General features: G+C 35.6%; 65 protein-coding genes, 2 tRNA genes and 1 other annotated feature (2 of these 68 only partly in view). Of the genes, 3 read left to right on the top strand and 64 right to left on the bottom strand.

The window, feature by feature from the left end; translation table 11 throughout:
- Nucleotides 1-86 carry the 3' portion of a hypothetical protein gene (locus A9CBEGH2_RS11785; RefSeq protein ID WP_118276840.1) on the top strand. Its footprint begins 133 nt before the window's first position, so 86 of the gene's 219 nt are visible here — the last part of the coding sequence; its start codon lies beyond the left edge, outside the window; it ends in the stop codon at nt 84-86.
- Nucleotides 87-221: 135 nt separating this feature from the next.
- Here the strand turns inward: A9CBEGH2_RS11785 and A9CBEGH2_RS11780 are convergent, their stop codons facing one another.
- The 11 genes from A9CBEGH2_RS11780 to A9CBEGH2_RS11730 all read right to left on the bottom strand — a co-directional run bounded on the left by A9CBEGH2_RS11780 (nt 222) and on the right by A9CBEGH2_RS11730 (nt 9,686).
- Nucleotides 222-965 (bottom strand): RDD family protein, encoded by a 744-nt coding sequence (locus A9CBEGH2_RS11780; protein WP_118276839.1) that lies wholly within the window; start codon nt 963-965, stop codon nt 222-224.
- A gap of 15 nt (nt 966-980) precedes the next feature.
- The gene (locus A9CBEGH2_RS11775) at nt 981-2,168 is read right to left on the bottom strand and encodes a MalY/PatB family protein (RefSeq protein WP_163104881.1); all 1,188 of its coding nucleotides are present in this window, start codon (nt 2,166-2,168) and stop codon (nt 981-983) included.
- A 3-nt stretch (nt 2,169-2,171) separates the two neighbouring features.
- Entirely contained in the window at nt 2,172-3,260 is a 1,089-nt protein-coding gene (locus A9CBEGH2_RS11770; RefSeq protein WP_163104878.1) for a M24 family metallopeptidase, read from the bottom strand.
- An 89-nt stretch (nt 3,261-3,349) separates the two neighbouring features.
- Nucleotides 3,350-4,681 (bottom strand): PTS sugar transporter subunit IIC, encoded by a 1,332-nt coding sequence (locus tag A9CBEGH2_RS11765; protein ID WP_115715751.1) that lies wholly within the window; start codon nt 4,679-4,681, stop codon nt 3,350-3,352.
- Between the two features lie 36 nt (nt 4,682-4,717).
- Nucleotides 4,718-5,050, bottom strand: a complete 333-nt coding sequence (locus A9CBEGH2_RS11760; protein WP_115715752.1) for a PTS sugar transporter subunit IIB — start codon at nt 5,048-5,050, stop codon at nt 4,718-4,720.
- A gap of 1 nt (nt 5,051) precedes the next feature.
- A complete protein-coding gene (locus A9CBEGH2_RS11755) occupies nt 5,052-5,372 on the bottom strand; it encodes a PTS lactose/cellobiose transporter subunit IIA (protein ID WP_115715753.1) in 321 nt (106 codons plus the stop codon).
- Nucleotides 5,373-5,385: 13 nt separating this feature from the next.
- Nucleotides 5,386-6,426, bottom strand: a complete 1,041-nt coding sequence (ypdE, locus tag A9CBEGH2_RS11750; protein WP_115715754.1) for an aminopeptidase — start codon at nt 6,424-6,426, stop codon at nt 5,386-5,388.
- Nucleotide 6,427: 1 nt separating this feature from the next.
- The gene (locus A9CBEGH2_RS11745; protein ID WP_118276835.1) at nt 6,428-8,326 is read right to left on the bottom strand and encodes a BglG family transcription antiterminator; all 1,899 of its coding nucleotides are present in this window, start codon (nt 8,324-8,326) and stop codon (nt 6,428-6,430) included.
- A 395-nt stretch (nt 8,327-8,721) separates the two neighbouring features.
- Nucleotides 8,722-8,797 (bottom strand) — tRNA-Ala (locus A9CBEGH2_RS11740).
- Nucleotides 8,798-8,816: 19 nt separating this feature from the next.
- A tRNA-Ile gene (locus A9CBEGH2_RS11735) sits at nt 8,817-8,893 on the bottom strand.
- A 103-nt stretch (nt 8,894-8,996) separates the two neighbouring features.
- Complete coding sequence (locus A9CBEGH2_RS11730; RefSeq protein ID WP_115715756.1) at nt 8,997-9,686, bottom strand: N-acetylmuramoyl-L-alanine amidase; 690 nt, start codon at nt 9,684-9,686, stop codon at nt 8,997-8,999.
- A gap of 148 nt (nt 9,687-9,834) precedes the next feature.
- On the opposite strand from A9CBEGH2_RS11730, the gene A9CBEGH2_RS11725 reads away from it, so the two are divergent.
- Nucleotides 9,835-11,559: a GNAT family N-acetyltransferase gene (locus A9CBEGH2_RS11725; protein ID WP_163052377.1), complete on the top strand. Its 1,725-nt coding sequence runs from the start codon at nt 9,835-9,837 to the stop codon at nt 11,557-11,559.
- A 229-nt stretch (nt 11,560-11,788) separates the two neighbouring features.
- Here A9CBEGH2_RS11725 and A9CBEGH2_RS11720 read toward each other — a convergent pair whose 3' ends face one another.
- The 46 genes from A9CBEGH2_RS11720 to rpsL form a co-directional block, all read right to left on the bottom strand.
- Complete coding sequence (locus A9CBEGH2_RS11720) at nt 11,789-12,190, bottom strand: hypothetical protein (protein WP_118278024.1); 402 nt, start codon at nt 12,188-12,190, stop codon at nt 11,789-11,791.
- A gap of 436 nt (nt 12,191-12,626) precedes the next feature.
- A complete protein-coding gene (locus tag A9CBEGH2_RS11715) occupies nt 12,627-13,073 on the bottom strand; it encodes a nucleoside 2-deoxyribosyltransferase (protein ID WP_232057286.1) in 447 nt (148 codons plus the stop codon).
- A gap of 24 nt (nt 13,074-13,097) precedes the next feature.
- Entirely contained in the window at nt 13,098-13,943 is an 846-nt protein-coding gene (locus tag A9CBEGH2_RS11710; protein ID WP_163104876.1) for a DegV family protein, read from the bottom strand.
- An 18-nt stretch (nt 13,944-13,961) separates the two neighbouring features.
- Nucleotides 13,962-14,270, bottom strand: coding sequence for a hypothetical protein (locus A9CBEGH2_RS11705; RefSeq protein ID WP_163052376.1), 309 nt, complete (start codon nt 14,268-14,270; stop codon nt 13,962-13,964).
- A 130-nt stretch (nt 14,271-14,400) separates the two neighbouring features.
- The gene (locus A9CBEGH2_RS11700; protein ID WP_163104874.1) at nt 14,401-16,257 is read right to left on the bottom strand and encodes an ABC transporter ATP-binding protein; all 1,857 of its coding nucleotides are present in this window, start codon (nt 16,255-16,257) and stop codon (nt 14,401-14,403) included.
- On the bottom strand, nt 16,257-17,981 hold the full coding sequence (locus tag A9CBEGH2_RS11695; RefSeq protein ID WP_118277981.1) for an ABC transporter ATP-binding protein: 1,725 nt from the start codon (nt 17,979-17,981) through the stop codon (nt 16,257-16,259). Before A9CBEGH2_RS11695 ends, A9CBEGH2_RS11700 begins: the two co-directional genes overlap by 1 nt.
- Nucleotides 17,982-17,992: 11 nt before the next feature.
- Nucleotides 17,993-18,415 (bottom strand): MarR family winged helix-turn-helix transcriptional regulator, encoded by a 423-nt coding sequence (locus tag A9CBEGH2_RS11690; RefSeq protein ID WP_115715763.1) that lies wholly within the window; start codon nt 18,413-18,415, stop codon nt 17,993-17,995.
- A 153-nt stretch (nt 18,416-18,568) separates the two neighbouring features.
- Entirely contained in the window at nt 18,569-19,975 is a 1,407-nt protein-coding gene (locus tag A9CBEGH2_RS11685; protein WP_118277980.1) for a cation:dicarboxylate symporter family transporter, read from the bottom strand.
- A gap of 153 nt (nt 19,976-20,128) precedes the next feature.
- Nucleotides 20,129-21,076, bottom strand: a complete 948-nt coding sequence (locus A9CBEGH2_RS11680; RefSeq protein WP_115715765.1) for a TIGR03943 family putative permease subunit — start codon at nt 21,074-21,076, stop codon at nt 20,129-20,131.
- A 12-nt stretch (nt 21,077-21,088) separates the two neighbouring features.
- The gene (locus A9CBEGH2_RS11675) at nt 21,089-22,162 is read right to left on the bottom strand and encodes a CobW family GTP-binding protein (RefSeq protein ID WP_115715766.1); all 1,074 of its coding nucleotides are present in this window, start codon (nt 22,160-22,162) and stop codon (nt 21,089-21,091) included.
- A gap of 226 nt (nt 22,163-22,388) precedes the next feature.
- On the bottom strand, nt 22,389-23,963 hold the full coding sequence (locus tag A9CBEGH2_RS11670; RefSeq protein ID WP_115715574.1) for an IS1182 family transposase: 1,575 nt from the start codon (nt 23,961-23,963) through the stop codon (nt 22,389-22,391).
- A 90-nt stretch (nt 23,964-24,053) separates the two neighbouring features.
- On the bottom strand, nt 24,054-24,614 hold the full coding sequence (locus tag A9CBEGH2_RS11665) for a ribonuclease E inhibitor RraB (protein WP_115715767.1): 561 nt from the start codon (nt 24,612-24,614) through the stop codon (nt 24,054-24,056).
- 64 nt (nt 24,615-24,678) lie between these two features.
- Nucleotides 24,679-25,257, bottom strand: a complete 579-nt coding sequence (locus A9CBEGH2_RS11660; protein WP_115715768.1) for an O-methyltransferase — start codon at nt 25,255-25,257, stop codon at nt 24,679-24,681.
- Nucleotides 25,258-25,385: 128 nt separating this feature from the next.
- Entirely contained in the window at nt 25,386-25,751 is a 366-nt protein-coding gene (gene rplQ / locus A9CBEGH2_RS11655; RefSeq protein WP_115715769.1) for a 50S ribosomal protein L17, read from the bottom strand.
- Between the two features lie 24 nt (nt 25,752-25,775).
- Nucleotides 25,776-26,735, bottom strand: coding sequence for a DNA-directed RNA polymerase subunit alpha (locus A9CBEGH2_RS11650; protein WP_115715770.1), 960 nt, complete (start codon nt 26,733-26,735; stop codon nt 25,776-25,778).
- Nucleotides 26,736-26,762: 27 nt separating this feature from the next.
- Complete coding sequence (gene rpsK / locus A9CBEGH2_RS11645) at nt 26,763-27,158, bottom strand: 30S ribosomal protein S11 (protein ID WP_115715771.1); 396 nt, start codon at nt 27,156-27,158, stop codon at nt 26,763-26,765.
- Nucleotides 27,159-27,179: 21 nt separating this feature from the next.
- Nucleotides 27,180-27,545, bottom strand: coding sequence for a 30S ribosomal protein S13 (rpsM, locus tag A9CBEGH2_RS11640; protein WP_118276565.1), 366 nt, complete (start codon nt 27,543-27,545; stop codon nt 27,180-27,182).
- Nucleotides 27,546-27,562: 17 nt separating this feature from the next.
- Nucleotides 27,563-27,679 carry a 50S ribosomal protein L36 gene (rpmJ, locus tag A9CBEGH2_RS11635; protein WP_115715773.1) on the bottom strand — a complete coding sequence of 39 codons (117 nt, stop codon included), beginning with the start codon at nt 27,677-27,679 and terminating at the stop codon, nt 27,563-27,565.
- Nucleotides 27,680-27,702: 23 nt separating this feature from the next.
- Entirely contained in the window at nt 27,703-27,921 is a 219-nt protein-coding gene (gene infA, locus A9CBEGH2_RS11630; RefSeq protein WP_115715774.1) for a translation initiation factor IF-1, read from the bottom strand.
- Between the two features lie 20 nt (nt 27,922-27,941).
- Nucleotides 27,942-28,652, bottom strand: a complete 711-nt coding sequence (gene map / locus A9CBEGH2_RS11625) for a type I methionyl aminopeptidase (protein WP_456298098.1) — start codon at nt 28,650-28,652, stop codon at nt 27,942-27,944.
- A 37-nt stretch (nt 28,653-28,689) separates the two neighbouring features.
- Nucleotides 28,690-29,337, bottom strand: coding sequence for an adenylate kinase (locus A9CBEGH2_RS11620; RefSeq protein ID WP_118276567.1), 648 nt, complete (start codon nt 29,335-29,337; stop codon nt 28,690-28,692).
- 12 nt (nt 29,338-29,349) lie between these two features.
- Entirely contained in the window at nt 29,350-30,642 is a 1,293-nt protein-coding gene (secY, locus tag A9CBEGH2_RS11615; protein WP_115715777.1) for a preprotein translocase subunit SecY, read from the bottom strand.
- Between the two features lies 1 nt (nt 30,643).
- Nucleotides 30,644-31,084 (bottom strand): 50S ribosomal protein L15, encoded by a 441-nt coding sequence (rplO, locus tag A9CBEGH2_RS11610; protein WP_115715778.1) that lies wholly within the window; start codon nt 31,082-31,084, stop codon nt 30,644-30,646.
- 15 nt (nt 31,085-31,099) lie between these two features.
- The gene (gene rpsE, locus A9CBEGH2_RS11605; protein WP_118276568.1) at nt 31,100-31,612 is read right to left on the bottom strand and encodes a 30S ribosomal protein S5; all 513 of its coding nucleotides are present in this window, start codon (nt 31,610-31,612) and stop codon (nt 31,100-31,102) included.
- 12 nt (nt 31,613-31,624) lie between these two features.
- Complete coding sequence (rplR, locus tag A9CBEGH2_RS11600) at nt 31,625-31,981, bottom strand: 50S ribosomal protein L18 (RefSeq protein WP_115715780.1); 357 nt, start codon at nt 31,979-31,981, stop codon at nt 31,625-31,627.
- A 21-nt stretch (nt 31,982-32,002) separates the two neighbouring features.
- Nucleotides 32,003-32,548 carry a 50S ribosomal protein L6 gene (gene rplF, locus A9CBEGH2_RS11595; protein WP_115715781.1) on the bottom strand — a complete coding sequence of 182 codons (546 nt, stop codon included), beginning with the start codon at nt 32,546-32,548 and terminating at the stop codon, nt 32,003-32,005.
- A gap of 26 nt (nt 32,549-32,574) precedes the next feature.
- Complete coding sequence (rpsH, locus tag A9CBEGH2_RS11590) at nt 32,575-32,970, bottom strand: 30S ribosomal protein S8 (RefSeq protein ID WP_115716109.1); 396 nt, start codon at nt 32,968-32,970, stop codon at nt 32,575-32,577.
- Between the two features lie 21 nt (nt 32,971-32,991).
- Nucleotides 32,992-33,177, bottom strand: a complete 186-nt coding sequence (locus tag A9CBEGH2_RS11585) for a type Z 30S ribosomal protein S14 (RefSeq protein ID WP_115715782.1) — start codon at nt 33,175-33,177, stop codon at nt 32,992-32,994.
- Between the two features lie 13 nt (nt 33,178-33,190).
- Complete coding sequence (gene rplE, locus A9CBEGH2_RS11580) at nt 33,191-33,730, bottom strand: 50S ribosomal protein L5 (protein WP_115715783.1); 540 nt, start codon at nt 33,728-33,730, stop codon at nt 33,191-33,193.
- Nucleotides 33,731-33,744: 14 nt separating this feature from the next.
- Nucleotides 33,745-34,068, bottom strand: a complete 324-nt coding sequence (gene rplX / locus A9CBEGH2_RS11575; protein WP_115715784.1) for a 50S ribosomal protein L24 — start codon at nt 34,066-34,068, stop codon at nt 33,745-33,747.
- 12 nt (nt 34,069-34,080) lie between these two features.
- Nucleotides 34,081-34,449, bottom strand: coding sequence for a 50S ribosomal protein L14 (gene rplN / locus A9CBEGH2_RS11570; RefSeq protein WP_115715785.1), 369 nt, complete (start codon nt 34,447-34,449; stop codon nt 34,081-34,083).
- A gap of 20 nt (nt 34,450-34,469) precedes the next feature.
- Nucleotides 34,470-34,730: a 30S ribosomal protein S17 gene (gene rpsQ / locus A9CBEGH2_RS11565; RefSeq protein WP_115715786.1), complete on the bottom strand. Its 261-nt coding sequence runs from the start codon at nt 34,728-34,730 to the stop codon at nt 34,470-34,472.
- Between the two features lie 16 nt (nt 34,731-34,746).
- On the bottom strand, nt 34,747-34,947 hold the full coding sequence (gene rpmC, locus A9CBEGH2_RS11560; RefSeq protein WP_115715787.1) for a 50S ribosomal protein L29: 201 nt from the start codon (nt 34,945-34,947) through the stop codon (nt 34,747-34,749).
- A 3-nt stretch (nt 34,948-34,950) separates the two neighbouring features.
- Entirely contained in the window at nt 34,951-35,367 is a 417-nt protein-coding gene (rplP, locus tag A9CBEGH2_RS11555) for a 50S ribosomal protein L16 (RefSeq protein ID WP_115715788.1), read from the bottom strand.
- 2 nt (nt 35,368-35,369) lie between these two features.
- Entirely contained in the window at nt 35,370-36,140 is a 771-nt protein-coding gene (gene rpsC, locus A9CBEGH2_RS11550; RefSeq protein ID WP_118276569.1) for a 30S ribosomal protein S3, read from the bottom strand.
- 11 nt (nt 36,141-36,151) lie between these two features.
- Complete coding sequence (gene rplV, locus A9CBEGH2_RS11545) at nt 36,152-36,487, bottom strand: 50S ribosomal protein L22 (protein ID WP_115715790.1); 336 nt, start codon at nt 36,485-36,487, stop codon at nt 36,152-36,154.
- Nucleotides 36,488-36,501: 14 nt separating this feature from the next.
- A complete protein-coding gene (rpsS, locus tag A9CBEGH2_RS11540) occupies nt 36,502-36,777 on the bottom strand; it encodes a 30S ribosomal protein S19 (RefSeq protein WP_115715791.1) in 276 nt (91 codons plus the stop codon).
- Between the two features lie 19 nt (nt 36,778-36,796).
- Complete coding sequence (gene rplB, locus A9CBEGH2_RS11535; RefSeq protein WP_118276570.1) at nt 36,797-37,630, bottom strand: 50S ribosomal protein L2; 834 nt, start codon at nt 37,628-37,630, stop codon at nt 36,797-36,799.
- Between the two features lie 60 nt (nt 37,631-37,690).
- Nucleotides 37,691-37,987: a 50S ribosomal protein L23 gene (rplW, locus tag A9CBEGH2_RS11530; RefSeq protein WP_115715793.1), complete on the bottom strand. Its 297-nt coding sequence runs from the start codon at nt 37,985-37,987 to the stop codon at nt 37,691-37,693.
- Entirely contained in the window at nt 37,987-38,616 is a 630-nt protein-coding gene (rplD, locus tag A9CBEGH2_RS11525; RefSeq protein ID WP_118276571.1) for a 50S ribosomal protein L4, read from the bottom strand. The genes rplW and rplD overlap by 1 nt, the downstream gene beginning before the upstream one ends.
- Nucleotides 38,617-38,619: 3 nt before the next feature.
- Nucleotides 38,620-39,303, bottom strand: a complete 684-nt coding sequence (rplC, locus tag A9CBEGH2_RS11520; RefSeq protein WP_115715795.1) for a 50S ribosomal protein L3 — start codon at nt 39,301-39,303, stop codon at nt 38,620-38,622.
- A 13-nt stretch (nt 39,304-39,316) separates the two neighbouring features.
- Nucleotides 39,317-39,628, bottom strand: a complete 312-nt coding sequence (gene rpsJ, locus A9CBEGH2_RS11515; protein WP_008690111.1) for a 30S ribosomal protein S10 — start codon at nt 39,626-39,628, stop codon at nt 39,317-39,319.
- An 876-nt stretch (nt 39,629-40,504) separates the two neighbouring features.
- On the bottom strand, nt 40,505-41,689 hold the full coding sequence (gene tuf / locus A9CBEGH2_RS11510) for an elongation factor Tu (RefSeq protein ID WP_115715796.1): 1,185 nt from the start codon (nt 41,687-41,689) through the stop codon (nt 40,505-40,507).
- Between the two features lie 67 nt (nt 41,690-41,756).
- Entirely contained in the window at nt 41,757-43,835 is a 2,079-nt protein-coding gene (gene fusA / locus A9CBEGH2_RS11505) for an elongation factor G (RefSeq protein ID WP_115715797.1), read from the bottom strand.
- Nucleotides 43,836-43,850: 15 nt separating this feature from the next.
- Nucleotides 43,851-44,321, bottom strand: coding sequence for a 30S ribosomal protein S7 (gene rpsG / locus A9CBEGH2_RS11500; RefSeq protein ID WP_008690125.1), 471 nt, complete (start codon nt 44,319-44,321; stop codon nt 43,851-43,853).
- Between the two features lie 28 nt (nt 44,322-44,349).
- Nucleotides 44,350-44,772: a 30S ribosomal protein S12 gene (gene rpsL / locus A9CBEGH2_RS11495; RefSeq protein ID WP_115715798.1), complete on the bottom strand. Its 423-nt coding sequence runs from the start codon at nt 44,770-44,772 to the stop codon at nt 44,350-44,352.
- A gap of 315 nt (nt 44,773-45,087) precedes the next feature.
- Between rpsL and A9CBEGH2_RS11490 the strand changes: the two genes are divergently transcribed.
- Nucleotides 45,088-45,888 (top strand): HAD family hydrolase, encoded by an 801-nt coding sequence (locus tag A9CBEGH2_RS11490; protein ID WP_163104872.1) that lies wholly within the window; start codon nt 45,088-45,090, stop codon nt 45,886-45,888.
- Nucleotides 45,889-46,102: 214 nt separating this feature from the next.
- Here the strand turns inward: A9CBEGH2_RS11490 and rpoC are convergent, their stop codons facing one another.
- From rpoC to rplK, 7 genes are all read right to left on the bottom strand, one after another.
- The gene (rpoC, locus tag A9CBEGH2_RS11485) at nt 46,103-49,975 is read right to left on the bottom strand and encodes a DNA-directed RNA polymerase subunit beta' (protein ID WP_115715800.1); all 3,873 of its coding nucleotides are present in this window, start codon (nt 49,973-49,975) and stop codon (nt 46,103-46,105) included.
- Between the two features lie 3 nt (nt 49,976-49,978).
- Entirely contained in the window at nt 49,979-54,142 is a 4,164-nt protein-coding gene (rpoB, locus tag A9CBEGH2_RS11480; RefSeq protein WP_115715801.1) for a DNA-directed RNA polymerase subunit beta, read from the bottom strand.
- Between the two features lie 107 nt (nt 54,143-54,249).
- Nucleotides 54,250-54,849 (bottom strand): class I SAM-dependent methyltransferase, encoded by a 600-nt coding sequence (locus A9CBEGH2_RS11475; protein WP_118276573.1) that lies wholly within the window; start codon nt 54,847-54,849, stop codon nt 54,250-54,252.
- 72 nt (nt 54,850-54,921) lie between these two features.
- Nucleotides 54,922-55,290 carry a 50S ribosomal protein L7/L12 gene (rplL, locus tag A9CBEGH2_RS11470; protein ID WP_115715803.1) on the bottom strand — a complete coding sequence of 123 codons (369 nt, stop codon included), beginning with the start codon at nt 55,288-55,290 and terminating at the stop codon, nt 54,922-54,924.
- A gap of 30 nt (nt 55,291-55,320) precedes the next feature.
- Complete coding sequence (gene rplJ, locus A9CBEGH2_RS11465; protein ID WP_115715804.1) at nt 55,321-55,830, bottom strand: 50S ribosomal protein L10; 510 nt, start codon at nt 55,828-55,830, stop codon at nt 55,321-55,323.
- Between the two features lie 45 nt (nt 55,831-55,875).
- Nucleotides 55,876-56,002 (bottom strand) — a sequence feature (ribosomal protein L10 leader region).
- 32 nt (nt 56,003-56,034) lie between these two features.
- Nucleotides 56,035-56,721, bottom strand: a complete 687-nt coding sequence (rplA, locus tag A9CBEGH2_RS11460; protein ID WP_115715805.1) for a 50S ribosomal protein L1 — start codon at nt 56,719-56,721, stop codon at nt 56,035-56,037.
- Nucleotides 56,722-56,742: 21 nt separating this feature from the next.
- Nucleotides 56,743-57,039 carry the 3' portion of a 50S ribosomal protein L11 gene (gene rplK, locus A9CBEGH2_RS11455; protein WP_118276574.1) on the bottom strand. Its footprint extends 120 nt past the window's final position, so only the last 297 of its 417 coding nucleotides appear in the window; its start codon lies off the right edge, out of view — the gene reads right to left on this strand; the stop codon is at nt 56,743-56,745.

Below are 57,039 nucleotides of genomic sequence, written 5' to 3'. Positions count from 1 at the left end.
AAAAAGTCATTGTACGAAAGGTTAAAGATACATTAAAATCATTACCTGAGCTTGGCGGAGTTTTCTATAATGTTTCATCTTATTAAAAACTATTAATATAATCAGTGATTGATGAGAATGTTTCCTTACATTCAAAACAATCACTGATTTTTAATATAAAAAGCAAGGAAATTCAAGAATTCTGAATACCTTGCCCAATAGACTAATAATTATTTATCTTTTTATATATGAGAGCTACTTTTTTTCTTTGGTAATCGATTCGCCATCTTTTTCCCTTGTTGTTTTGTCTGACGATGTTTCTTTTCTCTATTAACCTGTTCCTTTACAGATGCCTCTTCCTCTTTCTTTATTTCTTTATTTTTATCATATAATTCCAATTTTGTTTTCGCGATATAATCATGTATTGCGCGATGAGAAGGTGTTCCAGCTACTAGCATCGTTGAAAGAACAAATAATATTGAGCCTATAACAGACCATACATCATCTACATAAACCATAAAAGTTAACGTAACTAATTGACTAAGATAATTTGATACCACAAGTGCAATACTTTCTAACAACATTAATCCCACAAACTGACGAAGAATCAGCGTCTTTAAATCAACTGCATTCCCATCTGTTTTAAGAATGCGAAACCCCATCAAACGCTTTCCCAATGTTTGACCTGGATATACTTTCCATGGAATATATATATAATAAAACAATGCAAATAAGATTGTTCCGATTCCAGCCACATATGCCCATGATTTATCAAAACCTAATGCTTGAAAAACATATAAATCAGAAAACATATCAGATTTTCCAGTAACTGCTCCATACGTCAATACAGCAGGCAAACCGGTAAAGATACCACCTAATCCCCAATCAACAACATAAGATAAAAACCGCTTTGAAAACTCCACATCACAAGTGGTTTGATCAATTTTTCCTTGATACCAAGTATATGCTTTATATAGTACTCCCATATTTTTAAACCTCACTTACTTTTTTTGCTCATAAAGCCAATCCATTGCTTTTTTTAACCTTTTCATTCCTTCTTCTAATTTTGATCTTGGGCAACCACAATTCATACGAAGATATTTAGCTCCGTTATCTCCGTAAACTTCCCCTTTCATGATAGCAACTTTTCCTACATGGACTAAGGCGTCCTGTATTTCTTCTGAAGTAAATGGTACCTTTCTAGCATCAATCCATGCTAAATAAGTAGCATCTGGAATTTCAAAAGAAAAATCTTTAAGATTGTCTCGAATAAAATCCTCTACATACTTCATATTTCCTTTTAAATATTCTATCATTTGATCTATATAATCATCACAAGAAGTATAACCTACCATAGTTGCATACATTCCAAAAATGCTTACAGAGTTCAAAAAATCTTTTCTTCTCGTTTGATGTAAAAATGCATCTCTAATTTTCTCATCTGGAATAATTGCATAAGAACCTATTAAACCCGGAACATTCAGCGTTTTACTACAGGAAGATGCTGTATAAATATTTTTATAAACATCATAATATTTTAACAAAGGTAAATGCAATCTATCTTTTATTAAAATATCCATATGAATCTCATCAGAAATAATGGACACATCATACTTTTTACAAATCCCTACCATTTGTTCCATTTCTTCCTTTGTCCAGACTCTTCCAGTTGGATTATGTGGAGAACAAAGAAGCAAAATAGAAGCATCTTTTAACTGCTCTTCTAATAAATTAAAATCAATAACAAATGTATTATTTTCATGTTTTAAAGAATGACTTACCAATATACGATCATTATCTTCAACAACTGTAAAAAAAGAATCATACATAGGGTTAAATGTAACAACTTTATCTTTTGGTTTAGATAATAAGCGAATAAGCAATGAAACAGAGTACATGACAGATGGACTGTATAAGACCCAGTCCTCTTTCATATCACAATTATGTCTACGCTTATAAAACTCACATATACTACTTTTAAAATCATGATGATTCCAGCGCGTATATCCATATATTTCATGTTTTGCAACTTCTAAAATTTTCTCTGTAATTGGTTTTGGAATCTTAAAGTCTGTATCCGAAATAGAAAATGGTAAAAGATCTTTTTCACCAAATCTATCTTCAATGTAATCCCATTGTGTACAATATGTTCCTAAACGATTATTCACTTCATCAAAATTATACTTCATATTTTATTCCTCTTTCAAGATTAATATTTCTTTTGGTGTTTTATTTAATGGTATACCAGTCCCATCTAAAATTACGACATCATCCTCAATACGAATTCCCCCAAGGTTTGGTACATAGATACCTGGTTCACATGACATCATCATTCCTTCATCTAAAATAATTGTTCCTTTTTGGTTAATTATAGGAAATTCACATCCATCACCGATTCCTAATCCATGTCCCAATCCATGATCAAAATACTCGCCATATCCATAAGCACTAATAATATCACGTGCCGCTTTATCTACATCACTAGCCAAAGCTCCTGTTTTCATAGCTTTGATACCAGCAAGCTGCGCTTCTAGAACAATATTATATATTTTTTCAATTTCTGGTTTAGGCTTACCAAAAAAGGCTATCCTAGTCATATCCGATTGATAATTTTTATATTGTATACCAAAATCCATCATAATAGGTTCATGTGCTTTAATTTTTCTTCCAGTTGGTCTTCCATGAGGCATTGCACTTCTTTCTCCGCTTGCTACAATTGTATCAAAAGACATCTGTTGAGCACCTGCTTTTATAGAAAAATAATGAATTAACGCACTAATTTCAAACTCACTCATACCTATACGAAGATTTTGAATTACCTGCGCATAAATCTGATCAGTAAGACCAACAGCTTCCTGCATAATCTTTAATTCTTCTTTATCTTTTTGAATACGTACCATAGCAAGTTCATCATCAAGCAAGCAAACTTTAACTCCCAACTCTTCCACTTGGCGATATTCTTTAATTAACATTTGAGAACTTTCTACCCCCAGGCTTCTACATTTATGTTTTTTCAGTAATTCCTCTACAGTTCCCAAATAGTTTCTCCCTGTTTTATGTGGAGCATGTAATACTATTTGCAAATCATGTTCTCGCTCGTTTGCTTCTGTTAAATATCTTCCATCTAGAATCAAATACCCCGCATCACGCATAAGAAGTATTTGCACTCCGCTTCCTGTTAATGTATCTAAATACTTCTTCATCGTTTTGCTTTTAATTAAAAGAGCATCTAAATTATGATTTTTCAAAAATTCCTGCATCTTTTCAATTCTCTTAGCCATGATTTCACCTCGCAATATTCATTGAATTTTACTCCAAATTTATTAAAAAGCAGAATAAGGCAAGCATATGCTTGCCTTTTATCTTAAGACTAGAAATCTAAATCTAAGTCATTTAATAACGCTTCATCTTCTGCTGAAATTGCAGATTCAGTTTTCTGTTCTTCATATGCCTTTTCATTTTCAAGTTCTCGTTTTTCATAAATTTTAAAGAACGGATAGTAAATAGCAATTGATAATACCAACTGAATTAAATTTGCAACAATTGACATATAATCAAGATTTGTTAGGAAACCTTCCAAGAAAACACCAACATATGGAGGTGTATACAGAGGTTTCGCAACCAATCCAGCAGCCATCATCCAATGTGGAATCGTACCAATAATACCCCCACACAACACATATGGAATGAAGAAGATTGGATTTAATACAATTGGGGCACCAAACAGAATAGGTTCATTGATTCCAAATAATGCTGGAATAAGAGCAACACGCCCAACTTGTTTTTGTGCCTTAGATTTAGATAACAAGCACCAGAATACAAGCCCGAAAGTAACTCCTGTACCAGTAAAGTTAGCAAATGCAGAAATTGAACCACCAGTATAGAAATGAGGAATCACTTCATGAGCTTTAAATGCAGCAACATTCTCTGCTAAGAACTGTGTAGAAATTGGACTTGTAATTGGACTTAATACAGATGGATGAATACCAAAGAAGAATAATAAACAGCTAAGTGTCTGCAAGAAAGTAAATGATAATGGATTATCCATAGATCCAACAAGAGGTGCAAACAAATTAGTGAAAATCATTGGTGGCAATGTATGTAATCCATTTACACAAACCACACGAACGATCAAAAAGAAACCAATCGTAATAACAGATACTGGAATCATTTCAAATGATCTAGAAACAAAATCAGGAACAGATTCAGGCATCTTAATTGTAAACTTACGCTTTTTACACCAGCGATATAATTCAACAGCAATCAATGACGCAAACATCGCCGCAAATAAACCTTTTGGCCCCAAATAGGTAGTCATGATTCCACCATCTTCAGTGTAATCTACTGCCATCATTAAGAATGCAATAACCGCCATTGAAATAGAACCTGGAACATCAATTTTATATGAATTAGCCAAATGATATGCAATAATAGCAGATACATAAATAGACATTAATGCCATACCTACATTGTAAGGTATATAAATCGTATCTAAATTTGCCAAAATCCACTGTGAAACAGGGTTATTTTCTCCAATCATATTTGGAATTGCTTCTGGAATCAAACAAAAACTACCAATTAATAGTAATGGAGTCATGGCAACCATAGCTTTTTTAACAGCACTTAGGTGCACTTGATTATCCATCTTATTTGCAATTGGAGTCAGATATTTTTCCATAAATGACTCAAATTTTTTCATCATAATTCTTTCCTCTCCTTTTCTTAAATTCCCCTAACATTATTTGTTCATATCAGCTTTTTTTCTTGCGATTAAAGCCATTTTAAGAACCGTTGCTCCATCCATTTTTCCATATGTATCTTTATCAACAATAACATATGGAATGTGATATGGATCAATAATTGGTTTAATGTAATCTAATCTGTGAGCAATCTGTGGTCCGATAACCAATACATCACAGTTTTCAACTTCACTGTTAAGGATATCTACTGGCACTGCTACAAATGAAAAGTCATCATCATTTAACTTTGCAGATTCCTTAACTGTTCTTTTCATGCTATCCATTAGCATGGTTGTTGAAAAACCTCCAGCACAACATAATACAATCTTCATCTTATTTCCCCTCCTTTTCTTCAAAAATATTAATCAATTCCTCAATTAGATCTCTAGCTAATTGAGATGTCATATAATGATCCTGTGCATGAACCATTAATAACCCAATTTCCGGTTTGTCCTCTCCTCCAGACATTTCTGCTGTAATAAGTTCTGTCTGAATCTTATGAGCGGCAAGATCTATTTCACGAGCTTCTGCTAACAATTTTTTAGCATCTTCATATCGGCTCTCACGAACCATTTTTAATGCTTCAAATGCTTTTGCTTTACTATCTCCAGCTGATGAGATCATTCCTACAATTTTCTGTTCAATTTCAGTCATTTACTTTTCCTCCTCAAAAACTGATAAATTCTTTGTACTTCTCCTTTGTCAAAGTTTTCGCTAATTCACACACCAGTGCAATTGCACTTTCCAAATCATCTTCATGAACCAATGACCATGCCCCATGACAATAACGTAATGGAATTCCAATAACTAATGCCAACTTCCCATTTCTTGAAAGATGAGCATTACCAGCATCAGTCCCACCACCGCTAAACATGTCGCATTGATAAGATATTCCATGAATCCTTGCTGTTTCTTTAACGAAACTTAGAAGCTTTTCATTTGGAGCCATCGTTTTATCATAATGTACAATCATGCAACCTTTACCAATTAATCGATGATTCGTATAATTTTTTACTAATTCAGGATTGTTTGCTACATCAATTGCAAATACGATATCCGGATTTATTTGATACGTGGCTGTTTTTCCACCACGAACTCCAACTTCTTCACTACTGGAACCACACATATATACATCAGATCGTAATGATTCTTTAGACAACCTTTTTAATGCTTCACTTATAACATAACATCCGCTTCGATCATCCATCGCTTTACCTGCATACACCTTTTCATTATTCATTTGTATACATTCACTTGCAAAGCAAACCATATTACCAATTTCCACTCCAAGATTTTCTACTTCTTCCCTAGAGTCCACTCCTAAATCCACATACATATCTTTAACAGCACCATGTTCATTTTTTGTTACATTTAAGATGCCTGTAATTTTCTCTCCGGTACATGTCGTAATTCGTACTTTTTGCATCTCTTTACTCTTATCCAGCACTCCTCCAAGAGCAATTAGATAGACAAATCCAATATCCGAAATATGTCGAACCAGAAAACCAACTTCATCCATATGTGCAGAAAACATTATTTTCAATGGATCACTATCAGTCCCTTTTTTATGAAAAATAACACTACCTAAATGATCATATGATACCTCATCACAATAAGGTGAACATTCTTCTTTTAAAATGTTTCGAACTTCGTTCTCTTTTGCCGCTACAGCATCTGCATTACTTAATCGCTTTAATAAGTCCATCATTCTATACACCTCCATCTATTTCTTTCAATACAATGAGCAATTCCTCTAATGATCTGGCATTTAAAACTTTTTTCAACGCTTTTTCATCTTTCATCAACAGATATAGTTTCTTTGTAACTTCTTTATGAAGTTCATATTCTTGCTTAATTAATGAAATCATAAAGATAATTCTTACACATTTTCCATCATAGAATATTGGATTTTCTAAAATACAGACGGATATCATATTTTTATCAGCACATATTTCAATAGGGTGAGGAATACAGACACCATTCATATAAATAGTGCTCATATAGGCTTCTCTCTCCATCACATATTTCTGATAATTTTTTCCTCCATACCCACTTTCTTCCAATTGCTTTGCCATATCTTTTAGCGCATCCATATAACTATCATAAGAAGCCACCTTAAAGAACTCATGTGAAAACAAAGACAAAATCGGTGAACTTACATCTATTAGCGAGAATGAATCACAATTATCGTATTGCAGGAATTTTCTTATCTGCATCAAATCATCATCGTCCAATAATTCTTTTATGTAGATAATTGGTACATGAAATTCTCTATCAAGCTGTGTTATTGTGAAAATAAGATCCGGTTGAAATTGTTCCAATTCATGCATTTGTAAAAAACTAAATGTTTTTATATTTGCTTTACTAAATAAAGATTCTAACTGCATTTTAATCAAATAAGCACTTCCACCTCCAGATGAACAAACAACTCCTATTCGATTAAAACGCATTATTTTTTCTTTTCTTTCTTTTTCCATATGCCCAGCAAAATGCGTAGCTATAAATCCCGCCTCATCATTTGTAACATCAACACCATACTTTTCTTTCAACATATCACTAAATCGAAATGCAATATTAAATATCATTGGATATTGAATACATATCTCATTTACTAAAGTATTTTTATATGATATTTTCTGGTGTAAACGATCAATCAATAGAGAAACATGCATTAATAAAGATTTTTTAAATTCCTTATCACTTGCAAAATCTGTACAGTAGCTTTTATCAATCTCCGTAAGAAATTCATCAATATCTTGGCTTAATCTATCACATAATGAAGTTTTTGTTATTTTGGCACGCACATTTTTAATCAGCTTTTCCTCAAGCAAAGCAGTACTTTCCTCATTTATCCCTATTGAATACTCTTCCTCTAAAAGCATCTTCATTTCATATGCAATGCGATTGCTCCAACTATTTGTTTTTACTACATTTTCAACTCTTGCTTCATTTGTTAAATATGCGTAATATACGGTTACTCTTAACCAAACAATTACATTTTTTAATTCATTATAATTAATATTTAAGTTTTCTTTTTCAATTTGCTCTATCAAAAGACTATGAACATTAGAAAAGTCTCCCATAATTTCTTTAAAAGCATCTTCAATTATTTCGTTATTTATAAAAAACAAATCATTCAACAAGGTTTTATATTGTTTCATACTTCCCGTAATACGAATACCATAATGACTTTTTCTTTCTAACTTCAGCTGATAACCTTTGATGAATTCTTCTACTTCCAACAAACCTTTTTTTACTAATGTCTTGCTAGTTTTAAATCTATCTGCAATATTATCCATAGAGATGAAATTTTTTTGAGTAGCAAGATAAGCAACCATGTTATATACTCTATCCTTTGTGTCATATATTTCATTGACCTTTAAAGTTTCTATAAATTCATCAAGTAACTGCCTATTAACAACTTCCAATAAATACCCTTTTCCTCTACGCATATGCAGCTGATAACCTTTTCTGGAAGAAACCTGCATAAGAAATGCTATATCATTTTGAATCGTTCGTTTTGATACTTTGTAAGTTTCTACAAAATAATCTAAGTTTAAATAATCCTGTCGATTTAAAAAATCGTTTATAATATAATACAATCTCATACTGCTCCTCCTTTCTAAGATATCGCTTACATGATTATTATAAAGTCTGTTTTTTTACATGAACAGAATAACAATTTCGTTCTTTTATGCAAAATAAAGTTGAATATAATTATTTCAGATTTATCCAAATATACCCAAGGAAGCATCCTTTACTTGTCACCAGCAAACATATCGTACTTTCTATCTAAAATTAATTGTTTAATATGTTATAAAGCAATACCATTATCTATATTCATTTAAAAATATATTTATTCAATTTATTATGAATTTTAAATCTATCAAAAATTTCTCCCTCTTCAGTTGAAGGAGTTTTCCAGTCGAACTGCTATTTAAAAGTTCGTCAAAATACAAAAAAACCGCTAGAATAACACTTCTAGCAGTAATTCCTAAATAAATGGTGGACCGTAGCGGGATCGAACCGCTGACCCCCTGCGTGCAAGGCAGGTGCTCTCCCAGCTGAGCTAACAGCCCACATGTATATTAAATTCGATGGTGGGCCTGAATGGACTTGAACCAACGACCTCACCCTTATCAGGGGTGCGCTCTAACCACCTGAGCTACAGGCCCGTCTTCCATCGAATGCCTTAATATAATACCATCCTCCTATCCCTATGTCAACAACTTTTTTAAATTTTTTTGCATTTCTATTTCTACTTCTATTTTTACCCAATTACTCATCTAAAATCCGAAAATATTCACGAATACTATCATAAAGTGCTTGTGCAATTTTTTCCTGATAAGATTTCTTTACCAAATTATCTCGATCATCTGGATTAGATAAAAATCCGCACTCTACTAATATCCCTATATTTTTCGCATTATTTAAAATATAATAATCTCCTTTCTTTATTTCCATTCCAGAACCAGTTGCCTGTTTTAAATGTTTCTGAACGATCTTTGCGAATGTTTCTGACATTTGATCATCTGCTTTATAGAAAACCTGTGCACCTTTCACATTGGTATCTGGATAAGCGTTCAAGTGAATGCTTAAAAACACATCTACCTGCTCTCCATTCATTATCTCCATTCTTTTTTTCATATCTTCTTTTTTTCGATTATCCGTTTGCTCTGATGCCAGATCCTTGTCTTCACTTCTTGTTAGAATTACTTTCCCTCCTGCCTTTTTAATTTTCTCTTCCAGTTTTCTAGTTATTTGTAAATTCACATCATCTTCTTCAATATTGCCACTTCTTGTACCACCGTCTTTTCCCCCATGTCCTGCATCCAATCCTATGCAAATACCATCTAAAGGATGGTATTCCCGTAAAGCCGCAACTTTTGAAAGATGTGCTGTCACAAAAGAGGACACAATTAGAGTAGTTGTTAAAAATATACCCAATATGATTGTTTTCTTTTTCATTATCTTCACCAATTCTACTATATGTAAATAGAATAATCTTTCATGAATCCATACCTGAAACTTATATATAATTTTTCTAAAAATTCAAACGACTTGTTATTTTCTGGGTACAATACTATAATGAAGCCGAAATAGAAAGTGAGATATTATGAAACCATTAACTCTTGAAAATTATAAAGAATTATTACCCTATTTAGAGATTGCAAACTATAAAGAATACAATTCTAACATCGTTACTTTATTGATGTGGAATAACCTTTATCATATGTATTTTGAAACCACAGATACCTATGCTCTTATCTGCAGCAAAGATGAAAAAGGTATCTTATGGCTTGCCCCACATTGTAAAAAAGAATATCGAAAAGATGCTATGGAAGCGATGATGCGTATAAGTAAAGAACAGCATATTCCATTCTCTATTTGTGCACTAGTCAAAGAATTTAGAGACTGGATCTTAGAAGAATATCCTTTACAGTTTATGATTGAAAATGTAATTGATGCACAGGATTATATATACGATCGTTTTCAGCAGGAATCTTTAGCTGGTAAAAAAATGCAAAAACGAAGAAATCATTATCGTGCTTTTCTTTCTACATATGAACATCGTATGCAATATAAGCCAATAGAAGAAAGTGACCATGAGGCCATTTATGCTTTTTTAAAGAAATGGCAGGAAAGAAAAAAAGAGCAGGAATTTGACAGTATTCAGGCAGAAGAAAAAGGAATGAAACTCTTATTGTCGAATTATGAGAAACTTTCTTTACGAGGAGGATGTATCTATATCGATGGACAGCTGGAAGCCTTCTTGATTGCCTCTTATTTATCTAAAGATACGATTCAGATTCATATAGAAAAGGCAAACAGTGAGATTCGCGGCTTGTATGTCGCAATATTAAAACACTTTTTAGAAACTTTAGAAAGTGATGTTTTATATATCAATCGTGAAGAAGATATGGGATTAGAGGAACTTCGAAAAGCCAAAACGAATATGCATCCTATCTATAAAGTAAAAAAGTTCACAGCACATCAATCTTCTCTTCAGCTTCAGCAGGCAAATGATACATGGCTTCCACAAATAAAACAGTTATGGATAGAACAATTTAAAGAAGAGAGCGAAGAAAGCTGTGAATACTATTTCCAAAATTTGTACAAGAAAGAAAATTGCTGGATCTTACATTCCAATGATGAACTTTTATGTATGCTTCAAGTTCGTAAAATGAAGATATCACTTGAAAATAAAGGATATACTGCTGTGTTGTTTTTTGGTATTGCTACATCTTCTAAACATGAAGGATGCGGATATATGCGATTGCTGTTAAATCATGTTTTATCGCTATTTCCAGATCATATCCAGCTTATACAAGCTTATAACTGGGATTTATATAGAAGTTTTGGTTTCCATGAACAATATACCCGTTATACCTGGAAACTAGATAAAAATGCCTATGTAAAATGCAATGGTGCATGGAATACAAATCCTGTTAATAAAGACTTGTTATCCGCGTATCAAAACTTTACAAGCAACAAAAATGGATATCGTATTCGTGAGGAACAATGGTATGAAGAACAGAAAGCCTATATGTCATTATGGGACTATACTTTCCTTTCCTATGAAGAAAATGGTGTATGCAAAGGATATTTTCTATCAAAAGAAACAGATAATGAGATACATATAAGTGAATGTGTTTATGATAGTATGGAAACCCTGCATTCTATGTTAGCTCATTTTCATTTAGAACAGCGAAAAGTTCTTTTAGATATGGACTCTACTGTATCCTTGCATGGAAAAATGAAACAAGATATTTATATGATGGTGAGAGATAGTCTATCTGTATCTTTTCAAGAACCATTATATATTCGTGAAGAAATCTAAAAAAAATATAGTTAAAAATAATCATTTAAACGTTTGAATTTTAGATCACTTAATATGCAAATAACAATAAAATTCATTAGAACCTGCTGAATAAAATAAAAAAAAGCAGTAATATTACTTATTCAAAAATTCCTAGAATGATAGCATTAAAGGTTTAAAGAAAACCCAATAGAAAATATTGTTTAGACCTGTATATTTAACAGAATATACAACAAATCAAGTTTTTATGCTAATCATTTTGGGATTTTTTCTTACCAACAGGAAAGCACATCAATAATAAACAAATAAAAAAAATAACAGCATCTATAATTGTATTTATATGAAGATAAAGCGATACAAGTTGATAAATACAAAACATACAACTAGGAACAGCAATATCTTTAGCATATTTAGATGATATTTCAAAACGTTCATCTAATGACATTTTTTTATAATCTTCATAATCAAATCCAGCTAGCCAATATACATTACCTGTTCGTTTTAATAACTTAGAAAATATGTAAAAATACAGACATGTAACAAAAAATACTAATTTTATTTGTAAATTCTTTTCATTCAACAATGACATAACACCTATAAAACAAGCAATATAAAATGCAGTAATCAAAATTAACAAAGTGTTTTTTTTCATAAAATCTATCCTGCCTTTCTTAGCATAAAAAATATAGATGAATTATGTAATAAAAACATAATTTACTAGTTTTACATCCTATAAGTATTAAAAACTATTTGTGTTTAGTATGAATAATAATTTCTTTTGATTTCTATACTTTTTAGCACAAATATACATCTTATATACTGTTAACATATCTTCATTATATCGTAATTGTTCATGAAGAACATCTTTTTGTTTTCAAGGTTTTGTAATGTTTTATCATCTATTATAGAATTAAATTATTAATTAACAAAGCAAATTTCCTAAATTGATTTATATGAAACTATAATTCCTGATTTTCTCTTTAAATATAATTCTATTTTTATTCTCTTTTATGTTTTGACCCATTTAAAAAGCGAACCTTCTTTGCTAGTTATACAGCCTATATGATTCGCTTTATCCAATATTTCTTTTATTTTTTTAATTCTTCCTCTAACACATCCATCGCCTGGGCAAATGATGTAACGAAATGACCATGTTTTAATACACCGCCTAATACATAATGGTTCATTCCATAAGTAGGAATATCATAACGATTCGCATCTGCTAAGCGAATATCACTATTGATTCCAATAATAATTTTTGTATTCGATTTAATCGCAATGCCTAACTCTACCATAACCCCAGCATCTTCATTCGTTAAATCCGCAATAAATACATCACATTCTTCCACTGCTTTTGTATCTGCTTCATAAATTTCCTGTGGTGTAGGCAGTGATGCTTTATTTTCATTAAATGGCTGATCAATGGGATTAAATATATCTAAAGAAGGAAATCTTTCTCTTAAAAGCTGTCCTTCTTTTTTACGCTGTGCTACTTCTGCTTCATTAAACAAACTTCCAGCTACATATACTTTCATCAATTCTTCCTCCCTTTCCATATCTTACTTTTTCATGTATTGAATTGCGATACAATCAAGTCCTGTATGTGCTGAAATAACGGCACATATAAGATTACAGTGTACATTTGCATTAGGACATCGCTTACGAATTTCTTCTTGAATTTCCTCTGCTTTTGAAAGACAGTCCGAATGAATAACAAAAATATCTCCTTGTGCATCTTTTATCACATCACAAACATCATCCACAACTTTAGAAATTGCTTTTTTCTCTGTCCTTACTTTATCGATAACATCTATTCTTCCATTTGTTGATGGATCAATTTTTAATATCGGTTTAATTTTCAACAAGTTTGCCGCAGCTGCCGTAACTGGCGTTAAGCGTCCTCCGCGTTTTAAATGCTGAATATCATTAGGTACGATCAAAGATGCACTATTTACTACTTTCTTTTCTACTTCTTTTACGATATCTTCTTTTGATAAACCCTGCTGTGCAAATTCTAACGCTAATTTAGCGTTATGAAACTGCAAATCACAAGTCGTATATGTTTCTAATAAGGCAAATCCTAAACCTTCCTCTTCCGCAGCCATACGCATTGCATTTCCTGTGCTGCTTAAACCAGAAGACAAAGGAACTCCAACCACATCTTCATAGCCTGCTTCCCGTATTTCTTTCATAACTTTTTCCAAAGATTCCCCATTTGGCATACTTGTTTTTGGAGTGTGCTGCTGTCTCAATCTTTCATATAAATCTTCTGTTGTCATGTCTAAGCCATCCTGATAGGATACATTCTCATCTATAACCTGCAATGGTACTAAATAGATTCCATATTCTTTTGCCTGCTGTGGTGTTAAACCACATCCACTATCTGTTAAAATTGCTGTTTTCATAACTATCCATCCTTTACTTTATAGATTTATCATTTGAAATCGATCCATTGTTTCTTCTTTATTATCCATATTTTCAATAAACTGCAAATGTACTTCAAATGCTCGCCCTGCATTATTTAAGATTCCACTTTTTTTGTATATATTCATAGGATATGCGCCTTCTAAAAGCCAGTATTCCTCTCCATCTTCCATTTCAACAAGCCAGATGTTTGTATCTCCATCTTCGTTTGTCTTCGTATCCATAATCGCAATATCCTCAGCTAAAAGCGGCTGTAAAACTTCTTCTGCATATTCCATAAGTTGCTGTTTATGCATTTCTTCTATCATGTTTATCCCTTCTTCTTGAATTTATTACGTTTTTATTATAACAGATTTTGAATGCAAAGTAGGAAAATTAATTTCTTTCTTTTTTTCTTTCATGTTTTTCGGATATCAAAATAGACAGTCTAACGACTGTCTAGCTTAGTTCAAACTGTCCGGTATATAACTGATAGTATCTTCCTTTTTGTTGAAGAAGTTCTTCATGGCTTCCTCTTTCTATGATTTCTCCATGATCCAAAACCATGATCGCATCAGAATTACGTACAGTAGAAAGACGATGTGCAATGACAAATACCGTTCTTCCTTCCATTAGTTTATCCATTCCCTGCTCAATTAATTTTTCCGTTCTAGTATCTATAGAAGAAGTTGCTTCATCTAAAATTAAAACAGGAGGATCTGCAACCGCAGCTCGTGCAATTGCCAGCAATTGTCTTTGTCCTTGTGATAGATTGCTGCCATTGCCTTCCAGCATCGTATCATATCCATTCGGCAGACGTTTAATAAAGCTATGTGCATTTGCTAATTTTGCTGCCTCTATGATTTGCTCCATATCTGCATCTAAATTTCCATAACGGATATTATCCGCTATCGTACCCGTAAATAACTGTGTATCTTGTAAAACAACAGAAATAGAATGACGAAGATCTGCTTTCTGAATCAGTTTTACATCAATTCCATCATAGGTAATACTTCCACTTTTAATATCATAAAAACGATTGATTAAGTTTGTGATGGTTGTTTTTCCTGCTCCTGTACTACCTACAAAGGCAATTTTTTGTCCCGGTTTCGCATATACATGAATTCCTTTTAACACGGTTACATTGGAAGTATAACCAAAAACAACATCATGAAAACGTACATCCCCTTGTAAAGGAACAAGTTCTATTTGGTCTCCATGAGGATGACGCCATGCCCAATGACCTGTATGCTCTTTGCATTCCTCTAAACTTCCATCTTCCATAAGACGCACACTTGTTAATGTTACCTTTCCATCATCTACTTCTTCTTTTTCATCCATCATTGTAAAAATACGTTCAGCTCCAGCCATTGCTGCCAAAATAAAATTTAACTGCTGTGTAAACTGATTAATAGGTAATGCAGTTTGACGTACATAAACAAGATAAGATGCCAATGCACCTAACTGAATTTTTCCTGCTATCGCAAAAAAACCACCTATGCAGGCAACAACTGCATAATTGATATAAGAGATGGCGACAACCGTAGGTATCGTCTTTCCAGAATACGTTAAAGCTTTTGTCCCAGCTATACGAAGTCTTTCATTTCGTTCTTCAAATTCTTTAAAACTTATATCTTCATGGTTAAATACTTTTACAACCTTGCTTCCTTCCACCATTTCTTCTATAAAACCATTTAGTTTACCCATAGCTGCCTGCTGATGAGAGAAATAATATTTAGAGCGTTTACTGTAAAACTGTATTAAAAAATACATAATGATCATAAATATCATGACCAGCAAAGACAATTGCCAGTTTAGGATAAAGATGGCTGTTAGTGTACCTATGATCATCGTAAAACTTTGAATAAGGTTATCAAAACAGTTATTTAAAGCGTCCTGTAAAGTATCGATATCATTGGTAAATCGACTCATAATATCTCCATGAGTTTGTGAGTCAAAGAATCGCAAAGGAAGTTTTTGCATTTTCTTAAATAAATCCCTGCGGATTTCCTGTGTAATCTTTTGTGCTGTATGATGTGTCATCAACTGTTTATAAATAGCTGTAGCACATACCCCTGCACCATACATCAATGCCATAAATAAAATCACAGATACCAAACCATCATAATCTTTTGGTACGATATATTCATCAATAATAGGCTGCAACATATAAGTACCATATAAATTTGCCCCCGCACTGCATATAACAAGAATCCCTACAAGCAATAAAGAGAACTTATGATTCCCCATATATTTCATGAGTTTTCGTAATGTTTTCGCCATATTCTGCGGTTTTTTTCCTGTAGCTTTTGCCATTATAAACCAGCTCCTTCCAGCTGTGAAGTATAAATGTCCTGATAAACATAATCTTTCTTCAACAATTCTTCATGTGTTCCTATCGCATGTATTTTTCCATCATCTAAAATTACAATTTGATCGGCATGCATAATACTGCTTACACGCTGTGCAATAATGATTTTGGTTGTATCTTTTAAAGAAGCTAATCCTTCTTTTATTTTTGCTTCTGTACGAGTATCTACCGCACTGGTTGAATCATCAAAGATTAAAACCTTTGGATGTTTTAATAAGGCTCTGGCAATACATAAGCGCTGTTTTTGTCCACCTGATACATTTACTCCTCCCTGACCTAAATCATTCTCATAACCGTTTGGAAAGCTTTCTATAAACTCATCTGCACAGGCAACATGGCATGCCCAATCTAAATCTTCTTGGCTTGCCTGCTCATTTCCCCATAAAAGATTTTCTCGAATTGTTCCTGAAAACAAAGTATTTTTCTGTAAGACCATTCCAATCGCATCTCTTAGATGATGTAATGGATATTCTTTTACATTTTTTCCATCAATTCGAATCTCTCCTTCACTTACATCATATAAGCGAGGAATCAGCTGTACCAAAGTTGTTTTTGCGGAACCACATCCTCCTAAGATTCCAACTGTACTTCCTTTTTTTATATGCAAATTAATATCCTGTAAAACATATTCTTTCGCACTGTCTTGATATTTAAAATAAACATGATCAAAGACAATGTCTCCATTTTCCACCTGTGCCTGTTTTTCTTCATTTTCAGAAATATCAATAGATTCATCAAAAATTTCAATGATTCGCTCACAACTTGCAAGTGATCGAGTCAACATTAAAAACACATTGGAAATCATCATTAAAGAGTTTAATATTTGTAAAACATAACTTAAAAATCCTGTTAGCTCCCCAACTTTCATAGTTCCAACAAAAATCATATTTCCCCCAAACCAGAGTATACAGATAATTGTTGTATACATAACAAATTGAAACATTGGAAGATTCCATACAGAAGTTCGAAATGCCTTTTCACTGGAAGAGCGAAGATCTGCATTCACCTTTTCAAACTTCTCTTGTTCATAATCTCCTCTTACATAGGATTTCACAACTCTTATCGCATTTAAGTTTTCCTGTACAATCGTATTTACTCGATCAACAGATGTCTGCATCAAACGATACAATGGACCTACTTTTTTCACTATCAAAAATAAGCTTATTCCTAAAACCGGTATCGCAATCAGGAATACAATCGTTAATTTCGCATTGATGGAAAATGTTAAAAACAACGCGGTAATAAGCATGACGGGTGAGCGTACGATTGGTCGAATCCCATTGGATACTGCAGTTTGTAATATGGTAACATCACTTGTTAAACGTGTAATTAAACTTGATGTAGAAAAATGATCCATATTTGAAAAAGAAAAACTTTGAACTTTTCTAAATTCTGCTTTCCTTAATTCTGCCGCAAATCCCTGCCCTGCCATAGCTGCGTATTTTGCATAGAATACTCCTAACAGAAGTGCAAAAAAAGCACAGGCAATCATCAATATACCGCGTATAAAGATATAATGTGTATCCCTATTGGCAACACCTACATCAATGATATCTGCCATCAACATAGGAATGACAAGTTCAAATACCGTTTCTACCATAACGCATAAACAGCTCATAAACAAATATTTTTTATACCGGCTCATAAATGGCCATATTCTCTTCAACATGGAACTCCCTCCTAATTCATTTCTTTTCCACTTAAATTTTCATACATACGGTTTAAATAATCATAAAACTGTTCTTTTTCTCTTTCACTAAATCCTTGTAAAGAAAGCTGTTCTACTTTTTCACAGTGTGAATTCCAATGCTGTAAAGCTTTTTCTCCTTTTTCTGTGATACGAAGACATAATGCTCTTTTATTGTTTTTAGAAATTTCCTTTTCAAGAAATTCTTTTTCTTCTAATGCATTTAAAATTTTTGAAACTGTTGCACATTCTACATCACATGAAGAAGCTATATCTTTCAACATGCAATTTTGATGCGTTGCAACATAACGTAATATTTTGGGCTGTCCTGGTGATAATTCCTTCATTCCTTTTCGCAGTACATTTCTTTGCGCATGAAAGGATTTAAACATCATTAAATGAAACGGTATCTTCATGGTCATCACTCCTATTATTTAGCTTACTAACTATTAGCCTGCTAAATAATATATCTATGTTTATCTTCTGTCAAGTCTATTCCTATATACTCTTGAAAAAGAAAGACTGTATAGACAGCAATTCCCTTCTGCTATCTATACAGTCTTATAACTTTAATCATCTGCTTTTTCTAAATCAATTGTCTTATTATGATATATTTCCATATTCATAAGACCCAGCTGACGATCAACTAAAATTGCATTTGTCATAGAGCCACTTACATTCAACATCGTTCTTACCATATCGATAATTGGATCAATCGCCAGTATTGGAGTAATGAATGAAAAATATCCTCCTAATCCTGTACCAGATAAGCCAACTGATGCAGCCATAGTACTAGTACCCGGTATTCCTGCAATACCTATAGAGCCAATCGTAATAACTAATACTGCCATTAAAAAGAAACTAAAATCAATGGTCATTCCAGTTGTATTTGCTACATAAACAATTAGTAATGCAGGAAAGATTCCAGCACAGCCCTGCATTCCCGCTGTTGTACCAAAACTGGCAACAAAATTAGCTGTACCTGAAGAAACCCCCATCTCTTTTTCTAATACTTCGATAGTAGCAGGTAATACTCCTAAACTAGAACGTGATGTAAATGCCAATAACAAAGTGGAAAAGCTTTTCTTTAGATAAATAAATGGATTCACTTTATATATAGCCAGCATACATAACTGTACGACCATCATAACTCCACAAGAAACATAAATTAAAATAATAAATTTTCCCACTTCAATAATGCTGCTTATTCCACGCTGTGCAATCGTATTAGCAAGTAATGCTAAGACTGCATATGGCATAGCTTTTATTACCATCAGTGCCATACTAATAACAATCTTATGCAAAGCATCGATTAAATGAATAAAGCTACTTAAAATATCTGGATATTTTTTCTGCATCTTTCTTGCCGCAAGACCAATAAAAGTAGAGAAAATCACAATTCCTACAATGTTATTTTGTATCATAGCTTCTATAGGATTTGCAGGTATTAAATTTAGCAGAGTGGTTACAACAGGAACAATTTCTTTTGCGCTCGCACTTTCCTGCTGTATTGCATTTGCATCTCCACCTATATGGAATAATATTCCAAATAATAGTCCGATGATGGCCGCAACAGCAACCATTCCCATCGTTATTAGGATTCCTCTTTGCACTAGTTTTTTTACGTGTGTTCCTTCTTCCATATGTAAAATAACATGAATAATAGAAACCATGACAAGAGGAATCACCAGCATACGAATAAAGCCAACAAATCCATTTCCTATCAATCCATACCATAAGGTTGTTTCTCTGACAAAAGAAACACTTGATGGATCATTTACAAATCCAGACACCGCCTGTATCACAAACCCTATAATAAGCCCGGCAACTGTCGCAAATAATACACGTGTTGAAAAACTAATTTTCTTTTTAGCCATATTTTTTAATATAAGGGATATGCCTATAAAAACAAATAAGAATATAATTGTTTCTATATTACTGATTGAAATAAACTGAGTTAAAAAAGTATTTTCCATATGAACACCTACCTAAACTTTATTAGTTTATATGATACATAAAGATACTGGACATTACAAGTAATTTACATTTGTATAAAATTACCAATTAACAATAAAAAGAATGACATATCTTTATTTGCCACTCTTTTCAACGATTTAATTTTTAGTTATTTAAGTAAAGTACACATACTCATCTTCTAATGGTTCTGTTGTTTTTACTCTTTTCACATACATTACTGGAACATAGCCATTATATTCATCATCAAATTCAACTTTAATAACGGCGTTCATTTCTATCCATTCTTTTGGAAGCAACTTTGATGCTTGTTCAAAATGACATAATAATCCAATCAAAGAAGTATCATCAGCACAGCAAACCATCGCATAACGTCCAAATACGAATACATTCTGCATTCCATCCACATGAGTACTGATAACTTTACCTTTCATTGTTATTTCTTTATCATCGTAATCTTCAGGATGTTCCATAGCATCCATATACCACAATCCATAGTCATCATCAGAAATCACTAATTCCTTTGCTTGTTTGTCAAACGGTAATTCGTCTTCTTTCAAATCAACGATTTGACCATCTTTTGTTTCGTAAATTAATTGTGCTCCTTTGTTAACAGCCTTAATATTATTTCTTAAATATAGTTTCTTTGTATTCTCATCACAGCGATTGAAAATAATAGTTTCAGAATGCTGCAGCTGTGAATTCATGATAGATCGCATATTTGATAAATAAAGTTCAAATGAAGAAGCATCAACAGTTGATAGAATTTGAACTAAAAGCCAGTCAAATGGGAAATCTAGCGTATCTAAAAATTCTGTTACATTCCACATTCCATTAAATTCAATCATGACTCTTTCTGGTTCTATCATACTGTCACATTTCTTCATGAATTCATATGTTAAATCTTCCTTAGCTTCAACTATTACAATTGAAGTGTTTGTCTTTTTCTGAAATTCCTCATCGTAGCTTTCTACACCTTCTTCACAGACAAATAATAACGTTTTTTCACCGGTATTAAACCCTTCATCTAAAAGAGTATCTTTTATTAAAGAAGTTTTTCCACTCTCTAAGAAACCAGTAAACAGATATACAGGTACTGTCATTGTATATTCCTCCTACATCTTAAAAAGTTCTTTTAGTTTTTCTTCTTGTAATTTTGATCCGATTATACAAAAACGTCCTGTATATGTAGGCTGTCCTTCACGAATTTCATATTCATGAGGTACCAAATCAAAATACATCCATTTTCCCTCTTTATCTTCTAACATTCCTTTTGCACGTAATATTGTTCCATATTCATCGCTTTCTGATAATTGTTTTAAAATACTTTCAAGTTCTTCTTTATCATAGTGTTGAACAGTTTCCATTCCAACACTTGTAAATACTTCATCCGCATGGTGATGATGTTCATGTGTACATCCACAGCTATGCTTATGATGATGCTCATGGTTACAATCACATGCATGTCCATCATGTTCTTCATGGTCATGATGACATTCACAATGTTCATGAGTATGATGATGTTCATCATGGTTATGAACATGACCACACTCTGGACAAACTTCACTTTCCTGCAAAAGTTCATATTCCAAGTTGCCTTGATTTTCCATGACATTTAAAATTTCTTTACCATCTAGTTTATCCCACTCTGTTGTAATGATATGAGCAGCACCATTATGTTCTTTTAATTCATGAACTACTTCATGTAAATTTTCATCTGATAATTTTTGGCTTCGACTTAATACAATTGTTTTCGCATATTCGATTTGGTTATTAAAAAATTCTCCAAAGTTTTTCATATACATGTTACATTTTTGTGCATCTACAACCGTTGTAATACTATTAATTTCTAGTGTTGTATCTGCTACACCTTTTACTGCTTTCACTACATCAGACAATTTACCTACACCACTTGGTTCAATTATGATACGATCTGGAGAATATGTTTCTAGAACTTTTTTTAAAGCCTCTGAAAAATCTCCTACCAAAGAACAACAAATACAACCAGAATTCATTTCTTTTATTTCAATACCTGCATCTTTCAAGAATCCACCATCAATTCCAATTTCTCCAAATTCATTCTCGATTAATACTAGTTTTTCATTCTGCAGAGCTTCCTGCAATAATTTTTTGATCAACGTTGTTTTTCCAGCGCCCAAAAACCCTGAAATAATATCTATTTTCGTCATTAAAATTCCTTCTTTCTTTTATATCATGGTTTAGTATAACACTTTTTCTTATTTTTTCAATTTTCAGAAAAGGGGCTGTGACGAGTAAGAGAAATTATAGTTTCTCCGAAAATCACAGCTTTTTTTAATAATTCTTCCTGCTTTTGGGTATTTTAAAAACAACTATCCTTAAAATAGCTATTTTCTACCTTTGCTTTTCAATCTTCCCCCTGCTCATTGTGGAAAACTAATTCATATTTTTCACCTTTTTTCGATTATGGTACTTTCTTAGGTTATATCCTATACATACCAGAATCAATTCTACTTTTACTCCGCTTTCCCCTCGTCGATGAAGTCGCACATATTCAAAGTCCTGCTTGATATCCGCAAATGCCCCCTCTGCCTGTGCGCTGCGTTTCCTCATCAACATCTTTCCTTCTTCGCTCTTTAGATATTCATCTATTTCTGTATGCATCTTCTCTAATGCCGGTACGATCCTTGCACTTCTTCCATTTTTTGAAGTCGTGCATTTATTTCTTTGTGCACACCCACAACAGTTTTTATTTCTATAATACACTGTCATTTTTGGATACTGTCCCTGGAGATTTACTCCGATTCGCTCTTTTTCAAACACATGTCCTGCAGGACAAACTGGTGTTCCATCCTCCATGCGTTCCATATGCCGCAGCTGATAACGGTTCTTGTCAGTTACTTTTTCTTTCTTCTTTTCATATCCGCTATATTTCAATATGCCTTTGATCCCCTTGCTTTTACAGTAGCTGTAGTTTTCATAGCTCCCATATCCTGCATCCGTTACTTCCATCTTTGGATACTGCCCATACAGTTCTTTGTATCCTTCTGTAAATGGCTGCAGGGTTCTCATGTCGTTGGCATCACTGCTGATATACTGATAAGCGATGTACCCATTGTTTACTCCTATCTGTACATTATATCCAGGCTTGAACACATTCGTATGATTATAATAATCATATTTCATATGCATGAATGTGGCATCCGGATCCGTCTTGGAGAAACTGTTTCTTTCTCCAAGTATATCTTCCTGTATGGCATACTGCCACATCTTGACTGCACTTTTCTTCAGTTCATCGCACAATTTTGCGATCTCGTGTTTTCCTCTGCCTTTTCGGATATGTTCTTTTTCCTTCAGCCAGTTTTCAAGTGCTTCATCTATTTTTATCATATATTCGATATTTGGATATTTCAGAATCGAATAATGTATATCGATTTCATGTTTCTTAAAGTATCGGTTTACCTGTCTCAACAGTTCCATGCATTTCTGCCAGTGTCTTGGAAGATAACGCTTGCTCCAGCCTCTCCAGCAGAAAGTCATCTTATTGGCATTGGCCTCAAATTTCGTCCCGTCAATATAAAGAATCTGTTCTTCCAATGCCTTTTCATCTTGTACATACAGATAGATTTCTTTCGCAATGGTTTCTATCGATTCTTTCAGTGTGTTATTGATGAAGCGTTCAAAGCTCTTGTAGCTGGGAATGAAGCCGTTTGTGATACTGCGATAACGGACATCATAGCGGCAAAGTTTTTCCAGCTTGCGTAAAGAAGCGTAGCCGTCTTCAGCGAAGGCCATAAGAATGACGGTCAGCATCATGACAGGATCATAAGAACGAGAATCAAGATGATGGAAATCTATGAACTTACTCAGATCAATCCTCCTCAAGACTTCCAGGATCGTGATACTCAAATCATCCTTAAGGACATCGTTTTGAAAAGAAAATTCAAAATCCAGTAGCATATATGGCTGATATGCTGTATAATTTGGTTGGTTAATTTGAGTAATTGTCATACATAAATTATACCAAAAAAATACACCTTTTTCCTTATAGGATTGGGTGTATTTTTTTACCTTAGAGCTTTGATTTATCTGTCACAGCCCCTATCCATAAATAACTTTTGTTTCCCAGTTTTTATAAGTTCCCTTATTTTCTTTTGCTCGACTTGCTAAATATAAAATATTATCTACAAGTTTTTCTGTATTTATAGGAGATATATGTAAAACAACCAAATTTAAAGGCTCTTCTCCGGTAGAAATAACAAATCCACGATTAATTACTTCTTTTTTAAAATGTTCTAAGTCTACTTCGTTATAAAAACATACATTATGACGAACTGGTCTTTCCTTTGTAAGGATATCGCCTTCACTCGCTAATTCTTCAACTTTTGTATTATATTCATTTTTTAAATTTTCAACTTCAGTACTTGTTAAACTAGGATACTCATTATCCATTGTTATAGTATCATTATGTTCTGGTAAATCTTGAACTTCAGTTTCTGCTTTTTTAAAGCTGTTCTCTAAAATATCATCTTCGTTTTCTTCATCATAAAGAAGTCCCTGGTCTAAATCAACAACATGCTTCTTCTCTTCTTTTTTTAGCTTGTATACTGCAAAAGCAGCAACTCCTCCAAGAACTGCTAAAGCTGGAATTATTTTTTTCATTTACATCACCACTTTCTTTATATTATTGTATCACAAAACGAAATAAATAATACAAGAAAGAATCTTATTTTTTTCTGCTTATTCCGACACCATCACCAAACTCATAAAAAGTAGTATCAAAATCTTCTCTATTCTTCAAATAGTCAACAAAACGTTGAATTTTACCAACTAACTGTCTTAAGTTTCTATTTTTTACTAATTCCTTGTGTTCTACGAAACCATGAAATTTTAAATTATCTGTTATAATATATCCATCTTTTTTTAAATAACCTTCATATCTTTCAAAAAAACGTATATATTGAGCTTTCGCAGCATCTATGAAAATCATATCATAACTACCATTAACTACCGTTTCTAATGCATCTCCATAGATTATATTTATTTGTTTTTCTAATCCACTGCGTTGAATGTAATCCACTGCCTTTTTATATCGTTCTTCATCACGCTCTATCGTAGTAATATGAATATTCTTATTTAACTGTGCCATACGAATAGCTGAATACCCTATTGCACTTCCAATTTCTAAAATAGAAGTAATCTTATTTTCATTTATAAAGTTGCACATAAAATCAATTCCTTCTTTTTGCATAATAGGAACATCAAAATCTTTTGCATATGCTTCCATTTCTTCAATCAATGTCATGTATATTCACCTTATCCTTTATTTTGTAATATTGCCTAAAGAAAAATTCATCTAGTGTATGGTACCATTTTTTTCTTATTGATTCAATTCATAAATAGAAAAAAGGCTGATATTCAGCCTTTTATAAATTACTTAACCAATTCAATGATTGCCATTGGAGCAGCATCACCACGACGTACTCTAGTTTTGATTACTCTAGTATATCCACCATTACGATCTTTATATGCTGGACCAATTTCATCAAATAATTTCTGAAGAGCAGTCTGCCCAGTAGCTTCATTAACTACTACATCACGTACATAACTTGCAGCCTGACGACGTGCGTGAAGATCACCACGTTTTGCTAATGTAATCAGTTCATCTACAACAGTACGAAGTTCTTTTGCTTTCATTTCTGTAGTTTCAATCTGACCATAAGCAATTACAGATGTAGCCATGTTACGTAGCAATGCTTTACGGTGGTCAGCTTTACGTCCTAATTTACGATTCCACATTGGTTATTAGCCTCCTTCGTATTTCTATTCATATGATTTAAAGCTTAAGCCCAAATCATAAATTTTATCTTTAACTTCTTTCAATGATTTCTTACCTAAGTTACGAACTCTCATCATTTCATCTTCAGTTCTTTGTGTAAGCTCTTCTACGGTCTGAATACCTGCACGTTTTAAACAGTTATATGAACGAACAGAAAGATCAAGATCTTCAATCATCATTACAAGACCTTTGTTCTGTACTTCACCTTGAGCTTCCTTCATTAAAGATTCCATATCATTTACAGCTTCGTCAACACTTGTTAACAATTCTAAATGATCAATTAAAATCTTAGAAGATAATGCGATGGATTCTGCAGGACTAATTGAAGAATCAGTCCATACCTCCAAAGTAACTTTATCATAGTGTGCATCCTGACCAACACGAGTTGGATCTACACTATATGATACTTTTTCAATTGGAGTATAAATAGAATCTGTATAAATGATTCCTAAAGGCTGATTAGGTGTCTGATATAACTGTTTATTAGTATCAGCACTTACGTAACCACGCCCAATGCGTGCTTGCAGTTCCATTTCCAAAACTCCGCCTTCTTCCAATGTACAAATGTGTAAATCTTTACTTAACACTTCTACACCTTCTGGGCAAATAATATCAGCACCTGTTACTTCGCCTGGACCCTGTTTTGAAATTCTTAATGTATAAATTTCATCATCTTGAATTTTCATTACCAGAGTTTTAATATTTAAAATCATTGCCGTAACGTCTTCAACAATTCCTGGAATAGAAGTGAACTCATGGTACACTCCATCAACCTTAATTGAGAATACGGCAGCTCCCGGTAAAGAGGAGAGCAAAACACGTCTTAGTGCATTCCCAATAGTATATCCAAACCCTCTTTCCAAAGGTCCAAATACAAACTTACCGTAATGTTCTGAATCACTGTATTCTTTTACTTCAAAATGTGCACGTTCGAATTTTTGCATATTATACCTCCTCACTTACGCTATCTATTAACCACGTGGTCGTTTAGGTGGACGACAACCGTTGTGTGGAATTGGAGTTACATCATTAATCATTGTAATTTCTAATCCCGCAACCTGTAATGCTCTTACAGCTGCTTCACGTCCAGGTCCTGGACCTTTAACGTTTACAGATACCGTCTTCATACCATTTTCTATTGCAGCTTTACCTGCAGCTTCTCCAGCCATCTGAGCAGCAAATGGAGTAGATTTACGAGAACCTTTGAACCCTAATGCACCAGCGCTAGACCAAGCTACTGCGTTTCCACTTTCGTCAGTAATAGTAACGATGGTATTATTAAAAGTTGAGTGAATGTGCGCACATCCACGAGCAATATTCTTACGTGCCTTGCGTTTACGAGCGCCCGCTTTTACATTTTTTGCCATTATTTACTTCCTCCTATCGTCCTATTTCTTTTTGTTTGCTACTGTACGAACTGGACCTTTACGTGTACGAGCATTTGTTTTAGTACGCTGACCGCGAACCGGTAATCCTTTACGGTGACGGATCCCACGATAGCATCCAATTTCCATTAAACGTTTGATATTTAACGCTACTTCACGACGCAAATCACCTTCAACTTTGATTGCGTCAATTTCTGTACGAATTGCGTTAACCTGTTCGTCAGTTAAATCTTTTACACGAATATCTTCGCTAATTCCTGTTTTTGCTAGAATTTTTTCCGCAGTTGGGCGGCCAATTCCATAAATATAAGTTAATGATACTACAACGCGCTTATCGCGTGGTAAATCAACACCTGCAATACGAGCCATTTTACATTACACCTCCATTAGTTTCCTTGTCTTTGTTTGTGTTTTGGATTTTCGCAAATAACCATGATACGGCCTTTACGTTTGATAATGCGGCACTTATCGCATATTGGTTTGACAGATGGTCTTACTTTCATGCGTTTTCCTCCTTATTACCGACTTATTTGTGTCGGAATGTAATTCGCCCACGTGTTAAATCATAAGGTGAAATTTCTACAGTAACACGATCCCCTGGTAAAATGCGGATGTAGTGCATGCGGATTTTACCAGAAACGTGAGCCAGTATTTCGTGTCCATTTGGCAATTTCACTTTAAACATTGCATTTGGCAGAGTATCTGTAACAACCCCGTCAATTTCAATAACATCTTGCTTACCCATTATTTGAGTGTTCCTCCTCTTTAAACTTTTGTGAGTATTTCATACCCATCTTTTGTAATTACGATTGTATGTTCGAAGTGTACACCATTTTTACCATCTCTAGTGCCAACACCCCATCCATCCTTTAACAATCGTGTTTGCGGTCTTCCTGCTAGAACCATAGGCTCAATCGCAAAAGTCATACCTTCTTTAAGAATGATTCCATGACCTGCCGGACCAAAATTTGGAACTGTCGGATCTTCATGGACAGAAGTTCCAATGCCATGACCTGCATAATCTCTTGGCAACGAATAACCATGTTGAAAAACATATTCTCCGATAGCATGAGAAATATCAGTTAAATGATTCCCGACCTTTGCCATTTTTAAACCTTCATATAAAGATTTTTCTCCAATGTACATGAGTCGTTTTGTCTGCTCATCTACATTTCCAACAGCATATGTCCATGCCGAGTCTCCATGATACCCTTTATAACAGGCACCGATATCTACTGAAACAATGTCTCCGTCTTTTAGTACTGTATTATCAGGAATACCATGTACTATAACAGAATTTACAGATATACAAGCTGCAGCTGGAAAACCATATAAACCTTTAAAAGACGGATAACCGCCATTCTCAATAATTGTTTTTTCAACAATTTCATTTATCTCTTTGGTTTTTATTCCAGGATGTATAACTGATTGCGCTGCACGATGTGCAAGCGCAACAATTATACCTGCTTTTTTCATATATGTCAACTCCTGAATAGACTTGGATTTGACCATTTTAGTCCTCCAATGCTTTCAGGACATCGCTCCAGACGCTTTCAATTGGTTGATCAGCATTGATTTTATTAACAATTCCCTTTTCTGCATAGTAATCCAGAACTGGAGCAGTCTGTTTACTGTATTCATCCAATCGTACTGTCAAACTTTCAACAGTATCGTCTTTACGCTGGTAAAGTTCTCCACCACATTTATCACATTTTCCTTCTAATTTAGAAGGTTTAGATTCTATATGATAGATTTCTCCACAATCTTTACAGATTCGACGACCGGTAATTCGACCTGCTAAAACATCAAAATCAATCTCCATTGCGATGACTTTATCAATTGCAAGGTCACTATCCCCTGCTAAAGCATCAAAAGCTTTTGCCTGATCCAGTGTTCTTGGGTATCCATCTAGCAAGTATCCGTTCTTCTTATCTTCTAGATTTTCTAAATAACTTTTAACCATATTGTTAACCAATTCATCAGGAACTAGTAAACCTTTATCCATATAGCTTTTTGCTTCTAACCCCAAAGCTGTACCATTTCCAATTTCACTGCGGAATATATCTCCTGTTGAAATATGATTAACATTAAATTTTTCAACAATTCTTGCTGACATAGTGCCTTTTCCAGCACCAGGTCCTCCCATAATAAGAATATTCATTTTTATTCACCTCTATCGCTGAAGAAACCCACGATAAGATTTCTGTGTCATACGTCCTTGAATTTGTTTTACGGTTTCCATTGCAACCCCAACAACGATAATAATTCCCGTTCCACCAATCCCCATAGATGCTGGTAGAGAGGTAAACAATGGAAGCGCATGAGGCAATACAGCAATAAATGCCAGGCCAAGTGCACCTAAAACAGTAATTCTGTTTAGTACTTTATTTATATATTCTTTAGTTTCACTACCTGGACGAATTCCTGGAATGTACGTACCAGATTTTCCTAAATTTTCAGCAATCTTTGATGGATCTACTTGCATCTGTGTATAGAAGAAAGTAAATAATATTGTTAAAACAACATAAATCACTAAACTCACCGGTGTCTGTAATCCTAAAAAATATTCTAGTGTATTTACCCAGTCAGCTGAAGTAATCATTTTAACAATAGACAGTGGTGCTACCATCAGAGAAGAAGCGAAAATGACTGGGATTACACTTGCTGAATTTATTTTCAAAGGTAAATATGTCATATCTTTCTTTCTAGTAGTAACAGTACTTGAAGTATATTGAATTGGAATTTTTCTTTCAGCAGTCTGCATAAATACTACAAAAACGATGATTAGTAGATAACATAAAATATACCCTGCAAAACCAAGGATACCATTGAAAGTTGCTGAACTACTAGATGTATCTACAACAGTCTCCCATGCTGTAATCATTTGATGCGGCAATCTAGCAATAATACCAGCGGCAATAATCATAGAAATACCATTTCCAATTCCTTTCATAGAAATACGATCTCCAATCCATAAAAGGAACATACTACCACCAGTTAGAACAGTTGAAATATACAAAATGGAAGCCCATCCATCTCCCTCAACTAGAAGTCCAGGGTATGCACGGGAGAATCCGTATATTAGCGTTGAAGCCTGGAAGAAGCCTAAAACTACTGCCAGGTATCGCGTATATTTATCTATCTGTTTTTTTCCTGTAGCCCCACCTTTTGCTAATTCAGTTAATGCTGGAATAACATCCATTGACAATAACTGGATAATAATGGAAGCTGTAATGTAAGGGCCTACACCTAGAGCAAAAACAGATAACTGTTCAAGACCACCCCCACCAAGGAGGTTGATCATTTCAAATAAACTATTGCTCTTAGCATTTGTCATTGTTGAAATGTCAACTCCTGGTACGGTGATTGCTGCGCCAAAACGGAAGATAAACAACATGGCGAGAGTAAAGAGTATTCGATTACGGATATCTTTACTCTTAAACATGCTGATAATCGTTTTTAGCATATTAGATAACCTCTGCTTTTCCGCCTGCCTGCTCAATTGTAGCTAAAGCTGATTTAGAGAATTTATTAGCTTTTACTGTTAATTTTTTCTCTAATGCACCTTCACCCAATACTTTAATACCATCCAATTCTTTTTTTACTAATCCACATTCGATTAGTAATTCTGGAGTTACTTCAGTTCCATCTTCAAAACGATTTAAAGAAGCAACATTAACGATTGCATATTCTTTACGTGTAAAGTTTGTAAATCCACGTTTAGGTAAACGTCTAGCTAAAGGAGTCTGACCACCTTCAAAACCAAGTCGAACGCCTCCACCTGATCTTGCGTTTTGTCCTTTATGTCCTTTACCAGCAGTTTTCCCATTACCAGAACCATGTCCACGTCCAACTCGATAAGAAGCTTTACGTGCACCTTCTGTATATTTCATTTCATGTAATTTCATGTCAAATTCCTCCTGTTAACCGCGAATTTCTTCTGGTTTTTTACCACGGAGCTGAGCAACTTCTTCGATTGTTTTTAATTCTTTTAAAGCTGTCATTGTTGCACGTACCATATTAATTGGAGTACGACTTCCTAAACATTTAGAAAGGATATCATTAATACCAGCTAATTCTAATACATCACGAATTGCTCCACCTGCGATAACTCCAGTACCTTCTGAAGCAGGACGAAGGAATACCTGACCTGCACCGTATGTACCAGTAATTTCATGAGGAATAGTAGTTCCTACAACAGGTACTGTAAATACGTTTTTCTTAGCATCTTCAATTGCTTTTTTAATAGCATCAGGAACCTCGTTAGCTTTTCCTGTACCGAATCCAACACGTCCTTTTTTATCACCGATAACAACTAAAGCAGCAAAACGGAAACGACGTCCACCTTTAACTACTTTTGTTACACGGTTGATGGCAACTACGCGTTCTTCGAATTCCTTTTCGCGTTCGCGGTCTCTTCTTGGTTTACGTTCCATTCGCATAACCTCCTAAAATTTCAGTCCGGCTTCTCTAGCCGCATCAGCTAATGCTTTTACACGACCTGTGTAAACATATCCACCACGGTCGAATACTACATTTGTAATATTTTTTTCAATTGCGCGTTTTGCAATTTCTGTTCCAACTGTTTTAGCAGCTTCTACATTTCCACCATTTTCAAGTTTCAATTCAACTGAGCTAGCTGAAACTAATGTGTTTCCATTAACGTCATCAATGATCTGCGCGTGAATGTGGCTGTTTGAACGGAAAACGTTCAGGCGGGGACATTCAGGAGTACCACTGATTTTGGTACGAACACGTACGTGACGGCGTAAACGCTCATCATTTCTAGATACTTTCTTAAGCATTGTTCAATTTCTCCTTTCCCACTATTTCTTACCTGCTGTTTTACCTTCCTTACGACGAACATATTCACCTTTATAGCGAATACCTTTTCCTTTGTAAGGTTCTGGTTTTCTTACAGCACGAACATTTGCAGCGAATTCACCAACACGCTGTTTGTCAATACCAGATACTTTAATTTCAGTAGCTGATGGACATTCAACACTGATTCCTTCTTCAACAGCAAATTCAACTGGGTGAGAGTAACCAACATTTAATGTTAGTTTTTTACCACTAACTGCAGCACGGAACCCAATACCAACTAGTTCAAGTTCTTTAGTGAAGCCTTCGCTTACACCTTCTACCATGTTAGCTAATAATGCACGAGTTGTTCCGTGCAACTGTTTTGTATGTTTCTCTTCATTAGGACGAGTAACAGTTAAAATATTTTCTTCAATTTTGATACCTAAATCAGAATTGAACTGACGAGTTAAAGTTCCTTTAGGCCCTTTAACAGTCACCTCATTCCCGCTAGCGATAGTAACTTCAACACCAGCAGGAATGGTAATCGCTTTATTACCGATACGTGACATTTCCTTACCTCCGTTATAGCTTTATACTACCACACGTAAGCGATAACTTCGCCACCAACGTGTTTAGCTTTAGCTTCTTTATCTGTCATTAATCCATGAGATGTAGAGATAATAGCAATACCAAGACCATTCAATACACGAGGAATTGAATCAACTTTAGCATAAGCTCTTAATCCTGGTTTTGAAATTCTTCTCAATCCATTGATTACTTTTTCATTATTTGGACCATATTTCAAAGTAATAGTAATAGTTTTCTTAACTTCACCCTCTACTTTGTAATCTGTGATGAATCCTTCTTCTTTTAAAATTTTTGCAATTTCAATTTTTTCTTTGTTTGCAGGAACTTCTACAACATCGTGACGAGCCTGAACTGCGTTACGAATTCTAGTAAGCATATCTGCAATCGGATCTGTCATTATCATCATGACTTTATTCCTCCTATCTTACCAGCTTGCCTTTTTTACACCCGGAATCTGCCCTTTATAAGCAAGTTCACGGAAGCAAATACGGCATAGTTTGTATTTACGTAAAACTGAGTGAGGACGGCCACAACGTTCACAACGTGTGTACTCACGCACTTTGAACTTTTGAGGACGTTTTGATTTATTAATCATTGCTTTCTTTGCCATATTTCAAGTCCTCCTATTTCTTGAAAGGCATACCTAATTCTTCTAGTAATGCCTTAGCTTCTTCGTTTGTTTTTGCAGTTGTAACAACTACGATATCCATACCACGTACTTTATTTACTTTATCGTAATTGATTTCTGGGAAAATCAGCTGTTCTTTGATACCCAAAGTATAGTTTCCACGACCATCAAAAGATGTATCTGAAACACCACGGAAGTCACGAACACGTGGTAAAGAGATGTTCATTAATTTATCTAAGAAATCATACATTTTTTCTTTACGCAAAGTAACTTTACATCCGATAGGCATTCCTTCACGAACTTTAAAGTTTGCGATTGATTTTTTAGCTTTTGTTACTACTGGAGCCTGTCCAGTAATCTGTGCTAATTCAGCAACTGCATCATCTAATACTTTTGGGTTAGAAATAGCTTCACCAATACCCATATTGATAACAATTTTATCTACGTAAGGTACTTCCATAACTGATTTATAGTTAAATTTTTTCATCAAGTTAGGTACTACAACCTCATTGTATTTTTGATTTAGGCGGTTCATCCTTTATAACCTCCTTACTTAACTTCAGCGCCAGTTTTTTTGTAGACGCGAACTTTTGTTTTATTGCCTTTTTTGTCTTCTTTAATTTCGAATCCGATACGGCTAGCTTTCTTAGCTTTTGCATCGTAAGCCATTACGTTAGATACATGAATAGGAGCTTCTTTTTCAACAATTCCTCCATCAGGATTAGCCTGAGTAGGTTTTAGGTGTTTTTTCACCATGTTAACTCCTTCAACGATAACTTTGTTTTCTTTAGGGAAAACTTTAATTACTTCAGCGATAGTGCCCTTGTAAGCACCTGTAATAACCTGAACTTTATCACCTTTTTTGATTTTCACAAAGACACCTCCTTATAATACTTCTGGTGCCAAAGACACAATTTTCATAAAGTCTTTGTCACGAAGTTCTCTTGCCACTGGTCCAAAAATACGAGTTCCACGTGGTGTTTTGTCATCCTTGATAAGAACAACTGCATTGTCATCAAATTTGATGTATGTTCCGTTTTCACGGCGTACTCCACGTTTTGTACGTACGATTACACCTTTAACAACATCACCTTTTTTAACAGTTCCACCAGGAGCAGCCTGTTTTACAGCACAGACAACGATATCCCCGATGTTTGAAAACTTACGAACGCTACCACCTAAACAACGGATAACCAAAACTTCTTTGGCACCAGTGTTATCAGCGACGCGTAATCTACTTTCATTCTGGATCATGAATGTCTACCTCCTAGCGTCTACAGCTGTACAGCTTTCTCAACGATTTTCACTAAGCGGAAGCGTTTAGTTGCAGATAATGGACGAGTTTCCATAATTTCTACTCTATCTCCGATTCTAGCTTCGTTATTTTCGTCATGAGCTTTGAATTTTTTAGAATAATTTACACGTTTTCCATATAATGGATGTGTTTTCTTAGTTTCTACTACTACAGTAATAGTTTTATCCATTTTATCGGAAACAACTGTTCCACGATATACTTTACGGTTAGATCTTTCCATAGCTTAGTGATCCTCCTTAATCCTGATTGCTAAGCTCACGCTCAGTCAATACGGTTTTCATACGGGCAATATCCTTTTTCACTGTTTTCATACGAGCAGTGTTTGTCAACTGTCCAGTTGCTTGTTGGAAACGAAGATTAAAAAGTTCATCTTTAAGCGTTTCGATCTCTTGTAGGATTTCGCTATTGCTTTTTTCTCTGATCTCTTTCGCTGTCATAAATTACTCCTCTCCTTTTCTAACAACAAATTTTGTTTTTACTGGCAATTTGTGAGAAGCTAAACGGAATGCTTCGCGTGCTACTTCTTCAGAAACTCCAGCGATTTCGAACATAACACGTCCTGGTTTAACTACTGCTACCCATCCTTCTGGAGCACCTTTACCAGAACCCATACGTACTTCTAATGGTTTTTTCGTTCTTGCCATGTGAGGGAAGATACGAATCCAAACTTTACCACCACGTTTCATATAACGTGTCATGGCAATACGAGCGGCCTCAATCTGACGGTTGCTGATATAAGCACCAGTATCAGCCATTAGACCATATTCACCAAAAGATACATCACGACCTGCTTTTGCACGTCCTTCGTAGCTTAAACGGTGAGGTCTTCTATATTTTGTTCTCTTAGGCATTAACATAATTAGTTACCTCCTTCAGCTTTTGGAGCACTTGCTGCAGCGTTGTCTCTTCTGTTATTTCTGTTTCCACCACGGTTTCCGCGACGGTTACGACGTCTGTCGTTCATATTGTTTTTTGGAGCTTCTGGTTCCTGAACCATCTGTCCTGGCAATACTTCACCACGGCAAATCCAAACTTTAACTCCTAGACGACCGTAAGTTGTATGTGCTTCTTCCCAAGCATAATCAATGTCAGCACGTAAAGTATGCAAAGGAACAACACCTTCACTGTATCCTTCTGTACGAGCCATATCAGCTCCACCTAAACGTCCAGAAACAGCTGTTTTGATTCCTTTAGCTCCAGCACGCATTGTTCTCTGAATTGCTTTTTTCTGTGCTGTACGGAAGCTTGCACGCTGTTCCAACTGATCAGCAATACTACGAGCTACCAATTTAGCATCCAAATCTGGGTTTGCGATTTCTAAAACTTTTAAGAAAATGTTTTTTCCACCTGTTAATTTTTCTAATTTCTTTTTCAGGTTTTCAATATTTTCACCATTTGTTCCAATGATCACACCAGGACGAGCTGTACGGATCATGATTTCAACACGGTTTTTAGAACGTTCGATTTCAATTCTTGAAACGGACGCTGCTTTTAATTCAGCGAATAAGAATTCACGAATTTTAACATCTTCCAATAATAAATCGGCATAATCTTTGTCAGCATACCATCTAGATTCCCAGTCACGGATAACACCGACACGTAATCCGATTGGACTAACTTTCTGTCCCATGAGCTACCTCCTTAATCACGCTCGTCAACCACGATAGTAATGTGGCTGGTGCGTTTGTGGATTGCACTTGCAGATCCTTTTGCACGAGGCATGAAGCGTTTTAAAGTAATACCTTCATTAGCATAGCATGCCTTAACATACAATTTTTCTTCATTCATTTCATTGTTATTTACTGCATTAGCTACTGCAGATTTCAATACTTTTGCGATTGCATCAGCTGCAGCATTTGGTGTAAATTTCAAAATAGCAGCTGCTTCCGCAACGTCTTTCCCACGAATTAGATCGATAACGATACGAGCTTTTCTAGGTGGGATACGTAATGTTTTTGCTGTTGCTTTAACTTCCATGTAACGTTTCCTCCTTATCTCTTAGCTTTTTTGTCGTCATCGTGTCCAGTATATTTACGAGTTGGGACAAATTCACCAAGCTTGTGTCCTACCATATCTTCTGTAACATATACAGGCAGGTGTTCTTTTCCGTTGTAAACGGCAAATGTATGTTCCACAAACTGAGGGAAAATCGTTGAACGACGTGACCAGGTTTTAATAACTTGTTTTTTACCAGCAGCATTCAGTTCTTCCACTTTTTTCATTAAGTGGTCATCACAGAATGGGCCTTTTTTCAAACTACGACTCATTTTTCATTTCCTCCTTTGCCTATTTGCCATTACGACGACGAACAATTAACTTCGTAGACGGCTGTTTTGCTTTACGAGTTTTAACACCCATAGCTTTTTTACCCCAAGGAGTCATTGGAGATTTACGTCCGATTGGCGTACGTCCTTCCCCACCACCATGAGGGTGATCATTAGGGTTCATAACAGAACCACGAACAGTTGGGCGGATACCTCTCCAACGGTTACGTCCAGCTTTACCATAGTTAACTAGACTGTGATCTTCATTACCAACCTGACCAATTGTAGCACGGCAGTTAGACAATACTTTACGAACTTCTCCAGATGCTAAACGGATTGTTGTATATTTTTCTTCAATACCTAAAATCTGAGCAGATGTACCAGCTGAACGAGCCATCTGTCCACCTTTTCCAGGTTTTAATTCAATATTGTGAATGAAAGTACCTTCTGGGATATCTTTCAATTCCAACGCATTACCAACTTTAATATCTGCACCCTTTCCAGATATAACAGTTGTACCAACTGTTAATCCTTTTGGAGCAATGATGTAACGTTTTTCACCATCTGCATAATTCAATAAAGCGATATTTGCAGAACGGTTTGGATCGTACTCAATTGTTGCTACACGAGCAGGGATTCCATCTTTATTACGTTTGAAGTCGATGATACGATAAGCACGTTTGTGCCCTCCACCCTGATGACGTGTTGTGATACGTCCATTGTTGTTTCTTCCACCTTTACTATTTAAAGGTGCCAAAAGTGATTTTTCTGGTTTGTTAGCTGTAATCTCTTCACGAGACAAGCTAGTCATACCACGACGACCTGGAGTGGTCGGTTTATACTTTTTGATTGGCATTTTCTAATGTCCTCCTTACGCAATATTTATTCAGGAAATAGCGTGTCTTCTTCCTGATGATTATTCAGCTTCTTCACCGAATAAATTGATATCCTGTCCTTCAGCAATTTTTACATAAGCTTTACGAACAGCTTTTGTTTTACCAACGTATTTACCCATTCTTTTTGTTTTAGGTTTTACGTTTACAACATTTACAGAAACAACATCAACACCGAAGATGCTTTCAACAGCCTGTTTGATCAATGTTTTGTTTGCTCCTTTTTTAACTTCAAAAGTTACTTTGTTGTCTTCGTCCATGTATCTCATTGTTTTTTCAGTGATGATAGGACGGATAATAATATCTTTATAATTGTTCATTATGCAAGTGCCTCCTCAACATCTTTAACAGCAGCTTCTGTAAAGACGATTTTGTTAGCATTTACGATATCGTAAACATTCAATCCATCAGCAGTTAACATCATCATTGTTGGGATGTTACGCATGCTTAAGAATGCATTTTCAAAATCTTCACCTTCAGAAACTACGAATAAAGTTTTCTTAGGTGCTTCCAGATTTGCGATAATTTCGTTGAAAGCTTTTGTTTTAGGTGCTTCCAATTCAAATTTATCTACAACGCTCATTGCGTTTTCTAGTACTTTTTCAGATAAAACTGATTTTAAAGCTAGACGACGAACTTTTTTGTTCAGCTTATATGCATAGCTTCTTGGAGTAGGTCCAAATACAGTTCCTCCACCTCTCCACTGTGTAGCGCGGATAGAACCCTGACGAGCACGTCCAGTTCCTTTCTGACGCCAAGGTTTACGTCCACCACCACGTACTTCAGTACGGTTTTTAGTATCGTGTGTTCCCTGACGCATGCTAGCACGCTGCATTACGATAGCATCGAAGATACATTGCTGATTTGGCTCGATGCCAAATACTGCATCAGCAAGAGTGATTTCGTGCAACTCTTTACCAGCTTGGTTTAATACGACCATCTTAGGCATCTTTTATTCCTCCTCTTTCGTGTAATCTACTAATGTTACAGGTTCTGAATTACCTTTAGAACATTTAGCAGTACGTACCATTACCATTCCACGTTTAGGACCAGGCACGTTTCCTTTGATTAATAGATAGTTGTTTTCAACATCTACTTTAATAACTGTCAGGTTTTGGTTTGTTGTTCTATAGCATCCTTCCTGACCAGCCATTACTGTCCCTTTCAGGATTTTCCCCTGACGAGATGTAATACCGTTAGTTGCCAAAGAACCGATGTGTCTGTGATGTCCAGAACCGTGACTCTTAGGTCCGATTTTCGCATTGTTACGAACGATTGTACCCATGAATCCTTTACCTTTGCTTGTTCCGATAACATCAACTGTTTCTCCAGCAGCGAAGATATCAACTTTAACTTCATCTCCAACGTTAACTTCTAGTTCGCAGTCACGAACTTCTTCAACAAAACGTTTTGGAGCAGTATTTGCTTTCGCAGCGTGACCAATTTCAGGTTTTGTGCTACGTTTTTCTTTTACATCTTCAAATCCTAACTGTACAGCTTCGTATCCATCGTTTTCCACTGTCTTTTTCTGTAAAACTACATTTGGTGTAGCTTCAACAACAGTAACCGGAATCAGTACACCATCTTCCGTGAATACCTGTGTCATCCCAAGTTTACGTCCTAGAATACCCTTCATGATGTCACCTCCATTACAGTTTAATTTCGATGTCCACACCACTTGGCAGTTCTAGACGACTTAATGAGTCGATAGTTTCTGCTGTAGGTCCGACAATCTCAATTAAACGTTTGTGAGTTCTGATCTCGAACTGTTCGCGAGAGTCTTTATATTTGTGTACCGCACGCAAGACTGTAACGACTTGCTTTTCAGTTGGAAGTGGTACAGGTCCAACAATTTTTTTAGCACCGTGAGCTTGTGCTGCCTGAACGATCTTTTCTGCAGATGCATCTAAGATTCTGTGTTCATAGGCTTTTAAGCGAATTCTTACGCTATTTTTTGCCATGAATAATTCTCCTTTCGTCTATATCTTGATAGACTCGCTCGATGCGAATTCCCTGACCACGCCGTTCATGACAACGTTTTTCAGTGGGTCAGCAACCTCGCATGTCCTTGCGGTCATGTCAATATACTAACACAATAAAATTGTAATTACAAGGCTTTTTTTAACTTTTTTATTTTATTTTTGATTTCTCTATATATTATTAGGATTTACATATTATCCCATATTTATAGGTCATTTTAACAATCTTTATTTCATTTCATTGAATAAAAACATTAAAATGACACTCCAGGAATTGTTGTCATAGCTTATCTTTTTTTAATATTTTTATCAAGCAATTGTGTTTTATACTTATAAAAAAAATATAGAAACAATTTCTTATTTAATTATTTAAGCGCTTATCTTCGTCATTATTCTAACCATAATAATATATAAGAATGATGCAATTGATCATGCAATCTATTCATGATTGGAGAATATCTTTAACATATTGTATCGTTATTCTTTTCTTTCATAAAAAAATCTTCATGCTAAGATTTCTTTGACAAGAAGGTTTCTTGAAACAAATATCTATCTATATGTAATTTTGCTATAGATTTATTTAGTATTGGTCGCAATGCTTCTAAAGCTATAGAAATCTTATTCTCAATAAATATCACTAAACTTCATATCTATTTTAATTGTCATCTTCCTACGTGCTTACATCAGCTATATACTTTATCTAGATTAATCTATCATCTATGTACTCTTACTTTCAAATGAAATTACTAACTACACATTACTTTAAAACATCTGTACTAGTTCATTTCATTTCCTTTATTCACTTAATCAAACACCACAAAAAAAGAGTGCATCGGCACTCTTTTTCATATTTCAAAATTAACCAAGAATTTCGATTACGTTTCCTGAACCTACAGTACGTCCACCTTCACGGATAGAGAATTTAGTGTTGTTTTCGATAGCGATTGGAGCGATCAATTCAACAGTCATTTCTACGTTATCCCCAGGCATTACCATATCAGTTCCTTCTGGAAGAGTGATAACACCAGTTACGTCAGTTGTACGGAAGTAGAACTGAGGACGGTAGTTAGATACGAATGGAGTGTGACGTCCACCTTCTTCTTTAGTTAATACGTAAACCTGAGCTTTAAATTTTGTGTGAGGGTTTACTGATCCTGGTTTAGCTAAAACCTGTCCACGCTGGATCTGGTCACGGTTGATACCACGAAGCAATGCACCGATGTTATCTCCAGATTCTGCGAAGTCTAACTGTTTACGGAACATTTCCAATCCAGTAATAACAGTTTTCTGAGTTTCGTGGATACCAACGATTTCCACTTCTTCTCCTAATTTAACAACACCACGTTCAACACGTCCAGTAGCAACTGTACCACGTCCAGTGATTGTCATAACGTCTTCTACAGACATCAAGAATGGTTTATCTGTATCACGAACAGGATCTGGGATGAATTCATCAACAGCATCCATCAATTCGTGGATAGCACCAACATATTTTTCGTCTCCTTCAAGAGCTTTTAAAGCTGAACCACGGATAACTGGAGCGTTATCTCCGTCGAATCCGTATTCGCTTAACAATTCACGAACTTCCATTTCAACAAGGTCGATCAATTCGTCATCATCAACCATGTCGCATTTGTTCAAGAATACAACGATGTAAGGAACACCTACCTGACGAGCCAATAGGATGTGTTCACGAGTCTGAGGCATAGGACCATCAGAAGCAGCTACTACAAGAATAGCACCATCCATCTGAGCAGCACCAGTAATCATGTTTTTTACGTAGTCAGCGTGACCTGGGCAGTCAACGTGAGCATAGTGACGTTTTTCAGTCTGATATTCAACGTGTGCAGTGTTGATTGTGATACCACGTTCTTTTTCTTCAGGAGCACCATCGATCTGATCGTAAGCCTGAGCCTGAGCCATACCTGCTTTAGCCAATACGTTAGTAATAGCAGCAGTTAAAGTTGTTTTACCGTGGTCAACGTGTCCGATAGTTCCAATGTTAACATGCGTTTTGGAACGGTCAAATTTTTCTTTAGCCATTTTCTAATTTCCTCCTATTTTAAAGATTCAAATATATTCTAATTCAATATCTTTATAAAAGCAACAGTTAATTGTCAGAACCGTTGTTTTTAACGATTTTTTCTGCAATGCTCTTAGGCACTTCAGAATAGTGATCAAATTTCATTGAATAGTTACCACGCCCCTGTGTAAATGAACGTAAGTCTGTAACATATCCAAACATTTCAGATAAAGGAATGTGTGCTTTAACAATAATAGCATTTCCTCTTTCTTCCTGATCAACGATAGCACCACGACGAGAACTTACATCTCCCATAACACTACCAAGGTATTCGTTTGGTGCAGTTACTTCTACCATCATGATTGGTTCCAAGATAACTGGTTTACACTGTTTAGCAGCAGCTTTCAATGCCATAGAAGCAGCAATTTTATATGCCATTTCACTTGAATCGACATCGTGGTAAGAACCGTCAAACAATGTAGCTTTGATATCGATTACTGGATATCCTGCAATGATACCATTTTCCAATGCATCTCTTAAACCTTCTTCCGTAGGCTTGATGTATTCACGAGGAACACTTCCACCAACTGTAGCATCAACGAATTCAAATCCTTTACCTTCTTCCTGAGGTTCGAATTTAATCCATACGTGACCATACTGTCCACGACCACCAGACTGTTTGATATATTTACCTTCACAATCAGCTGCCTGACGAATCGTTTCACGATAAGCAACCATTGGCTGACCAACATTTGCTTCTACTTTAAATTCACGGCGTAGACGGTCAACAATGATGTCTAAGTGAAGTTCCCCAACACCTGCGATGATTGTCTGTCCAGTTTCCTGATCTGTATATGTTTTGAATGTAGGATCTTCTTCTGCCAATTTAGCAAGAGCAAGCCCCATTTTATCCTGGTCAGCTTTTGTTTTTGGTTCCAAAGACAATTCGATAACTGGTTCTGGGAATTCCATACTTTCCAGAATAATGTGAGCATCTTCAGCACATAAAGTATCTCCAGTTGTAGTAGCTTTTAAACCTACAGCAGCTGCGATATCTCCAGCGTATACTTCATCAATTTCTTTACGTGAGTTTGCATGCATCTGTACGATACGTCCAAAACGTTCTCTTTTTCCTTTTGTTGAGTTCAATACATAGCTTCCTGCTTTCGCTGTACCTGAGTACACACGGAAGTAAGAAAGTTTTCCAACAAATGGGTCAGTCATGATTTTGAATGCCAATGCAGAGAATGGTTCATTATCATCAGCATGACGTTCAACTTCACTACCATCTTCGATTGTTCCTTTGATTGCAGGAATATCTAGTGGAGAAGGCAAGTAGTCAACAACTGCATCCAATACCATCTGAACACCTTTGTTTTTGTATGCAGAACCACAAAGTACTGGGAAGAAATCCCCTTTACATACTGCGATTCGAAGAACACGTTTAATTTCTTCTACGCTTGGTTCTTCACCTTCTAATACCTGCATCATGAAATCTTCATCATAATCTGCTAGATAATCAATTAATTTTGCACGATATTCTTCACAAAGATCTTTCAAATCTTCAGGAACTTCTTCAATTTTGATATCTGTTCCTAAATCGTTTGTGTAAATTTCTGCTTTACGTTCAATGATATCAACGATACCAGTGAATGTAGATTCTGCACCAATTGGAAGCTGAATTGGACAAGATTTAGCCCCTAAACGATCTACGATAGTTCTGCAAGACATTAAGAAATCTGCCCCAGTAGCATCCATTTTGTTACAGAATACGATACGTGGAACACCATAAGTAGTAGCCTGACGCCAAACAGTTTCTGTCTGAGGTTCAACCCCTGCTTTTGCATCCAATACAGTTACCGCGCCATCTAATACACGAAGAGAACGTTCAACCTCAACAGTGAAGTCTACGTGTCCTGGTGTATCGATGATGTTGATACGGTGACCCTTCCAAGCAGCTGTTGTTGCTGCAGAAGTGATTGTAATACCACGTTCCTGTTCCTGAGCCATCCAGTCCATTGTTGAAGCTCCATCATGAGTTTCCCCAATTTTGTGGTTAACCCCTGTATAGTACAGGATACGTTCTGTTGTTGTTGTTTTACCAGCATCGATGTGAGCCATGATACCAATGTTACGTGTGTTTTCCAATGAATACTGACGTGCCATAGTCTGACTCCTTTCTTACCAGCGGTAGTGAGCAAATGCTTTATTAGCTTCTGCCATTTTGTGAGTATCTTCACGTTTTTTAACAGATGCACCACTTCCATTAGCTGCATCCATAATTTCAGCTGCTAATCTTTGCTCCATAGTTTTTTCGCTACGTAAACGTGCGTAGTTTACGATCCAGCGAAGACCTAAAGTCAATCTTCTTTCAGCAGAAACTTCTACTGGTACCTGGTAGTTAGCACCACCAACACGACGAACTTTAAGTTCCAATAATGGCATTACGTTTTCTAATGCTTTTTCGAAAACTTCCATAGGTTTTTCATTTGTTTTTACTTCAATAATATCGAATGCATTGTACAGAATTTTCTGTGCAACCCCTCTTTTACCATCAATCATGATTTTGTTGATTAAACGAGTAACCAGCTTGGAGTTGTAGATTGGATCTACCAATACATCACGTTTTGCTACATGTCCTTTTCTAGGCATTTTAATTTCCTCCTTTCACAATTGATTGCTATTTCTTAGCTTCTTTTGGCTTTTTTGCACCATACAGAGAACGGCTCTGGTTACGGTTTGCCACACCAGCACAGTCCAAAGTACCACGAATAATGTGATAACGAACCCCTGGCAAGTCTTTAACACGTCCCCCACGAATCAATACTACAGAGTGTTCCTGTAAGTTATGTCCAATTCCTGGAATATAAGCAGTAACTTCCATCCCATTACTTAAACGAACACGGGCATATTTACGTAGCGCAGAGTTAGGTTTTTTAGGTGTCATTGTACCGACACGAGTACATACTCCACGTTTCTGAGGTGAGCTCAGATTTGTAGGACGTCTTTTTAATGAGTTATATCCTCTATTCAGAGCAGGTGATTTTGACATATTCACGCTCTGTTCACGACCTTTACGAATTAATTGGTTAATTGTTGGCATATTGTCCTCCTTTCACTAACACACATTTCCGGGTGTGTCATTTGAAGCGAAAAATTTTATTCCCCAAATTGGGGAACTAAAAAATCCACTTGCTTAAATATCTTAATTCATCTGAATAAATTTGTCAAATATTTTTTTGCTTTTTGAATTTAAATTTTGCTTTCGCATCCTTATAGTATTGATTTCTTTTAATTTATCATGAGAAAAGCCATACTTTTATGTATAATATAAACGGATGTTAACTTTTTATTTACTTTAAGTTTTATCCATTATTCGATTGACTAATCGTTATTTATAAAGAAGGGGTAATAAGAAATGAACTATAAAATTGTATTTCTAGATATGGATGGCACCTTATATCAAACTGAAAATGATATCATTCAGCAAGCCAATCTGGATGCCATTAACGAACTTCGTAAACAGGGAGTATTAGTTTGTGCGGCTACTGGACGACCATTAAATCAAATGAAACTTATTCTAGAACGCATAAAGTTTGACTATATGGTTTTAATTAACGGAGGTTATGTATTAGATAAAGAGCAAAGACTACTTTATGAAAATCCTTTAAAATCAGAAACTACCGATGAGATTGTATCTTGGTGCAATACTAACAAAAGCGGACTTATGTTTCATTTTGGTGATTCTTCTTATATTTACAATAATTTTTATCCGATGTATTACTTCTGTAGAGATCATCATGTATTAGATTATTTATTTTATGATGAAAATTTATCTTATCATAAACGTCATAATGCTTATAATGCCGTTTTAATGACTAAAGAAAAAAAGAAAGTTGATGCATTTATCAATTCCCATGATGAATTACGTAGTGATTTAATAGAAATTTCTCAAGATCATTTTTGCTTTGATATATTTAATGCAGGTAATGATAAATCAGTTGGAATTGAACAGGTTTTAAAAAAAGAAAATTTAAGCTGGAAGGATTGTGTTTGTTTCGGGGATAGTACAAATGATATTCAAATGTTGAAAAAAGCTGGATTAGGTATTGCAATGGGAAATGCAAATGATTATGTGAAATCCTTTGCAGATAAAGTAACCGCAAATGTCTATGACGAAGGAGTTGCTCAAGGATTAAAGAAAGCTTTTGATATATAGTATATACATATTAAACTCTCATTTACCTTATTTACAAACTTATCTTGATCTGCCATATTTTACTTATAAAATACTTTTGATACTATATTGGAAGCCATGCTGTAGAGTGTGGCTTTTTATATAAATGAAAACAGATGCTCTATATAATCTAGTTACATAGAACATCTGTTTTTTTCTATTGCAGTATATTCACTAAACAATTGCTTTGTATATATTATTCATTAACATCATTAACTTCGTCTTCTACAGAAGATTCTGCATGAATAGCATCTCTACCTGCCATTAACTGCTTTACCATTTCACTAGTAAATGTCTCTGGACTAGCAGCGTAGCTCATAAATCCTTCATCTTCAGGTTTTCTGTTTCTTTCAATACGTTTTTCACGAAGTTCTTCTGCTTTTTCATGAACAATTTCATTCATTGGGCGATCATTCTTAACACCAGTTCCTGCTGGAATTAATTTACCAATAATTACATTTTCTTTTAAACCAATTAAGTAATCTTTCTTACCTTTAATAGCAGCATCTGTCAATACTTTTGTAGTTTCCTGGAAAGATGCGGCAGATAAGAAGGAATCTGTTTCTACAGATGCTTTCGAAATACCTAATAATACCGGTTTAAATGTTGCTGGTGTTTTACCGCTCAATAAAGCCTGGCGGTTAATTTTTGTGATTTCAGTCAATGAAATTTGAACACCAGAATTTAGATCTGTATCATTTCCTTCTAAAACAACAACTTTACGAAGCATCTGACGAATCATTACCTCAATGTGTTTATCAGAAATTTCGATACCCTGGCTTTGGTAAACCTTCTTAACTTCTTTCAAGATATAATTCTGTACCTGACGCACACCAGCTACTTTTAGAAGTTCTTTTGGATCTACCTGACCTTCTGTAATCTTATCACCAGCTTCAATTGTTGCCCCTACTTTTAACCAAGGACGAATTGCCTGTACTAGAGAAAGCTTGTGTACAATACTTTCCTTATCATTAGATACAACAACTTCATATCCAGTTTCTACCTGCTCAATTGATGTAATTTCTCCACTAATCTGAGCTAGCACAGCAACACCTTTTGGACAACGTGCTTCAAATAGTTCTTCGACACGAGGAAGACCCTGTGTGATATCTCCACCATCCGCACTTGCAACCCCACCGGTATGGAATGTACGCATGGTCAACTGTGTACCAGGTTCCCCGATAGACTGCGCAGCCATGATACCAACAGCTTCTCCAACTTCTACATCTTTACCTGTAGCCATGTTACGTCCATAACATTTTTTACATACACCATAGATAGATTTACATGTGAAAGCACTGCGGATATACATTCCTTCAACACCAGCATCTACTATTTTCTGCGCGATTGCTTCACTAATGAATTCATCACTTTCAATAATAACTTCTCCAGTTTTTGGATCCGTTACTTCCTGTTTGCTATAACGTCCAACTAAACGATCAAACAAGCTTTCAATAACCGTATTCGTTTTGCGATCAACGATTGCTTCTACCCAGTATCCCTTATCTGTACCACAATCTTCCTGTTTGATGATAACATCCTGTGCAACATCAACCAAACGACGTGTCAAATATCCAGATTCCGCTGTCTTCAACGCTGTATCTGTAAGACCTTTACGCACACCATGTGTAGAGATAAAGAACTCAGACACATTTAGACCTTCACGGAAACATGAATAGATTGGTACCTCTATGATACTTGGTACATATTCACCTTTAGCGGATTTTGACTGAGACGGTTTCGCCATCAGACCACGCATACCTGCCAACTGTGTAAAGTTTGACGTATTACCACGAGCACCAGAGCGAGCCATCATATTAATTGGGTTTTTACGAGGAAGGTTACCTAACAACTCTTTTGCGATATCATCTTTAACATCTGCCCATAACTTGTTTAGGTGACGCTCCCATTCCTGCATAGTAAGTTTTCCTTTTTTACGCAGTGTTTTTAATTCCTCGGCTTTTTCTTTACCATATTCTACATGGTCTTCTTTATGAGGAGCGACTTCAATGTCACTTAATGATACAGTAACACCTGCCACTGTTGAATATTTAAATCCCATATCTTTGATTTCATCAAGTATCTGAGATGTTTTTTCTGTACTATAACGTTTAAAGATTTCACCGATGATTTTTCCTAAATCTTTCTTTTTGAAAGCAGGAGTAATTGGTAAATTGCGAATTGCTTCTTTTACGTCTTTCCCCATTTCAAGGAAATAACGATCTGGAGTTGCTTTGAAGTTTTCTCCACTAACTTCATTTAAGAATGGGAAGTCAGATGGGAACATGTTATTAAAGATAACTTTACCAACCGTTGTCAACAAATATTTGTTCTGCTGTTCAGCTGTAAAGCTTGTTTTCTTTAATGCACGTGCAGGAATCGCAATACGAGAGTGCAAATGAATCTGTTCTGTCTGGTATGCCATCAAAATTTCATTAATGTTACCAAAAACATGACCTTCATTATCCCCATAACGTTTCCATAATTCTGCAGATTTTGGGCAATCAACAGAGTTATAGCGTTCCGCTTCTTCATAGAATTCTTCAGCAGTTTCTTCCATTGTTAAATAGAAGTTCCCCATAACCATGTCCTGTCCTGGAGTAACGATTGGTTTTCCATCTTTAGGACCTAGAATGTTATTAGAACCAAGCATCATAACAAGGGCTTCTGCTCTTGCTTCTTCACTTAATGGTACGTGTACCGCCATCTGGTCACCATCGAAGTCCGCATTAAATGCAGTACATACAAGTGGATGAAGACGAAGTGCTCTTCCTTCTACCAATTTTGGTTTAAATGCCTGAATACCTAAACGGTGAAGCGTAGGCGCACGGTTCATCAACACTGGATATCCATCAATAACTTTTTCTACAATATCCCAAATACGTGGATCCTGACGATCAATCAATTTTTCTGCTGTTTTTGGATTACTTGCAATTTCCTGATTAACAATTTCATTAATTACAAATGGTTTAAACAACTGAATTGCCATTTCACGTGGAATACCACACTGATACATTTTTAAATCTGGTCCTACCGCGATTACAGAACGTCCTGAGAAGTCAACACGTTTTCCCAATAAGTTCTGACGGAAACGTCCCTGTTTCCCTTTCAAAGAGTGAGACAATGATTTCAAAGCACGTCCTCCAGCTCCTGTAATAGGTTTTGAACGGCGTCCATTATCAATCAAGGCATCTACTGCTTCCTGTAACATACGTTTTTCGTTCTGTACGATAATCGCAGGTGTTCCTAGTTCTAACAGTTTTTTCAAACGATTGTTACGAGTAATTACACGACGATATAAGTCATTTAAATCACTAGTCGCAAAACGTCCTCCATCCAGCTGCAGCATTGGACGCAAATCAGGTGGTATTACCGGAATTACAGTTAATACCATCCATTCTGGTTTGTTGTCAGAATTACGGAAAGAATTCACTGTATCCAAACGCTTAATCAATTTTTTACGTTTTTCACCCTGTGCATTTTCCAAAGCTTCCTGAATCTGTTTATATTCAGATTCCAAGTCTACATTTTTCAACAATGTTAAAGCTGCTTCTGCTCCTGTCTGTGCAACAAAGCTTCCTGGACCATACATTGCCATGTACTCACGATATTCTCTTTCTGACAATACCTGTTTGTATTCCAAACTTGTTTCTTTTGGATCAGTAACAATCCAAGAAACGAAGTATACCACTTCTTCCAGCTGTTTTGGAGTAACATCCAAAAGAAGTGCCATACGGCTTGGTATACCACGTAAATACCAGATATGAGCTACTGGTGCAGCAAGTTCGATGTGCCCCATACGTTCACGACGAACACTTGATTTTGTAATTTCTACACCACAGCGATCACACACGACTCCTTTGTAACGCACTTTTTTGTATTTTCCACAATAACATTCCCAGTCTTTGCTAGGCCCAAAAATACGTTCACAGAATAATCCATCGCGTTCTGGTTTTTGAGAACGATAGTTAATAGTTTCTGGTTTTTTAACTTCTCCATGGCTCCATTCATGGATTCTTTCAGGTGAAGCAAGGCTTACCTGAATTGAAGCAAAATCATTAACACTCATCTACTATGCCTCCTCTTCTTCTAAAAACGCTTCTTCATTGAAATCTTCTGGCATATCTTCTTCCATTTCAGATTCTTCTATTTCATCATCAGCGTTAATTGCATCTACATCTTCTTCACGTACAGATTCTTCCTCTACCAAATTAGGAACAATTGTAGGTTCTGTAGTGTCTTCTTTATTAATATCTACTTCATTTCCATCTTCATCCAGCATTTTCACATCAATTGCTAAAGCCTGCAATTCGTGTTTCAATACTCGGAATGATTCTGGAATTCCTGGTTCTGGAATATCTTTTCCTTTAATGATAGCCTCATAAGTTTTTGTACGACCTACGATATCATCAGATTTTACAGTCAAGATTTCCTGTAAAGTATGAGCAGCACCATATGCTTCTAATGCCCAAACCTCCATCTCTCCAAATCTCTGACCACCATTTTGTGCTTTACCACCTAATGGCTGCTGAGTTACTAAAGAATAAGGTCCTGTAGCACGAGCATGAAGTTTATCATCAACCATGTGTGCCAGCTTGATCATATACATGACCCCAACAGAAATACGTTCATCGAATGGTTCCCCTGTACGTCCATCATACAGTACCTGTTTTCCATCAACTGTCATATCTGCTTCTTTCATGATATCACTTAATTCCTGGTTATTGATACCATCGAATACTGGAGTAGAGAATTTAACACCCAGTTTCTTAGCCGCATAACCTAAGTGAATTTCCAATACCTGTCCGATGTTCATACGTGAAGGCACACCAAATGGGTTCAACATGATATCAATTGGTGTTCCATCTGCCATATATGGCATATCTTCTACAGGCAAGATTTTAGAGATAACCCCTTTGTTACCATGACGTCCTGCCATTTTATCCCCTTCAGAAATCTTACGTTTCTGAACGATATAAACTTTAACAGTTTCATTTACCCCAGGTGGAAGATCATGCCCTTCGCTTCGTTTGAATACACGAATAGAATGAACGATACCAGCCCCACCATGTGGTACTTTTAAGGAATTGTCACGAACTTCACGTGATTTTTCTCCGAAAATTGCAAGCAGCAGTTTTTCTTCTGGTGAAATTTCACTCTGTCCTTTTGGAGTAACCTTACCAACCAGGATATCTCCTTCTGCAACTTCTGCACCGACCATGATAATACCACGGCTATCCAAGTTACGACACGCATTTTCACTTACGTTTGGAATGTCACGTGTAATTTCTTCAGGTCCTAGTTTTGTCTCACGGCAGTCAATGTCATATTCTTCAATATGAACAGATGTATATACGTCATCACGAACTAAACGCTCGCTCATAATGATAGCATCTTCATAGTTATAACCATACCATGTCATGTAAGCGATAGTTACGTTTTGTCCAAGAGCAAGTTCTCCGTTTTCCATAGAAGGTCCATCCGCAAGAATATCTCCCTTGTCAATACGTTCCCCTTTCTTAACGATAGGGCTTTGGTTAATGTTTGTTCCATTGTTTGAACGCTGGAACTTACGTAGACGATATTCATGGCGCTGTCCATCATCGCCACTGATAATGATGCGCTGTGCATCTACATATTCAACATATCCATCTTCTTTTGCTACAACACCTACACCAGAGTCTTTGGCAATTTTATATTCAATACCAGTTCCAACATATGGTGAATGTGGTTTTAACAATGGTACTGCCTGACGCTGCATGTTGGCACCCATTAAGGCACGAGAAGCATCGTCATTTTCCAAGAATGGTACACACGCTGTTGCGACAGATACGATCTGTTTTGGTGAAACGTCGGCCAATTCAACTTCTTCACGTTTAGCGATGATCGTTTCTCCCGCTTTACGAGCTACGACATTTTCATTTACAAGCTGTCCATTAACAACCTCATTGGCCTGTGCAATTACATAATCCGCTTCTTCATCAGCTGATAAATAAATTGCTTCATCTTTTACAGAACCATCTGGATTAACGATACGATATGGCGTCTGAATAAATCCATATTCGTTAATTTTCCCATAAGAAGTCAAGTTTGAAATCAAACCGATGTTTGGCCCTTCAGGTGTTTCAATAGGACAAATACGACCATAGTGAGAACTGTGAACGTCACGAACCTCGAAACCGGCACGATCACGAGTCAAACCACCAGGTCCCAATGCAGAAATACGACGTTTATTAGTAAGTTCTGCCAATGGGTTTTGCTGATCCATGAACTGAGACAGCTGTGAACTAGAGAAGAACTCTTTAATAGCTGCAGTCAATGGACGAATATTTGTAAGTTTCTTTGGAGTTAAAGTAGAAATTTCCGCAATAGACATACGTTCCTTAACTACTCTTTCCATACGGCTTAAACCGATACGGAATTGATTCTGAATCAATTCTCCTACAGAACGGATACGACGATTTCCAAGCATATCGATATCGTCTGTTTCCCCTACGCCTTCCATAACATTTAAATTGTAGGAATACAATGCATAAATATCGGAAATGGTAATTGTGTGCTTATTAGCAAATGGATCGTTTCCAATTACTTTTACAACAGCACCATCTTCTGTACGTACGAAAAGTTCCTGCACAGCAGCACCTACAAGCCAAGCATATGCTTTTACACCACTTCCTACTTTGTTCTTTAACTCTTCAACCTTAAGAACATGCATTGGATCTGGTTTATGACGAGGAAGATATCCATCTGCATAAGTTTCGCCATCTTCACTCAATAAATCTGCTCCATTTTCATCAGTGATTCTTCCTAAAGCATATAATCTTTGTCCATAATTTAATACAGCACCTGCATTTTCACTTGTCAATGCTACTTTTTTCGCAATGACTCCTCCATGAACAGTAATATTTTCTACTTTGCCCTGCAGCATTTCAACATCCTGCTCACTTAGAATAGTTCCTTCATATAAAGTAGTATCTTCTAGTTCTACATCTTCTGCTAAAACACGTCCAATTAAACCTAGATGATAGCTAACAGGTACTTCTACCGCATCTGGATAGTTAAACAATGGATTGAATGGGAAAGCATTTACATAACGACCTTTTTCCAATTCTCCACGTAATGTATTTCTTTCATCACGATTGATCAATGTACCACTTGGCATAAACATTTCATCATTAACATCTAAAATATCCATAGCCAAACGATTGTGTGTCAAACGATTGATTGCATTTAATTTCTTGCGAAGTTTAAAACGTCCTGCCTTTGTTAAATCATAACGTCTAGGATCAAAGAATTTCGCATTCATTAAAGTAATAGATCCATCTAATGTAGGAATTTCATCTGAACGCTGGTTTTCGTAAATAGAAAGCAATGCTTCCTGTGTAGTTTTTACTTTATCAGCCAACAAAGTGTTTTCCAGCTCTTCGTATTTACCAAAGTATGAAGCATATAATGTAAGGTATAGATTCATGAATTCACGATCTTCATCATCCTGTGCAACATCTTCGATAACATTTCTTCCTAAAGCATTTAGGAATGTTTTGATCTGTGTAGTATCATGTGGATCTTCACTGCGGTCAAGATCTACAGACATACCGATTGCTTTAAATAGAACAGTAGAAAGCATTTTACGTTTACGGTCAATGCTCACATTTAAAATACGTCCGCTAGACGCTTTTTTCTGTTCGCTCATATATTCCAGCCATGTACCACGACTAGGAATTAATTCACATGCATAAGATTCTTTACCTGTTTTTTCATCATATCCAGTAGAAAAATATGCCCCTGGAGAACGTACGATCTGAGAAACGATGACACGTTCTGCTCCATTGATAATAAATGTTCCAGTTTCTGTCATCAAAGGGAAATCCCCTAAGAAAACATCTTCCCATTTATTAATAACTTCTCCTGTCTGGTTATCTGTAATTTCAAGTTCCATGCGTGCTTTCAATGGAGCCGCATAGTTACACTCGCGGTACATTGATTCTTCCGCATTGTATTTTGGTTCACCGAATTCATATCCAGCAAATTTTAGTTTAATATTCCCTCCATAGTTTTGGATAGGGTAAATCTCGTTAAATACTTCGTTGATTCCTTCGTTCTTAAACCACGCAAAAGAGTCAGTTTGGATTTCAACCAAGTTAGGAAGTTCCAAATGCCCACTTACTTTTGAATAGTCGCGACGCTCTGCCTTCTTACCGGAAGCGACAATACGATAAGGTTGTTTTTTGTCCATGTACGCCATCCTTTCTACATGTATTCATACTAAAAATAGGGCAAAAAAGCCATTTTAATATTTTAGTATTATGCAATTTATTATAATAGCAATGCAATGTCAAATTGTCAATATTTTTTCGCTTTTAATATAAAATATCCTTTTTCTTTATTCACAATGTCACAATTCCCAAAAATCTCATTTATTTTTTTTACTGCACTATTCGCTCCCTGCTGTTTACGAATAACGACCCATAAAGAGCCATCTTTACATAATCGCTCATACGCCTCTTCAAAAATTTTATAAATAACACTTTTCCCTGCTCGAATAGGTGGATTGGTAAGAATGTCTGTATAATCTTTCCCATCTACCTGCTCGTAAATATTTGATTCATGCGCATATACATCTACATTATTTCTTTGCGCATTCTCTTTTGCAAGCAAAACTGCACGTGGATTGACATCCACCATTTCTACTCTTTTATCTGGATATGTTTTTTTCACAATGATACCAATAGGTCCATAACCGCATCCAACATCTAAAATGCGATTTCCCATCTCTTCTCTTTTTAATAAAGTATCTAAAAATACTTTCGTACCAAAGTCTATATTATCTTTAGAGAACACACCGTTATCACTTATAAACGAATAGGTAATACACCAAAACCGGAAAGAAATCTCCTTCCGGTTTTCAGCTAAATGACGATTATCTGTGAAATAATGATTCATAGTTATCCCGCCTTTTTAAAGTAACAAAAAGCCCGAAGGCTTTTTGTGTTTGTATCAAATTTTAAAAGTTAATTATTTAACTTCTACGCTAGCACCAGCATCCATCAATTTTTTCTTGATTTCTTCTGCTTCTTCAGGGCTGATGTTTTCTTTGATTACGCTAGGAACTTTATCTACCATTCCTTTAGCTTCAACTAATCCTAAACCAGTGATTTCACGTACTGCTTTGATTACAGCAACTTTAGTTCCACCAACATCTGTTAAAGTAACAGTTACTTCGCTTGGACCAGCAGCAGCTTCTGGAGCAGCAGCAGCTACAGCAACTGGAGCAGCAGCAGTAACTCCGAATTTTTCTTCGATTGCTTTTACTAATTCGTTAAGTTCTAAGATTGTAGCTTCTTCTAAGTAAGCAAGAATTTCTTCATGTGTTAATTTAGCCATTTTTAATTTCCTCCTATGTTTAATAATCTGCTATTCAGCAGCAGCTTCGCTTCCTTCTTTATTGTCAGCAACAGCTTTAACAGCGCATGCAAATCCACGTACTGGAGACTGTAAGCAGCTCAGCAACATAGACAACATACCTTCGCGGTTTGGCAAGCTTGAAAGTTCTTTGATAACATTAACATCAACAACTTTACCTTCAACAATACCGCTTTTCAATACAAGTTTATCGTGGTCTTTCGCAAATTTAGCAAGTACACGTGCAGGAGCAACTGCATCGCTACCAAACGCAATTGCGTTAGGACCAGTCAAGTCTTTTAGCAAGTCGTTAGCACCAACTTCTTCCGCAGCGCGCTGAGCTAAAGAGTTTTTATAAACTTTGAACTCTACACCTTCTGCGCGAAGATCTCTACGTAGCTGAGTTACTTCCGCAACGCTTAGTCCACGGTATTCTACAACTACAGTTGAATCAGACTCTTTCATTTTCTGAGCAATTTCAGAAACGATCGCTTTTTTGTTTTCGATAATTGCCTGGTTCATTCTTCACACCTCCTACTTTATATATGTAACAATATACCTTTGAAGAGTGATATATAAAACACCCGCATACCTAGACAGTCTGCGGGCGAAAGAATATATGTTCTTACTTTCTACCTCGGTAACATGATTAAGCAATAGCCGTTACTGTCTATGGTATATTGATAACATCGAATATTTTAACCTGGTGATTTTTCTTTGTCAAGCTTATTTGACAATTTCTACATGGATTCCAGGACCCATTGTTGTAGAAAGTACAAGGTTCTTAATGAAAGCACCTTTTACTGCAGCTGGACGAGCTTTAACGATTGTGTTGTAGATAGCATTAAAGTTATCAACTAGTTTTTCATCATCGAAGCTAACTTTACCAATCATAAGATTGATGTTACCTTCTTTATCAACACGGTATTCAACTTTACCTTTTTTAATATCTTCAACAGCTTTTGCTACATCCATAGTAACTGTTCCAGTTTTAGGGTTTGGCATCAAACCTTTAGGTCCTAAAACACGTCCCAATTTACCAAGTTCACCCATCATGTTTGGAGTTGCAACGATAACATCGAAGTCAAACCAACCTTTCTGGATATCTTCTAATAATTCTTTACCACCTACAAAATCTGCACCAGCATCTTTTGCTTCCTGTTCTTTAGGTCCCTGTGTGATAACACATACACGCTGTGTTTTACCAGTACCATGTGGTAATACCATTGCTCCACGAATCTGCTGATCTGCATGACGTGGATCAACATTTAATTTAAAGCTAACTTCAACTGAAGCGTCAAATTTAGCTGTGTTTGTTTCTTTTGCTAATTTTACAGCTTCCGCTACTGAATAAGTTTTAGAGCGGTCGACTTTTTTAGCAGCTTCAGCATATTTTTTTCCTACTTTTGCCATAATCTCTTACCTCTCCTTTTCCTATTCAAAACCTTCTACTTCAACACCCATGTTTTTAGCTGTACCAGCAACAATACGCATAGCAGCTTCAACATCGTTAGCGTTCAAGTCAGGCATTTTGTATTCAGCGATTTCACGTAACTGATCAACTGTGATTTTACCGCAGATATCTTTCTGGTTTCCAGAAGCTTTTTTGATTCCAGCAGCTTTTTTGATCATGATTGCAGCTGGAGTTGTTTTTAATACGAAATCAAAACTTTTGTCTTCGTATGCAGTGATGATAACTGGTACCATATCTCCACCACGATCTTTTGTAGC

Origin of the sequence: Amedibacterium intestinale (assembly GCF_010537335.1) — a bacterium.
Taxonomy (GTDB): Bacteria; Bacillota_I; Bacilli_A; order Erysipelotrichales; family Erysipelotrichaceae; genus Amedibacterium; species Amedibacterium intestinale.
The sequence above is the reverse complement of the archived record's forward strand: the minus strand, read 5'-3'. Positions and strand labels throughout refer to the sequence as shown.

Excerpts from the sequence above, each read along its gene's own strand:
- rpsC (WP_118276569.1), bottom strand. The coding sequence starts at position 36,140 with ATGGGACAGAAAGTTAGTCCAATCGGATTACGTGTCGGTGTTATCCGT.
- A9CBEGH2_RS11670 (WP_115715574.1), bottom strand. The coding sequence starts at position 23,963 with ATGACAATTACTCAAATTAACCAACCAAATTATACAGCATATCAGCCA.
- rplE (WP_115715783.1), bottom strand. The coding sequence starts at position 33,730 with ATGAACCGCCTAAATCAAAAATACAATGAGGTTGTAGTACCTAACTTG.
- rpsK (WP_115715771.1), bottom strand. The coding sequence starts at position 27,158 with ATGGCAAAAAATGTAAAAGCGGGCGCTCGTAAACGCAAGGCACGTAAG.
- A9CBEGH2_RS11585 (WP_115715782.1), bottom strand. The coding sequence starts at position 33,177 with ATGGCAAAGAAAGCAATGATTAATAAATCAAAACGTCCTCAAAAGTTC.
- A9CBEGH2_RS11730 (WP_115715756.1), bottom strand. The coding sequence starts at position 9,686 with ATGAAAAAGAAAACAATCATATTGGGTATATTTTTAACAACTACTCTA.
- secY (WP_115715777.1), bottom strand. The coding sequence starts at position 30,642 with ATGCTAAAAACGATTATCAGCATGTTTAAGAGTAAAGATATCCGTAAT.
- A9CBEGH2_RS11725 (WP_163052377.1), top strand. The coding sequence starts at position 9,835 with ATGAAACCATTAACTCTTGAAAATTATAAAGAATTATTACCCTATTTA.
- rpmJ (WP_115715773.1), bottom strand. The coding sequence starts at position 27,679 with ATGAAAGTAAGACCATCTGTCAAACCAATATGCGATAAGTGCCGCATT.
- infA (WP_115715774.1), bottom strand. The coding sequence starts at position 27,921 with ATGGGTAAGCAAGATGTTATTGAAATTGACGGGGTTGTTACAGATACT.
- rplA (WP_115715805.1), bottom strand. The coding sequence starts at position 56,721 with ATGGCAAAAGTAGGAAAAAAATATGCTGAAGCTGCTAAAAAAGTCGAC.
- A9CBEGH2_RS11775 (WP_163104881.1), bottom strand. The coding sequence starts at position 2,168 with ATGAAGTATAATTTTGATGAAGTGAATAATCGTTTAGGAACATATTGT.
- A9CBEGH2_RS11720 (WP_118278024.1), bottom strand. The coding sequence starts at position 12,190 with ATGAAAAAAAACACTTTGTTAATTTTGATTACTGCATTTTATATTGCT.
- A9CBEGH2_RS11685 (WP_118277980.1), bottom strand. The coding sequence starts at position 19,975 with ATGGAAAATACTTTTTTAACTCAGTTTATTTCAATCAGTAATATAGAA.
- A9CBEGH2_RS11755 (WP_115715753.1), bottom strand. The coding sequence starts at position 5,372 with ATGACTGAAATTGAACAGAAAATTGTAGGAATGATCTCATCAGCTGGA.
- A9CBEGH2_RS11650 (WP_115715770.1), bottom strand. The coding sequence starts at position 26,735 with ATGCAAAAATTCGAACGTGCACATTTTGAAGTAAAAGAATACAGTGAT.
- rplN (WP_115715785.1), bottom strand. The coding sequence starts at position 34,449 with ATGATCCAGAATGAAAGTAGATTACGCGTCGCTGATAACACTGGTGCC.
- A9CBEGH2_RS11715 (WP_232057286.1), bottom strand. The coding sequence starts at position 13,073 with ATGAAAGTATATGTAGCTGGAAGTTTGTTTAATGAAGCAGAAGTAGCA.
- A9CBEGH2_RS11700 (WP_163104874.1), bottom strand. The coding sequence starts at position 16,257 with ATGGCAAAAGCTACAGGAAAAAAACCGCAGAATATGGCGAAAACATTA.
- A9CBEGH2_RS11705 (WP_163052376.1), bottom strand. The coding sequence starts at position 14,270 with ATGATAGAAGAAATGCATAAACAGCAACTTATGGAATATGCAGAAGAA.
- A9CBEGH2_RS11695 (WP_118277981.1), bottom strand. The coding sequence starts at position 17,981 with ATGTTGAAGAGAATATGGCCATTTATGAGCCGGTATAAAAAATATTTG.
- rplC (WP_115715795.1), bottom strand. The coding sequence starts at position 39,303 with ATGAAGGGTATTCTAGGACGTAAACTTGGGATGACACAGGTATTCACG.
- A9CBEGH2_RS11710 (WP_163104876.1), bottom strand. The coding sequence starts at position 13,943 with ATGAAAACAGCAATTTTAACAGATAGTGGATGTGGTTTAACACCACAG.
- A9CBEGH2_RS11490 (WP_163104872.1), top strand. The coding sequence starts at position 45,088 with ATGAACTATAAAATTGTATTTCTAGATATGGATGGCACCTTATATCAA.
- rplO (WP_115715778.1), bottom strand. The coding sequence starts at position 31,084 with ATGAAATTACATGAAATGAAATATACAGAAGGTGCACGTAAAGCTTCT.
- rpsL (WP_115715798.1), bottom strand. The coding sequence starts at position 44,772 with ATGCCAACAATTAACCAATTAATTCGTAAAGGTCGTGAACAGAGCGTG.
- fusA (WP_115715797.1), bottom strand. The coding sequence starts at position 43,835 with ATGGCACGTCAGTATTCATTGGAAAACACACGTAACATTGGTATCATG.
- A9CBEGH2_RS11475 (WP_118276573.1), bottom strand. The coding sequence starts at position 54,849 with ATGAATCATTATTTCACAGATAATCGTCATTTAGCTGAAAACCGGAAG.
- rplF (WP_115715781.1), bottom strand. The coding sequence starts at position 32,548 with ATGTCACGTATCGGTAATAAAGCGATTACCATTCCTGCTGGTGTTGAA.
- rplP (WP_115715788.1), bottom strand. The coding sequence starts at position 35,367 with ATGTTAATGCCTAAGAGAACAAAATATAGAAGACCTCACCGTTTAAGC.
- rpsH (WP_115716109.1), bottom strand. The coding sequence starts at position 32,970 with ATGATAATGACAGATCCGATTGCAGATATGCTTACTAGAATTCGTAAC.
- rpmC (WP_115715787.1), bottom strand. The coding sequence starts at position 34,947 with ATGACAGCGAAAGAGATCAGAGAAAAAAGCAATAGCGAAATCCTACAA.
- rpsQ (WP_115715786.1), bottom strand. The coding sequence starts at position 34,730 with ATGGAAAGATCTAACCGTAAAGTATATCGTGGAACAGTTGTTTCCGAT.
- A9CBEGH2_RS11675 (WP_115715766.1), bottom strand. The coding sequence starts at position 22,162 with ATGACGAAAATAGATATTATTTCAGGGTTTTTGGGCGCTGGAAAAACA.
- A9CBEGH2_RS11665 (WP_115715767.1), bottom strand. The coding sequence starts at position 24,614 with ATGAAAAAAATAATTCCAGCTTTAGCAGTTCTTGGAGGAGTTGCTGCT.
- A9CBEGH2_RS11765 (WP_115715751.1), bottom strand. The coding sequence starts at position 4,681 with ATGATGAAAAAATTTGAGTCATTTATGGAAAAATATCTGACTCCAATT.
- rpsJ (WP_008690111.1), bottom strand. The coding sequence starts at position 39,628 with ATGGCAAAAAATAGCGTAAGAATTCGCTTAAAAGCCTATGAACACAGA.
- rplV (WP_115715790.1), bottom strand. The coding sequence starts at position 36,487 with ATGGAAGTTAAAGCAACAGCAAAAACATTACGTATCCCACCTAGAAAA.
- rplB (WP_118276570.1), bottom strand. The coding sequence starts at position 37,630 with ATGCCAATCAAAAAGTATAAACCGACCACTCCAGGTCGTCGTGGTATG.
- tuf (WP_115715796.1), bottom strand. The coding sequence starts at position 41,689 with ATGGCTAAAGAAAAATTTGACCGTTCCAAAACGCATGTTAACATTGGA.
- rplR (WP_115715780.1), bottom strand. The coding sequence starts at position 31,981 with ATGCTTAAGAAAGTATCTAGAAATGATGAGCGTTTACGCCGTCACGTA.
- rpsM (WP_118276565.1), bottom strand. The coding sequence starts at position 27,545 with ATGGCTCGTATTGCAGGTGTTGATTTACCACGCGATAAGCGCGTTGTA.
- rplJ (WP_115715804.1), bottom strand. The coding sequence starts at position 55,830 with ATGAACCAGGCAATTATCGAAAACAAAAAAGCGATCGTTTCTGAAATT.
- A9CBEGH2_RS11620 (WP_118276567.1), bottom strand. The coding sequence starts at position 29,337 with ATGAATATTCTTATTATGGGAGGACCTGGTGCTGGAAAAGGCACTATG.
- ypdE (WP_115715754.1), bottom strand. The coding sequence starts at position 6,426 with ATGATGGACTTATTAAAGCGATTAAGTAATGCAGATGCTGTAGCGGCA.
- A9CBEGH2_RS11780 (WP_118276839.1), bottom strand. The coding sequence starts at position 965 with ATGGGAGTACTATATAAAGCATATACTTGGTATCAAGGAAAAATTGAT.
- A9CBEGH2_RS11770 (WP_163104878.1), bottom strand. The coding sequence starts at position 3,260 with ATGGCTAAGAGAATTGAAAAGATGCAGGAATTTTTGAAAAATCATAAT.
- rpoB (WP_115715801.1), bottom strand. The coding sequence starts at position 54,142 with ATGGACAAAAAACAACCTTATCGTATTGTCGCTTCCGGTAAGAAGGCA.
- A9CBEGH2_RS11760 (WP_115715752.1), bottom strand. The coding sequence starts at position 5,050 with ATGAAGATTGTATTATGTTGTGCTGGAGGTTTTTCAACAACCATGCTA.
- A9CBEGH2_RS11745 (WP_118276835.1), bottom strand. The coding sequence starts at position 8,326 with ATGAGATTGTATTATATTATAAACGATTTTTTAAATCGACAGGATTAT.
- rpsE (WP_118276568.1), bottom strand. The coding sequence starts at position 31,612 with ATGGAACGTAAACCAAGAAGAGACCGCGAACGCGAAAAGGAATTCGAA.
- A9CBEGH2_RS11680 (WP_115715765.1), bottom strand. The coding sequence starts at position 21,076 with ATGACAGTACCTGTATATCTGTTTACTGGTTTCTTAGAGAGTGGAAAA.
- rplD (WP_118276571.1), bottom strand. The coding sequence starts at position 38,616 with ATGCCTAAGATGGTCGTATTAAACCAAGCTGGTAAAGAGTTGCACGAA.
- rpsS (WP_115715791.1), bottom strand. The coding sequence starts at position 36,777 with ATGAGTCGTAGTTTGAAAAAAGGCCCATTCTGTGATGACCACTTAATG.
- rplW (WP_115715793.1), bottom strand. The coding sequence starts at position 37,987 with ATGAACAATTATAAAGATATTATTATCCGTCCTATCATCACTGAAAAA.
- rpoC (WP_115715800.1), bottom strand. The coding sequence starts at position 49,975 with ATGAGTGTTAATGATTTTGCTTCAATTCAGGTAAGCCTTGCTTCACCT.
- A9CBEGH2_RS11660 (WP_115715768.1), bottom strand. The coding sequence starts at position 25,257 with ATGACATTGATTGAAGAAATGGAAGCATATGCAAAAGATTTTGATGTT.
- rpsG (WP_008690125.1), bottom strand. The coding sequence starts at position 44,321 with ATGCCTAGAAAAGGACATGTAGCAAAACGTGATGTATTGGTAGATCCA.
- map (WP_456298098.1), bottom strand. The coding sequence starts at position 28,652 with ATGAAAAAAGCAGGTATAATTGTTGCGCTTGCACATCGTGCAGCGCAA.
- A9CBEGH2_RS11690 (WP_115715763.1), bottom strand. The coding sequence starts at position 18,415 with ATGAAGATACCGTTTCATTTAATGATGTTTAAATCCTTTCATGCGCAA.
- rplL (WP_115715803.1), bottom strand. The coding sequence starts at position 55,290 with ATGGCTAAATTAACACATGAAGAAATTCTTGCTTACTTAGAAGAAGCT.
- rplQ (WP_115715769.1), bottom strand. The coding sequence starts at position 25,751 with ATGTGGAATCGTAAATTAGGACGTAAAGCTGACCACCGTAAAGCATTG.